Source organism: Bacillus sp. RK1064, from assembly GCF_051488405.1.
In the GTDB taxonomy this organism is placed as follows: domain Bacteria; phylum Bacillota; class Bacilli; order Bacillales; family Bacillaceae; genus Bacillus.
This window is the reverse complement of the sequence record NZ_JBPSCZ010000001.1, coordinates 1433678-1490580: the sequence shown is the minus strand read 5'-3', so window position 1 is coordinate 1490580 and position 56903 is coordinate 1433678. Positions and strand designations below refer to the sequence as shown.

Here is a 56903-nt window from a genome sequence, read left to right as displayed (position 1 = left end):
TGTTGAAACGGTAAATGAAAGAATAAAATGAAGCAGAATTTTGATTACCATATGAAAGGGAGTAGAAAGGAATGCGATCTATATGATGCTGAACTGACTCACCATACATACCATATGATACAAGCTTGTTTCATATGAACGAACCCTATGTGAATACATGCTTATATATGCATGTACACATCATTTGTTGTTCATACCAGTATCAATAAAAATTCACATTTATTCTTTCATGATCCCTCTCACTATTCCCCATTTCTATAGACCCCTATCCCGTTAGTAAACCCCTACTCATAATTGATCAACTCATTTTATTCATAGGGTCTTAAGGTGCAATTTTTAGAAAATATTTGATCAGAAGCGGAGTGATTGATCAGACAGTATACAAATGATTTTTTTATCGTTGTTGAAAATTAATTTTAGAAAAGGGTGGATGTATTGAAAAGAATATTGTCATTGGCTCTCATCGCGGTGTTAGTCATACAGTCTAGTATATTAGGAATCTTGCCTCTGGCAGGGGCACAAGCCAAAGAAAGCCGAGAAAACATTTATGGGGATATTGAGTTTGCAGATAGCGAAGGAAACAAGTTATCAAACATGGAAGATCAGCTAGTAAGAAAGGCAACTGTCCATTGGTCTATAAAAGGAATTGATCTAAAAAAGCAATATCCGTATGTTCTCTCTCTTCCTTCAGCCATTCAGATAGAGAAGGAACAGAATGCACCAATTATTGTCAATGAAGTATCTGTTGGAGAGTATACCGTTTCGAAACAAAATGAAGTGACGGTGATATTTAAAGAAGATGTTGAGATTGATCCAAATTTAGAAGGAGCAATAGACATCGATGTCACCAGTATAGCTGAGCAAAAAGAGAAAACAAAGCAAAACGAGCATGAAGAAAGCCTATCAAAAGATGACTCAACCTCATCTGAGGAAGACAAAGCAGCTAAGAATCAAGAAGCCGCTCAAACGAAACAAAGCGATGAGGATGAATTACTAAAAAACAAAGTGAACGTATCTAAGCGTGTAGGGCTGCAAAGTATTTCAAAACAAATGCTGATACAAGAAAATCTCCTCACTGATGCGAAATTGATATTTGAAGATCAGGAAGGAAATTCAGTTGATAGGCCTGATATCAACTCGCTGATTTCCATTAACTATAAGTGGGCCATCCCGAATGGGCATAGCTATAATGGCGGGGATGAATTCCATTTCAAGGTTCCAGAGGAATTAGTGATTTACGAAAAAATCGATCGTCTCGAGATGAAATTTAATCAAGCAACCATTGGTTATTTTTCTGTAGATGAAAGTGGAAATGCCTCCATCGAATTCACTGACTTTATCAAACAATATTCAAATATCCATGGAACACTTCAAGTGTGGACGCAATTAGATAAAAAAACTGTCATTACTGAAGAAAAAGAAGTGGTCATTACTCCAATTGAAGGCAAAGATACGATATCGATCCCGATTCAATACATTCCAAATGGTCCAAACGTCTCTAAAAAGGGAGAACCAAATCGATTTTACAATGCTGAAACCATTCAATGGATAGTCGATTTTAATATGGACTTAGACGATGTGAAACAAGCGAGACTTTTAGATCCGATTCAAGAAGGTCAAGCGTTAAAGAAAGATTCAATCAAGCTTTATCGTGTTGATACAAAGCTAAATGGTGAAACATCGATTGGTCAGCAGCTTGACGAAAACCACTACACCATCGGCCAAACAGCAGATGGTCAAGATTTCACGATTGAATTTAAAGATGACGTGCATCTAGCTTACCGTTTAATGTATGAAACGGACATTACGAATCAAGATCAGTCTGCGTTTCGTAATAAAGCGTCCCTTGTCTCTGCTGATAAAGTGATTAGTTCAGCAGAAGGAACAGTGAATGTGACTAGAGGCAGTCCTTTAAATAAAAAAGCCGCCCACTACGACCCAGTCACACAAACAATTACGTGGGAAATTCGTTATAACTATAACGAAAAAAAGATGGCTAAAAAGGATGCTTTGTTAGAAGACTTCTTTAATGGCACACAGGCGCTGATATCCGATTCATTTCAAGTCAAGGAAGTCACAATTGATCAGAATGGCAAAGAATCAGGAACAAAAGCGTTTGGAAATTATGTGGTTCAACCTCAAAAAAAGGATGAACAAAACGGGTTTACCTTGCAATTCAATCAAGATATTCAATCGGCTTATCTCATCACATATCAAACAAAAGCAACCGAGCGGATTTTTGAAGCTGAAGAGATTATCAATACTGTAACAGCTGGCAAAGAGAGCAAACAAGGGAAGCAAAGAATTGACCAGCAAATCCTAACGAAAAATCATGGAACACCGAATTACAAGAACAAGACCATTCCATGGCGTATCACCTTCAACAAAGATCAACAAACCATGAACAACCTGATATTAAAAGATACGTTTACAAACGAAGGATTGACGCTGCAAAAAGATAGTTTAAAAGTGACGACAGGAAATACATTGCTTGAAGAAGGCACAGATTATCAAATAGTTGAACATGCAAATGGATTTGATATTCAATTTACGAAAGAAATAAAGACAGAACATACAGTCACATATACAACGTCTTTTGATTATGAAAAAAGAGCAGATAAAGATCAAAAGAATCTGCGTAATCATGTAAAGCTTGAATGGGTAAATGAAGATGGCAAGGATTTGACGAAGGAAAATCAGTCTGTCTTCACGCCTGACACATACACGCAGTCAAATGGGTTCAAGAACGGAACATATGATGCAAAGAAAAAAGAGATCACCTGGAATATCGGTGTGAACTATAACTTGAAACATTTAGAAGAGGCGAAAATCGAGGATTTCATTCAAGGAAATCAGCGTTTGCTTAAAGATTCAATCACCATCTACTCGCTTGATTTACATGGCGGGGAAAATGGAGCAGAAGAAAAAGAGGTATTAGCGAAAGAACATTATGACATCAAATTCCTTGAAAATGAAAAGGGAGAATCAGGCTTCGAAGTCATTTTCAAAAATGCCATTGATTCCCCATACAAAATCACGTATCAAACAAGTGTTGAAGGAATGGATTTAGTACAGAAAACCTACGAAAATAAAGCGGCCCTTTATGATGGAAAGACGAAAGAATCAGATGTGAACGCTGTAGTGTCCATTCCAAATGGAGGGAAATACACGAGCAAATCAGGAAATCAGCAAGGGAAAGTTATTGATTGGAAACTGAATATCAACTTTGGTCAATCAACAGTCCAAGATGCGACGATTATAGACCATCCGAGCAGTAACCAAGCCATAATAGAAAACTCATTTCATCTCTATTCGACGACAATAGATGAAAAGGGGCAAGTGACCAAAAAGGAAGAGCTGGAAAAAGGGAAGGATTATGAGCTAGACCTTGAATTCGATCCAGACTCTTTTCAAATCAAATTTAAAGAAGAAATCACCAGACCATATATTTTAGAATATCAATCTCTCATTTTAGATAAGGTGGGAAGTACACTTCATAACGAAGTAACGTTTAGAGGTGAAAATGTAAAAGAAATAAAAAAGGAATCCGAAGCCTCAATTGTGGTAAAACGCACCGCTGGCATGGGAGATGGCACGGGAGCGATTGGCGCTTTAACCATTAAAAAGGTAGATGCGAGTAGTGGAAAAGTGCTAAAAGGAGCAAGCTTTTCTCTGACAGATGCTGCGAGCGGTATCGTCATTGGAACAAAGGCAACAGATGAAGAAGGAGCTCTTCGATTTGATCGTCTCTTGTATGGTGACTATATAGTGACAGAGGTGAAAGCACCTGATGGTTATATGAAGACCAAAGAACCGATCCATGTAACGATTGATCAGCCTTACGAATCAGGAGATCAAGCGAAAACAGGAAATAGCATGACGGTGCAGAACCAAGAAATCCGCCAGCATGTCAAGTTAACAAAAAAAGACAAAGAGACGGGTGCAGCATTAGAAAATGCAGAATTTGAACTAAGAAATGAATCTGGAGATACCGTCCAAACCCATTTGAAAACGGATGAAAAAGGAGAAATTCTTTTCAAACATCTTGAGCCAGGTTCCTATTATTTCGTTGAGACAAACGCACCGAAAGGCTATCAATTAAATCAGCAAAAATGGCCGTTCACAATTAAAGAGAATCAAACAGAAACAACGACTGTAACCGCAGTAAATGACATGATAAAAGGCTCTGCAGAATTGAGCAAAATAGGCGAAGGCGGAGAGAGACTAGAAGGTGCACAATTCAAGCTCTTAGATCAAGATGGGCATGAGCTAAATGGTTCGCTTGTCACAGGAGAAAATGGCAAGGTCACGATAAATGAACTAAGACCGGGTACGTATCAGCTCATTGAAACAAAAGCACCTGATGGTTATGTATTAGATGAAACGCCAATCAAATTTGAAGTACCACTCGATCCAAAGGAACCAGTCATCATTTCGAAAAAGAACCTCTATGAAACAAGTGCATTAGAAGTGATGAAAGAAGGGGAAGATGGCAAGAAGCTTCAAGGTGTTCGATTTGAAATCATGGATCAAAATGATGAAGTTGTGCGTAAAGATTTGACAACAGATGAAGATGGGAAGCTTTTGGTCGACAACCTCAAACCGGGCAAATATCAGCTCGTGGAGACAGAGAGTATTGATGGTTACCAAAAGAAAAATAAACCTTATCCTTTTACCATCGAAGTCGCACAAAAAACTCAGGCAGAGATCAAAGTAATCAATGATCTTAAAACTGGAGCTGTCCAGCTCACGAAGCTCGGTGAAAAGAATGATGTGCTTAAAGGAGCAGAATTCAAGCTTTTAGATGCAAATGGAAAAGAGATTGAAACGGGTCTCGTCTCAGATCAGAACGGGCAGATCACAATCAGCGATCTTAAACCTGGAACCTATCAGTTTGTTGAAACGAAGGCTCCATTCGGTCATGAGCTTGACGAAACACCTGTCACTTTTGCTATTCCATTTAACCCACAGAAGCTGGTCAGTGTCACAAAAGAAAATAGCCGCACAACAGGCGGAGTGCTGTTACACAAAAAAGGCGAAGATGGGAAATCATTAGAAGGGGTTGTCTTTGATCTATCTGATGCCAAAGGAAAGATAGTGGCAGGAGGAGAAGGGATTACAACCAATCAGGATGGAAAGATCACCTTCACAGGTCTAAAACCTGGAACCTATCAATTTGTTGAAAGAAAGAGTCTTGAAGGCTATGAATTGAGTGCGAAACCACTTGTCTTTCAAGTTGAATTAGGTCAAAAAGAGTTGATTCAAGTGGAGGCAATCAATCAGCTCAAGAAAGGTTCTGTAGAACTAACAAAAATAGGGGAAGAAAAAGAAAGATTGAAAGGCGCAGAATTTACACTTTTCAATGACGATGGTAAAGAATTGATGTCAGGTTTAACAACCAACGAGAAAGGCATCATCACTGTAAACGATTTGAAACCAGGCGCTTACCAATTGGTTGAAACGAAGGCTCCTTTTGGACATAAACTAGATGCAGAACCAGTAGACTTTAAGATTGATTTCAACCCAAATCAACTGGTGAAAGTAACGAAAGAAAATATTCGGACGACAAGTGCTGTGAAGCTTCAGAAAAAAGGGGAGGATGGACAGTTGCTCGCTGGGGTGACCTTTGACCTGATTGATGAGCATGATCAGCGTATTCAGAAAGACTTAAAGACAGACAAAAACGGTCAACTGACAGTCGATCAACTGAAACCAGGAACCTATCAATTTGTCGAAACAGCAAGCATTGCCGGCTATGAATTGGATCAGACACCTGTCTCATTTATGATTCGTTTAGGTCAAGACAAACCAGCAAAAGTAGAAATGATCAACAAACTGACGCCGGGAGCAGTGGAACTGACCAAAGTGGATGATGAGGGACATACGCTCGAAAATGCAGAGTTTGTTCTTCTAAGTAAAGAAGGGAAAACGTTGAAGACATCACTTGTAACGGATCAAAAAGGAAAGCTCCACATCCACCATCTAAAACCGGGAGAATATCAATTCGTTGAAACGAAAGCACCTCACGGCTATCAATTGGATGATCAGCCGATCCTGTTTACAATTGAGAAAAATCAGCAGAAGCCACTTCAATTAACAGCGAAGAATCACTTGATGTTAGGAAGTCTGCGTATCATAAAAGTAGATCAGCAGACAGATAGAACCTTAAAAGGTGCAGCCTTTGACATTCGTACAAAAGCCGGGAAAACCATAAAATCTGTGACAACAGGAAAAGACGGAGAAGCCATTGTCAAAGGGCTTAAACCTGGTGAGTATATACTCACAGAGACGAGAGCTCCAAATGGTTATGTAGCTTTAAAGAAGCCGCTCATCTTTACAATTCAAATGGGCGAAGTGGAGATCAAGACAATGATTGTGAAAAATGCACCAGTAGAGAATGAAGAGGACCACACGAATCCTCCAGCCTCACCTAAAGGTGATCAACATCCGCCTCATGACTCAAACGGTGAGCTGCCAAAGACTGGAGAAGAATGGCTGCGTTATTTGATGTATGCAGGGATTTTACTAGTAGCTTCTGGAACTGTTCTTCTTGTTGTCAGAAGAAGAACCATTCAGTAAAAGGAAGGAACGAGTGTATTGATGAAAAAAAGAACCTTATTAGGCAGCTTTTTGGTGTTCACAGGGCTGATGCTCATCTCCATTCCTTTTATATATGAGTGGCGAACTTCTCAAGAGACAGCGGCAATGGAACAGGCATTAAAGATGATTGAAGAAAATGACAGTGATGCCCTTTCTTCTATTCCACATTTAACTGTGTCAGAGGAAGACCTACGAGATGTGATGGAGCTAGAGATCCCGTCAATTGATTTAAACGAAAAAGTGCTTCCAGTTACATCAAAAGAAAATTTAGGTATTGCACTGACTCAAATCAAATCTCATCAAATGCCAGGTGAAGGGAATTTCACGATTGCAGGCCATAGAGGGTATAGAGGCGATCGGCTTTTCAGGCAGCTGCCAGAGGTGCCGAAAGGAGAAAAAGTCGTCTTACATTATCAAGCGGAAACATACGAATATAAAATTGTCAGCTCAGCTACGATTGAACCGACGGATATTGATGTACTAAAGGATCGCGGAAAAAATGAACTGACATTGATCACTTGTACTCTTGATGGTCAGAAACGATTTGTCTTAAAAGGAATACGAATCAATGCTTCAAAGGGTGAGCAACCGTCGGATGTATAACACCAACATAATAGATGATGGGTACAATCGAAGAGCAGCGTTGACGACCGACATGTTACACCAATTGTTATCAGAGCATTATCCAACTTTAAAAAACGAACGTTGGGATGTTGATGTAGATACAATTCGGACTTCGCCTATTCTTCATCCTATATTAAAAAGAAAGCTACCAATTGGTATCGAAAAATTCACCTGTGTCTTGTTCACGCAGCAAACAGCCGTTTTTGGAGAGCCTTTGATTGTGTACTTTTTATTAGATGAAAAAGTCGAATCGATTTACGCAATGGATTTCTTGCTCGAGCAGCAAGATACCCATTAAACGAGAAACAAAAAAGGAAGGGGCTTTGACTCCCTTCCTTTTTTGTTATTCAATTACGCAAACAACTTCAGCCCAACGACGCCAATCACAATCAGCAGCAAGCTGAGGATACGAATCATGTTTTTCGGCTCTTTAAATAGAATCATATTAAACAAGACAGAGCCCGCCGTTCCAAGTCCAATCCAGACCGTATAGGCAACGGATACTTGAACGGAAGAGAACGAGGCGTATAAAAACAAAAAGGATAAGGCAAATCCGCCAACAAATAAAATGCCTGTCGTGATTTGCTTTTTCTTACTGAACATATTGAGACCAATGGTTCCGCCAATTTCAAAGGCAGAGGCTAACAGCACAAAAAACCAGCCCATTTATACCGCTTCTCCTTTCTGCTCATGTGCATCCCCATCAGACACTTTCAGTCCAATAATGCCGAGAATTAAAATGCCCATAAATAAGAGCTTTTCTAATGAAAACGAACCGCCAAACAGCGCATAATCCATCAAAGACGTACCAATCGTTCCAACTCCGGCAAACACGGCGTACACGGTGCCTGTCGGCAGCTTCTCGCAGGCTTTCATTAAAAAATAAAAATCAACCGGGATCAGGCAGATAATGATCGCCCACTCCCACACAGCATCAGCTTTATTTAAACCAAACACCCAAAGTAATTCGAATAAACAAGTGAGTGCGACATACATCCAGCTTTTTTTCATCGTATTTCCTCCTAAAACTAAAAACTGACGATTCGTCATTTTGAAACCAAAAAAGAGCGTACAGCAAGTGCTGTACTAAGTTAAGGTGTCTCTATGCCAAGTGCGTAAAGGAGAAATTGCTTCACCTCTCGCTTTTGAATCAGAACCTCTTCTGTATCTGTTTCTGTAAATAAGTACATTTGCTCAGCAGACGATTCCAGTAAACCGATAATGAATTTAGCTGCATATTGACAGTTCAAATTCGAACGGACTCTTTTGTCCTGCTTAGCTTTTTCTAAAAAAGCAGCGACCCATTTGTAAATCGGCTCATAAATATCTTCCCATTCCTTTAAATGCTCCGTGGCAGCTAAACCTGAGTAGGTCAGAGCAAGGACGTCACGGTATTGTCTTGTAAAAGAGAAGATGAATTCAACAAGGGCATCTGCTTGATCGAGGACATCCGCATGCTGTGTTAATTCTTTTTCAATAGCGGGGACCATCTGTGAGATCAGATATTCTGCGATAGCAGGCATGACAGACAGCTTTGAAGGAAAATATAAATAATACGTCCCTTGCGCCACTCCTGCTGCTTTCACAATATCCGAAATGGTCGTCTTTTCAATTCCTTTTTCTTTAAACGCGTCAATGGCAGCAAGCATAATCTTTTCTCGTTTCGACACATCTTCACCGACCTTAAATGACTGAATGTCAGTCAGTTTAGCGGAAAAATGACGATTTGTCAATATGGTATTCTCGTCATTGAATATGAGAATAAGTGATGAATAGATGCGGGCAGGCCTGAATAAGCTGTAAATATGGTCAAGCATCATGTGAGAAAGGGGCAGCTCTCCGTATGACATCCAGTGCTATAGTTTCCATTGCTTATTTTCTCCTGCTCGTCCCGCTCTATCTACATATGAGATACAGACAGGCGAAAAAGCAAAAACGATTTATCTATTTACGTACAGAATTAGTTCTTGCCTGTCTATTTATTTATACGAATGTTTTATTATATTTGACGGTCTTTCCAAATCGTTTTTCCGCACCAAGGGATCAGGTGAGTGTCAACCTCATGCCTTTGCAGTCCATTTATCAAAATCTTCACGCCTACCATCACGGCTATCCCAATCTTGTTTTTTTAAATCTGGCAGGGAACATTTTGTTATTTGTGCCACTTGGTTTTTTTCTATATCAAGCATTTCGTACCATGCGCTGGCAAAAGGCGATTCTTGCTGGCTTTTTCTTGTCAACAATGATTGAAGTGCTTCAATGGATGTTCTCGCAATCTGGTATTATTACAAGAAGCAGCGATATTGATGATATCCTCTTAAATACACTTGGCACAGCGCTAGGTTGTATTTTGTATCGGATGTATCGACGAAGGAAGGAGAAAATCAAGTGAAGCGAGTTTGTATCATTCCATGTGGGGCTAAGAAAATTTGGGACGTCCATCCAGAGGCAGGGAGCCAGCCGGCGAATCTTGTTTATTTAAGTCCGCTGCATCAGCGTACGAAAAGCTATGCCCAAACGTTCTTTTCAGACTGGCTGATTTTATCAGCGAAGCATGGATTCTTAAAGGCAGATGAGATCATCCATGAAAATTATGATGTGGCTTTTGGTACACCGCATGCTGATCAAATGACACGAGAAGCACTAAGGCAACAATTTCATGAAAAACATCTCACTGCATATGATGAACTAGTGATTCTAGGTGGAAAGAAATATCGAAAGGTGATCGATCCTTTGTTATTTCCTCATCAAACAGCGATTTATCCGCTGGCTCCATATAAAGGAATTGGCTACATGCTTCAGGCGTTAAAGCAAGCCGTTGAGACAAAAGTAGAACTTCCGCCGCATATTTAAACCATTCACATCTACTGGTAGGCAGGGTTTTGATCATCAAAAAGAGAATGAATGAAGTAGCGATGCTGATTGTTTCATATCTTTTCAGCAGCCACTAGGATGTCCGCATCGCTTAGAAGAGGTGGCTATTTGAAAAAGGGGGCGTATGAACATGACAACCATCTATTTAGCTGGTGATTCAACCGTTTCATCTTACCCAGACCGTCCTGTTCAAGGAGGATGGGGAGAGTTTTTACATCGCTATACAGCGCAAGGCGTGAGCGTCGAAAACCGTGCAATCGGTGGAAGAAGCTCAAAAACATTCATTGAAGAAGGACGGCTTGATGACATATTGGCTGACATTCAGCCAGGGGATTGGCTGTTCACACAAATGGGGCACAATGATGCTTCAACGGAGAAGCCCGAGCGGCATACAGATCCTTTCACGACGTATAAAAGCTATTTGTCTCAATATATTCATGGAGCAAGAGCGAAAGGAGCAACACCGCTTTTATTAACGCCAGTCGGCCGCTTTCATGAAAAAGACGGTGAATATATCAATGATTTCCCTGATTACTGTGCCGCTATGAAAGAACTAGCCGATGAAGAAGAGGTCCTTCTCGTTGATTTGAATACGGCAAGCCTTCAGTTTTATCAAATTTCCGGCATAGAGAAAACGACTTCTTACTTTATGCTGTCAACAGGCATAGAGGATCGCACGCACTTTACAAAAGAAGGAGCAGATGCGATCGCACGACTTGTTTCGCTTGAATTAAAAGACCTTGGATTAACGATTGTGTGATGGAAACAGGACGAGTAAGCGCTCGTCCTGTTCTTTTTTTGCAGAAAGCTATTGATTCCCTTCACCAGAGTAGACTACAATAGATACATATGATAATGAGAATCAATATCACTGACAAATAGATCAATCGATGAAAAACTGGAGGGACTCAAATGACAGATCAGCTTGAATTGTTTGACGTCACCATTATTGGCGGCGGTCCAGCAGGAATGTACACCGCCTTTTATAGTGGGATGCGGGACTTAAAGACCAAGGTACTTGAATATAACGAAAGCCTTGGCGGAAAAATCCTACTGTATCCTGAAAAAGTCATTTGGGATGTAGGGGGTTTGCCGCCAACAAGAGGCGAACAGCTGATTCAGCAGCTGGAAACGCAGGCGAAAACATTTGAACCAGAGATCGCACTGAATCAAAAAATCACAACATTTGAGCGCGATGAACATCATAATATTTTACTGACGGCTGAAAATGGCGATCGTCATTTGACAAAGACCCTCATATTAGCGATGGGCCACGGCATTCCTGTCCAGCGGAAACTTGAAATCGAGCATGCAGACCGCTATGAAGTGACAAACCTTTATTACACAGTGCAGGAGCTTAAGACATTTGCAGGAAAGCGGGTTGTTATCTCTGGAGGCGGCGACTCAGCGGTTGACTGGGCAAATGCGCTTGTTCCGATTGCTGAAAGTGTGACCGTCGTGCATCGCCGTGACATGTTTGGCGGACATGAGAAAAACGTCGCCAACATGAAGGCATCTTGCACACGAATTTTAACCCCGCATGAACTGACAGAACTTCATGGTCAAGGCGATAAAATTGATGCTGTCACCATCCAAAACATAGAGACAGGTGAAATCGAGCGAATGGAAACAGACGCTGTCATCGTCAATCACGGCATGAAAGGCGATTTAAGTGTATTATCAGAATGGGGACTCAAGCAAGGTGAATGGGGACTGATCGAGGTCAATGAAAAAATGGAAACCAATTTACCAGGCGTCTATGCGGTAGGTGATTTATGTACACATAAAAGCAAGGTCCGCTTAATAGCTGGGACATTTGTTGACGGAGTCAATGCGCTCAATAGCGCAAAGCTTTATATTGAACCAGAAGCCGAAAAAGTGGCGTACGTGTCCTCACACAATGAACGCTTTAAAGAGAAAAACAAAGAATTGCAAACGGCTGGAGCTCGTTAAATCATTCAAATCACATCATAAAAAGTGCTGCCCGCATGTGGCAGCACTTTTTATGTGGGGCTATGAACTGCGGGGCGCAAATAACATCACACTGACCCCGGCTAAACAGATCAAAGCACCCATCCAGTCGTAGAAATCAGGTGTTTTACGATCGACCCACCAGCCCCAAAACACAGCAAGAACCACAAACACACCGCCATAGGCCGCATAAACTCGTCCAAAGGTCGGGAACTGCTGGAAGGTAGGGATGATCCCATAAGCGACGAGGATGAGGCTCCCAGCAATCCCGTAGCTGACGGGTTTGGCTTCACGCAGCCAAAGCCACACAAGGTAGCCGCCGCCAATTTCTGCTATTCCTGCTAATAAAAAAAGAACGATCGTCAAGATCATTGAAGGACACTCCAATTCGTTTCGTTACCTTCTATTATGACATGTTGAAAAAATGAGTTCTACTTCATTTACATTGTGAGGGAGATGAGAGTTTGCTAAAATCTACTGAACAGAGAATGGAAACACATGGATTCTTGACTTTTTTGATATAACTGATCCAAATGACCGTTTTTTTCGTAAAGTAAGTACATTCTCATGAGGAGCACACTTCCTTTTTCAGCTACCGTGGCAGTCACCCTTGAACCAAAAAAGGATAACCAGCTTCCGCAAGGACCTGTCGTACTAAGCGCTGCATTTTAAGTTTGATTCATGAAGGGTGCCTTTTGGAGGCATCCTTTTTCTATTGAAAAAGGAAACTTTTTGGCAAATAAGACGTAGTACATATGGAGGTGAAACAGATGAAACCATACATAGAAAAAGAACTATTTCTCTTATCAGTCAGACACGCATGTATTGCATGTTATTTTTTAGTGTTTCCGTTTGCTGCACAAGTCCTTTATACCCCATCACCTTTATTGATCGCCCTCATCGCTCTTTTTATGACTCATAACTTAGTAGAATGTATCATTTGGTTTTACAAATCGAGAAAGATCAGGAAGTGCCAGTCAGGCGATCTCCCCAAACGAGGGCACGTCTTTGTCCAGCTCATGCAGAGGCTGGAACATCTGATGATGATCGGTTTTGTTGTTTTCTTTATCAATGAATGGCTACAGGGAGCGGCTGATCTCCAAACTCTTTCACTAGCTGTTTTTCTATTGATGATTTTTTTCCTGCAGCACATTCAGTTTTATTACTTCCAGCTATTCTTTAAATCCAAAAGCTGGTTCTCCTATGTTCCTTCATTGCAAAAGGCACGTCCTTCTTATATAGCGAGGGAGCGAAAGGCTTTGAAGAGATCCTAAATGTGCAAACTATCCAAAAACATCAGAAAATTATGATAAAATGTGGAAAAGAAGCATGGAGAAAGGGAGTGCGAGCGAGTGAAAGCCGTTGGACTATTGGAGTACTTACCGATTGAGCATGAGCAAAGCCTGATGGATCAGGAAGTAGAAAAGCCTAAAGCAATGGGCAGGGATATACTGGTGAAGGTAGAGGCAGTCTCAGTGAATCCAGTTGATACAAAGGTGAGATCACCGAAGGATCAGAAGGAAGAAGAACTGAAAATTCTTGGCTACGATGCAAGCGGCACGGTTGTTGAAGTCGGTGAAGCGTGTACATTATTTCAGCCAGGTGACCACGTATACTATGCGGGAGATATCACGCGTCAAGGCTCAAATAGTGAGTATCAGCTTGTGGATGAACGGATTGTGGCGAAAAAGCCTGCCAATCTCTCCTTTGCAGAAGCAGCCGCGATGCCTCTGACGACCATTACGGCATATGAAGCGTTATTTGACCGGATGCATATGAAGCGAAATGCAGAAGGGGCAACACTGCTGATCATCGGTGGTGCAGGCGGTGTAGGTTCTATCGCCATTCAACTAGCCAAATTAGCGAATGCCACTGTGATCGCCACCGCATCAAGACCTGAAACAAAAGAGTGGTGTCTGTCATTAGGTGCCGATCATATCATTGATCATCATGAGCCGCTTCTCGCGCAGCTTCAGGAAAAAGGAATAGGCGAAGTGGATTTTATTTTATGCTTAAATGACACAGATGGACATTTCAAAGGCATGGCAGAAGCCATAAAACCCCAAGGCACGATCTGTACCATTGTCGAGAATCAGCACAATCTAGACATTCAATTACTCAAAAATAAAAGTGCTGCATTTGTATGGGAGTTCATGTTCACACGCCCTATGTACAAAACAGCGGACATGATCAAACAGCATGAGCTTTTAACAGAGGCAGCTGAGTCATTTGAACAGGGAACATTAACGCATACCTTAACAAAGGTTCTCAGTCCGATCAATGCTGCTCATTTGAAACAGGCACATCAAACGCTTGAGCAAGGAAAAATGATTGGCAAATTTGTGCTGGAAGGATTTTAAGAGAGGGGAGAGCGTATGACGTCATTACAATATCCGATTGGCTTATATGAATCGGTTGAAGAAAAAACGAAAGAACAGCTTGAGGCATGGATTGATCAGTTGGCTGCGATTCCACAAGAGTATGAAGCGGTGACCTATCAGTTGACAGATGGTCAGCTGGATACACCCTATCGGCCTGGAGGATGGACCGTCCGTCAGCTCATTCATCACGTAGCAGACAGCCACCTGAATGCTTATTTACGATTCAAACTTGCGCTCACAGAAGAGACACCGGATATACGTCCATACGATCAGGAGGGATTTGCCGAGCTTCCAGACAGCAAGGCGCCCATCAGCCTGTCACTTCCCTTGATCAGCAGTCTGCATCGCAGGTGGGTTACTTTACTTCGGGGAATGTCAGAGGAAGACTTCAATGCGTTTTATTATCACCCAGCCGATCAACAAACGGTGTCCTTATATGATGCAACAGGAATGTACGTCTGGCATTCAAAGCATCACCTTGCCCATATCACGGAGTTAATCAAAAAAAATCAGTGGAATTAAAGGAGTCATCACATGTCTGGTAGAAGAATTGTCGGCGCCATGTTTATTTGTATGGCGGCATTGTTTTATCTAGCGAAATACGTACTTTTCGAGATTCACTATTCTGGAACGAGTTTTGCTGAGGATGTAAATAAATTCCAACTTCTTGAAGAGGTGCTGCCTGGCGGTACGTGGATCAGCATCCTTTTTCTCATCATCGGTTTAGCCTATCTTTTATGGGATGACAGGGGAGTTATTCAAAAAACGTTTATCCTCTCAGATAAACAAGTAGAAGAAATAAAAAAGACGGACCTCAAGTGACCGTCTTTTTTCCTTTTCATGTTTAGCCGCGTTCAGGACGCAGTGCTTTTTCTAAAATAGCCAGCCCTTCGTTGACTTTTTCTTTTTCCTCGTCATTGAGTCGTTGGAGGGAATTTTTGATTTTTTCGTGTCCTTTTTGATAAATGCTTCTAAAAATATTTTTCGCTTCCTCCGTTAGTTCTACGACAATGATTCTCCGGTCACGCTCAGAGTGTTTTCGCTCGACAAAGTGAGACTGTTCTAACCGGTCAAGCAGACCTGTCATATTGGATAGAGAAGCGCCCATTTTTTCAGCGATTTCGGATACCTTGAGAGAGCCATGGTTATTGAGCAGCATGAGCACCTTCATTTGAGGCATACTCATATCGAGCTTCATCCATTCTGAAACATCTCCAAGACCTGCAGCTGTGAGTACTTTCATATAAAGCACCCATGTCTTTTTTTCCTCTGGAGATAGAATCTCTTCTTTTAATACAGTGGTGTCATGAATATTATATTCCACGCTTGTTCACTTCCTTTAAGCGGCTCTTTTCTCTATACTACTGATTTTTACTTCTAATTGAAAGGTTCGTCAAGCTTTTGAATGTTAAACTGCATGAATCAAGTGGTATTTGTTGTATAATAATGTTCAGTCTAAATAAATGAAGCAACCTAGAAAGTTGGGGAAAACATGTGGAACAAAAAAACGGGTATGACGATCTTAAAAATGCTTTTTCCGATCGTGATCATCCTTGTCTTAATTTTTGTCGCCAAGCAGGAGCTGAGCGGCCTTTCCATTAAAAAGACGTTTTATATTATTGACAGCTTGAATCGAATGGACTTGTTTATTCTTGTCTTTCTTGGACTTGTCGCAGTGTTATCGATGTCCTTATATGATTTTATTTTACGAAGAAGCCTTAATATGCCCATCAGCGGCTGGAAAACGATTCGCATTTCCTGGATTGCGAACTCCTTTAACAGTGTCCTTGGGTTCGGCGGTCTATCAGGAGCAGGGCTTAGAACGCTTCTATACAAGGAGTACATAACCGATACGAAAAAACTGCTGAAAGGCATTGCCCTTTTGACTTCCTCGGTCCTTTTGGGCTTATCTATTTTCAGTGATCTGATCTTGGTGAGGGTGCTTCCTGTTGAAAGTATTATCAGCCAAGAGCCGTGGCTATGGGCCTTTGTTATCATCTTTGCCTGTATTGTACCGATATATATCATCATGGCATCAATTCGAAAAAGCTCGATTGAGAGCGGTGAAAATGGACTGAAGCATCCGATTTACGCTTATATCGGTGCATCGTTTTTAGAATGGCTGGCAGCTGGTCTTGTCATGTACATGGCTGTCGTCTCTATGGGGATGAACGTCGATGTCCGGATTGTATTAGGCGTATTTGCGATTGCGTCAATCGGCGGTTTAATCAGTATGGTTCCGGGCGGATTTGGTTCGTTTGATCTCATCTTTTTACTCAGCATGCAGTACATTGGGTTTGATAAAGAGATGGTGCTGACGGCGCTCGTTTTGTACCGCTTCGTGTACTCGATTTTCCCGTTTATCCTTGGGCTTTGTCTAGCTGCTTACGATTTAACGGGAACGACGCTTAGACGTCTTGAAGGCAATCCGAGAATGGCACCTGCCATAGAAACAACGAACGTCTTAATTGTGTTGCACCGTGCTTTATTAATCCGTTTATTGTACGGATCTTTATCGATTTTAACCTTTGGAAGCGGCTTGCTCATCATGGCGTCTGTTGTGCTTCCTGTCGATCGATTAGGCGTGATTACCAGCATTCCACGCTTTCTGTTATCAGGATTTAATGGTCTTTCTTTAATGTTCGGAATTATTCTGATGATATTGTCCATTGAAGTGTATAAACGAACAAAAAGATCGTATGTGCTGACGATGATCGCCCTAGCAGGCGGCTTTGTGTTTACTTTGTTAAAAGGATTTAACCTGAGTCTCATCTTTATTCTGCCAGTCATCATGGCTGTATTTTTCTCTCTTCGAAATCAATTTGTGAAGCAGCAGGCACCTTATTCCTTGTATCAGTTTGTGGCGGCCGCCGCTGGATATTTACTCGTGCTGTTTAACTATAATGTCATCGGCAACTTTATTTGGACAAAAATTGGGCATTTCTTGAGTAAGGATTACCTGGTGCATAATGAACGGCATATCACGATGACGAGCATGATTGCTCTCATCGGTGTACCACTTTTCTTTTTCATTAGTAAATTGATTTTTAATAAAAAAGCATTTCCTATTGGAGAAATAGCAGATGAGGAAAAATTAAAAACGTTTTTAGAGGAAAAGGGCGGAAATGCCCTCAGTCATCTTGGCTTTTTAGGCGATAAAAAATTATTTTTCTCAAGTGATGGAGAGGCGATGCTTCAATTTGGACGAATTGGCCGCTGCGTCATTGTGCTCGGAGATCCCTCTGGACGTAAAGCGTCCTATCCACTTGTGCTTGAAGAGTTTTTACAGCAGACCGAAAAAGCAGGCTATCGCGTCGCTTTTTATCAAGTAGAACGGGAAGGAATGGCACTTTATCATGACTTAGGCTTTCATTTCTTTAAGCTTGGAGAAGAAGCCATGGTCGATTTAGAAACGTTCTCTCTCTCCGGTAAGAAAAAATCAAATTTACGGGCTGTGGCCAATAAGTTTGAACGAGAAGGCTATACGTTTGAAATGCTGGAACCGCCTTTTTCAGATGAGTTCATTTCAACCTTAAAACAGATTTCTGACAGCTGGCTCGGAAAGAAAAAAGAAAAAGGATTTTCGCTCGGCTATTTTCAAGAAGATTATCTTCAAAAAGCACCGGTTGCGATTCTGAAGGATGAACAAGGGGAGATCATTTCTTTTGTGTCACTAATGCCGATGTATCAAGAAGGGGAGATTTCTATCGACTTAATGCGTCATATGCATGATGCACCGAACGGGATGATGGATGCGCTGTTTATCCACCTTTTTCAATGGGCGAAAGAAAAAGGCTACAAATCCTTTAACATGGGAATGGCGCCTTTATCAAATGTAGGGACGTTTCATCAGTCCTTCCTCACGGAGCGTTTGGCGAGTGTCATTTTCAACAACGTCAGATTTATGTACAGCTTCAGCGGATTAAGGTCGTTTAAACAGAAATATAAACCCGAGTGGCGCGGAAAATATTTAGCGTATAAAAAGAATACATCATTACCTGTCACAATGGTGCTTGTCACCAAGCTGATTGGGATGGACCCAAATCGCAACCGGCGTCCATAGATCAAAAACCTTTACCTTTCACTAGGTGAAGGTTTTTTTAGACAAAAGAATAGCAAAAGTGGTAAAGTTGAAGGGTAAGGGGGATGTAAATATGACATTAAATGAATGGTTTACAAAGGGATTAACTGAACGTACATATGTACACAACATGGAGAAAAACCGAGAAAATCTGCTCACGGTGTACAATCAGTACGCAATTCATCAAAAAGAAAAAGAGCTGCTTCAAAAGCTGCAAAAGAAAAAGCTCAGAGCGCTTGTTATCACAGCGGATTGGTGCGGGGATGCGATGGTCAATGTACCAATTTTCATGCGTATCGCGAGTGAAGCACTCATTGATGCGCGCTATTTCATTCGGGACGAGCATCTAGACCTGATGGATCAGTATTTAACGAACGGGACCGCAAGATCGATTCCGATTATCGTGATCATTGATCAGGACGGGAATGAAGTAGGAAAATGGGGGCCACGCTCAACAGAAGCACAGCGCTTTGTTGATGAGAAAAAACCAGACAAGGATGCACCTGATTTTGAAGAAGCTTTTCAAGTATTTGCGAAAGAAGCCGCACATCACTATACGACAGATCGTTACTTATGGAAAGATATTGAGAAAGAAATAGTAGAAGTTTTGGAAAAAATATAAACCAAAAGACTACTTCGCCGCAACGGGAAGTAGTCTTTTTTTATCTTGTTTTTGCGTCTCACCTACAAAACACCGCATAAAGATGTAGAAAAACCGCAGAATTCTACAAAAAACCGCAGAAAACCGCAAAGCATCACGATTTTCCCAACCATTTTTAGTTGAAAAACCTCATATGTGCCATGAAAACCTCAATTTTGCCCTTATCTAAAGGCTCATATAACGCACGTTGGTTTGCTTTTTCCCAATACAAGAGGCCCAGCAACTATAGTAATCTAGTTGTAATCTCCTTTGAACGAACTAAAAAACAAATGACGGAAAAGGGCTGGCGATCAATCTATGAAAAAAATCATTTATCTCGATCAAGAAAAAAAGAAGCTCGCTGAATCGAAAAAAAGAGAACAGCGTTCCATCAAATCACTGAGGCTGCTTGTGTTTTATGACGGGCAAAGTCCTTCATGTGCAAAAGCGATTGACTTGTTGAAAGCTCTCGATTGGAAGAACCGTATTCATTTTGAATCCTTTAGGCATTCGCAGCTGCTCAAGCTGAACAAAATAAGTGAAGAGAAGGCAGAAAAACGAATCGTGTCTATTTCCTTAGCCAAAAACCAAAAAAATTCGGGGATCTATACGTGGCTGCGAATTGCCTGCAATATCCCTGCATTATGGGGAACGATCCCATTCATCGTGCTCAGCATTTGGTTAGGCTTTGGACAACATGCGTATGATTATTTTGCGAGAAAACGGTACATTCATTCTGTCAAACAAGTCACTCGTCCTGGTACAGATCAACAGAAGACCATTTAATGAATAGGAAAAGCATGACCTTCGATCGGCAGAAGGTCATGCTTTTTTGTAATAGGGAACATATGATGCTAAGTGATCAAGCAGCGTTCTCGTATAGGACATATATGCACGTTCGTCAAGCTCAGAAGCCGCATAGGAAAGCAAGGTTCTAAGAGCAAACAAGTACTCACTGTGCAGCTCATTTTGTTTAAAGTAAGGAAGGGCTGCTTCGATCAAATAGGTTTTCAAATCAAGAGGGTTTTCCTCAATCATCAATTTATAGATCTTGATCATATATAAACAATTTGGCTGAATACGAGGCTGTTTTAAGAGCTCGTGTATGTAGGGAAGTGCCTTTTTGCGGTCATATTCAGCATATAATGTCGCAATTTCATACAATGTTTCACAGTAACGGTCTTCTATCTGTTCTTGATTAAAGTAATTGAGTGAATCTAGTAAATAAGGCACAGCTGAAGAGAAATCGCCTTCACGTTTTAAGAGCACCCCATAATAAAAATAAGCCGTCATTTTAATATAGGCATCAGGGTGAAGGGACGTGTGCATAATCACTTCTTTTAAATATTTCTTCGCCGTTTGAAAGGCTTTTAGTTCCAGTGAGATCACGCCATGAATGAGTGTACAGTGAATAATCCGCTTGAAATTGTTCTTTTGTCTATATAAATCCATCGCTTGATGTGTCGCTTCAAGCGCATCACCAAGATGTCCCATATTTCCGAGTGCTTTTGCATAGTGATAATATAGGTCACTTTGTTCAACAGACGCGTAAGAAAAGCAGCTCTCAAGTTTTTTTAAGCCTTCTTCAAGCTGACCATTTTTTATTAGATGAATGCCATCTAAATATTCGAAAATTTCTTTTTCTGTTTCAATAAAGGTTTTTTCAAACTTTTTAAGCACGCGGTGTGTTTTTAAGGCAAGCGGCTGTTTGTCCGTTAATAAATAAAATTGAAATAAGGACAGATGATACTGAATGCCTAAATCCAGCGAAAAGAACTGTTCTTCGTGCTGAATGATCATTTCTGCATTTTGTTCAGCTTGATCGAGTGCATAGAAATACATATTCATTTGAAACTCATCCAAGAGTGACAGCAGGTGACGCGCCTTTTGTGACAGCGTTTCTTGACTGATGCCCAGCCGTTCAAGCAGTAAATTGATGGTATCTTGATTGGCCTCCTTTGAGCCATTTTCGATTTTACTTAAATGAGAGACAGAACAAATTCCTTCTGCCAATTCAGATTGGGTCATATTTTGTTTATAACGGTAGAGCTTGATGATTTGCCCGATATTGATTTTCATTCCATCCAGAAGCCTCCCTTCCAATCATGGGTTGAAAGCCTTTTGACAAAATAACCGAATCAGACAAAATGGGAATACCTGAAACCATTTCATCATCCTGGTTTTTTTATCAAAATTTGTTTAAAACGTAATATGATTGTAACATTACTTGAAAAAGTCAAACAACTTTTTAGCAGACAGGAAGGGAAACACCATTTGCAAATTGCCCTAAATGATGTTTATAATGTGAATGAGAATCAATTTCAATTAAGATTGATTGAAAGGATGACAGATATGCCAGAAATCAAACAACAAACAGAAGCGTTAACGATTCGAGACGCTGTCAGATATAGACGATCCATTCGAAAATTCAAAGAGACGCCGGTGACCATTGAGCAGCTTCAGCCGTTATTAGAGGATGCAGTCTATGCACCGAACCATAAAATCACGGAGCCATGGCGCTTTCTATATGCGGTGACGGATGAGGCCAAAGCAACTTTTGTTGATCGCTTCATTGCGTTCTTTCAGCGCAACAACCCAGATGCAAAGGAAGAAAAGATCAATCAATATAGAGATTACTTTTCTAAGGTCCCAGCGCTTTTACTTGTCGTGCTAAAAGAAGACGAGAACCCTGTGGTGAGAAATGATGATTTTGCCGCCGTGAGTGCGCTTATTCAAAACTTCCAGCTGCTTGCGTGGGATCAAGGGATCGGTATGGTCTGGAAGAGCGGCCGCATTTTATATGACAAAGGCTTTCAACAGGACATGGGCTTAAAGGAAAACGAGCGATTTGCTGCGATCCTTCATATTGGTTATCCAGAAGAGGTGCCTGAGGAAAAATCACGTCAGAAAGCATCAAGTCTTCTCACTGAAATTCAATAAAAGAAAAGCAGACCGCTAAAGTGTCTGCTTTTTTACTTATTGTTTTTTGGCGCGCTGGTCGGCTGCTTTCATACGTGCCATTGCTTTTACGTCATTCGGATCTGCAAGTTCTTTGGAAAATTCAACATATTCGCCATCCGTCTCTTGTGCTGCAAGCTCGTGGTTGGATTTTTGGTGTTGGTCTTTTTTCAAAGCCTTTCCCTCCTTTACAAGATCACTTTAGTTATGTGCTTGTTGGAGTGGAATATCCATCTTATTTGTTTCTTTTTTCTGCTGCTGCTCTTTCTGCTTTTTTGAATTCCTGCTGATACAGGACTTCCTGGGTTTTCTTCAGCTTTGAAGTTGGCTGGTGTTCTTTTTTCTTCATCAAAATCGCCCCCTCATCTCATTTCTAATAGGATGGGTGTTTTTGACAAAATTTATTCCTCTGAATGCAAAATCGCTTCTTTTAGTTCAGGATGCAAAAAGTCATAAGAAGAAAGCAGCGCCTTTTTCGGCAGCGCACGCTGGCCTTCTAAAACAAGTAATGACATTTCACCAAGTGCCGTTTGAATGACAAAGGATGGGACCTTCAGCCAGTGAGGGCGGTGAAGGGCAGACGCAATCGTTTGTCCGAGCTGCTTCATTTGCACAGGATTCGGTGATGTGACATTGAGTGGACCTGAGAAGTCGTCATGGTGTATCGCATAAGCAATGAGGTGTGCCGCATCTTCGACATGAACCCATGAAACCCATTGCGAACCAGAGCCGATCGTCCCGCCGGCAAACAGCTTATATGGCAGAGTCATCAGTGGCAGTGTACCTTTTTCTCCTAACACGACACCAAACCGTGTGTAGACGGTACGAATGCCGAGTGCTTCAATCTTTTGCCCCTCAGCTTCCCAAAGCTTTGAGGTATGACTTAAGAAATCAGTATCCGCAGGAGGTGATTCCTCCTTAAAATCTCCTGTTTGAGACGTGCCATAAATTCCGACAGCACTAGCTTGAATGAGCACAGATGGTTTCGATTCCTGCGCTTCTATAATGCGCCTCACTTCTTGTGTGGATTGAATACGGCTAGAGAGGATGCCTTCTTTTGCCTTGTCTGTCCAGCGGGTGAAAATGGATTTTCCAGCAAGGTTAATCCAGACATCAATAGCAGGCAGTTCATGCTCAGGCGCAGCACCTTCTGTCAGCCACTGCACATAGTGTAAATGATTTTGTTCGGATTCCTTTGGATTTCTTGTTAAAATATATAGATGATGTCCTTCAGCAGCGAGCACTTTTGTGACGTGCTGGCCGATAAAACCGGTTCCTCCGGTGATGGCGATATTCAATTGACATCTCTCCTCTCATATACATACCTATACCTTTCACGATTTTGAATCAGAAGAAACATCCTGATTGTTTTAAAAAAGGAGTGATCACAGGATGCCCTATATTACAAAAATCTCCGCTCAGAAAAACAATACGGAGCGGGTGAACATCTTTCTTGATGAAAAGTACGCCTTTAGCGTTGATCTAGATGTGCTCGTCCAGCACGATTTGAAAAAAGGGAAAGAGCTGGACGAAGCAGATATCATTGAAATTCAATTCGGTGATGCTGTGAAAAAAGGATTTCAGCAGGCCGTCGATTATTTATCCTACCGAATGAGATCGGTGAAAGAAGTGACCGATTATTTGACGAAAAAAGAAATTCCAGCGCCTGCTATTAGTGAAATTATACACAAATTAAAGCATTACAAGTATGTAAATGATCTTGAATTTGCGGAAGCCTATGTAAGCACCCACCGTAAAACGAACAGCAAAGGGCCGTCCGTCCTGAAAAAAGAGTTAAAGCTTAAAGGCATAGACGATGACACCATTGAACAAGCGCTATCGCAATATCCTGATGACTTACAGCTGGAGGAAGCCGTCAATCAGGTTCTCAAGCTTGTGAGAAAAGAAAAGAATCGTTCTGCAAAAGAGATCGAGCAGCGCATCAAGCTTCAGCTGCAGCGAAAGGGATTTTCGTTTGCGATCATTGATAAAGCCCTTCAAGAAGCCTATGATGGACAAGAAGAGGAAAAGGAAGAAGAAGCCCTCCTCTATATGCTGGAGAAGGCAAAACGCAAGGTAGGATATGACGGATCATTTGAAAAGAAGATGAAAGTGAAGCAATTTTTATTCAGAAAAGGCTTTGATCTCGATACAATTGATCACGTTTTAGACAAAGGGGAATGACAGATGGAAAAACGCTATAGTGAGATGACGGAATACGAATTGAAGCAGGAGATTGCCTCTCTTTCTGAAAAAGCACGAAAGGCTGAACAGCTTGGCATTGTAAATGAATATGCCGTCTTAGAACGGAAAATCGATATGGCGAAAGCCTACTTATTAGATCCAGCTCTCATTCAAACCAAAACGACATATCAAATCAAAGATACAGACGAGCAATTTTACGTAGAATATCTAAATGGTGTATTTGCATGGGGATACAGAGTATCGGCTCCAAATAAGGAAGATGCCCTGCCGATTTCAATGCTTACGCAAAAGGACTGATCCAGCGTGTAGGCAAACCCTCGCATTCGGTGTCAGGTCTGCGCGCCGGTGCTCGTCCTTCCTAGGGCTGCAAAGGGTTTTCTATCACGCTGAAAAGAAGACAAAGGACTGATCCTAGAGATCAGTCCTTTTCTTTACTTCGAACGCTGTTTACGGACGTTGTTCTGAAGTACGATGTCGTGCTGCGTTTGCTGCGTTTCTCCGTTGACCTGAGAGGCAGAATGCTTTGCATTCGCCCATGGTTGAGGGTAAGCGGTTGTCCTTAATTGAACAAAGTCTTCCATATACGATTTCCCATTTGAACTCATATCTCAAGCACTCCCTTTGGAAAAATTAGCGTTTCCCTGATGCCCTCATACGTTCCTGTGGACGTGTATTCGTCTCACCATTCGGCCTTTTAGACGCATAAGCATCTGTGGCGCCTGGTTCGCCTTCAAATTTGTGATTCACTTGATTTGGAAAGCCTTTTGCTTTATTACGCATATCGATTCCCTCCAAACAATACAAATCATTTGCGTCTTTTGAAGACGTAAGGGTAGTATATGAAAAAAGAGGTTTTTTTAAAAAGGCACTTTCTGCTAGATGAAGGAGGAACCGACATGGAACAATACTTTGAGCGACTAACAGAACAACTCATGGAAAAAAACAATATGCTGACATATGAAGAAGCACGTACATGGGTAGAGCTGCTTTGGAGTGATTTTGAAACGACCTATGCAAAGGCTGGCCGCAAGTATAAAGGGCAGGAAACAACAGAACGGATTGTCCAAGAATGGATTGAGAGCTACGGTGCGCAGCTGCATTTATTTCAAAATAAACAATCAAAGGCAAACGAGCACCTGCAAGGGCAGAACAAAGGGCTGCTTCATTAAAAGAAGTGCCCGCTCATCTTTTTCAATAAATAGGAAAATATATAAATAAGCAAACAATTTTATGATACAATACCCAGTCTGTGATCGAAATTACAGGCTTTTTACAATGGTTAAACTTAAAATTACATTAAATTCATCTTACTGAAAATCACTGGAAATAAAACTTTGATATAATGGAACGATTAAAGAGACATGTAATTTATGGATAATAAAAAAGGGTTTCGTTTTCTGACAAAAAAGGAATAATGAACATAACAGACTATGTGAAAAAAGTGAAGAGAAGGTGCGATATGGAACGAGAATTGCTCTCTGTTATAATTCCTTCTTACAATGAAGGTGAAAACATCAGACGAATCTTTGAGGCACTCGAGGAAGAGTTTCGCGATTTTCATTATAACTTTGAAATCATCTTTGTGAATGATGGAAGCAAGGACAACACACTTCAATACATGAGAGAGCTCTCTCGCAAAAGTGCAAAGGTCAAATACATTTCCTTCTCGCGTAACTTTGGGAAGGAAGCCGCTATTCTGGCAGGACTTGAATATGCGAAGGGAGTAGCTGCGATCATCATGGACGCCGACCTGCAGCACCCGACGTATTTGATTCAGGATTTTGTCAGAGGATATGAAGAAGGCTATCATCAAGTCATTGCCAAACGGAACCGTAAAGGAGACAGCAAGCTTCGCTCTTACTTAGCATCCATGTACTATAAAGTGATGAACAAGGTAGTAGAAGTGGACTTGCGTGATGGCGTCGGGGATTTCCGTTTAATTTCACGCCAAGCAATCGATGCATTGCTTCAGCTGAAAGAGGGAAATCGTTTTTCAAAAGGGCTTTTTTGCTGGATTGGGTTTGAAGAAAAGGTCATCTATTATGAAAATGTAGAAAGACAGCATGGTGATACAAAATGGTCACTGAAGAAGTTATTTAACTATGGCATAGATGGCGTCATTTCTTTTAACAACCGCCCGCTGCGTATTTGTTTTTATACTGGCATACTGATCTTATTCCTCTCTTTGATTTACATCGTGGCCACCTTTATTCAAATTGTCAGAACGGGCGTGATGGTACCGGGTTATTTCACTTTAATATCGGCTGTGCTTTTCCTCGGAGGTGTCCAGCTTTTGAGTCTAGGTGTGATTGGAGAATATATTGGCCGTATCTATTATGAAACGAAAAAGAGGCCGCATTATTTGATCCAAGAATCAAATGTCATGCAGCAAGAGACAAGCTCAAAGGAACAAGACCGAGTGTTAACACAGTTATTTAAATAACGTGGAGTCAAATAACCGGCAAGCACGAATCGCTTGCTGGGTTGTTTTGTTTCAAAGAACAGTGGATCTTTTGTGGAAAGGATTTAGATGATGAAACGTAGATGGATAATCATTGGAATGTGCCTCATTCTTGCTTTATTAGGACACTCCTTTTTCTTATATGAATATACGCAAGGCCGGTACATGACAGGAGATGGGGACGGCATCTCGCAAATGCTCCCATTTAAAAAGCTGCTTTACGACGAATATGTCAAAGGGAATTTCTTTTATTCCTATCAATTCGGTCTAGGCGGCGGTACATACACGCAATTAGGGTATTATTTCACAACGTCGGCGGTCTTTATGGTGACAGTCGCTGTCGTCTGGCTGATGAATACGCTTCATTTCATACAGTCAACGGACATTCATTTCTGGGCACATGCTGTGATTTGGCTGAGCGTGATCAAGCTGACGCTCATTCTAATCATCGCTTACCGTGTGCTTCTTTCAATGGTTCAAAATAGACTAAGTGCATTGACAGGTGCCGCAATTTACGGACTGTCTATTGTGTATTTTCGGCATCAAACATTTTGGGAGTTTTTTACCGACAGCATGATGTGGCTTCCGCTGCTTGTGCTTGGGGTTGAACGGATATTCAAAACGGGTAAGCCGGCTTGGTTTATTTTGGCGTGCAGCCTGATGCTCATCAACAACTTTTACTTTGCTTATATTCATTTTATCTTTTTAGCGATCTATCTTGTTTTCAGATATATGATCAAGCTGCGAAGTGAGGAGCGCGGGTGGAAGGTGTTCTGGACGCTTGCGATCTCTACGCTGTTATCCTTTGGGATCAGTGCCGCTTTTTTTATCCCGTCTGTTTATGGCTTTCTCAATAATGTAAGACCACCATATGATCAATCTATACCTTGGTTTGATCTGCATGATCATCTGCTGTTTATGAGCAGGGTATATTTATTACCCGTGATTTTTCTGATTTGTCTGTTCCTCGTTCCGCTTTACCGGAACAGATGGTTTTTCATGTTCACATCCATCAGTATCCTGCTCATTATTTTTCACTTTAGCCCAAAGATGGCGAGCGTGTTTAATGGTTTTTCGGCACCGCAGTACAGATTTGAATACATTCTTGCCTTTACAGTTGGAGCGGTTGTTGCCATCATGATCAAGCATTTCTCACAAATCGAGTGGAAGTGGAAAAAGCGTGCGGTCTTAGGCGCTTGGATCGTGTTCCTTCTCGCAGTCGCTCTTTCAGAACGAGCAAAGGGAAACATGGATGTCGTTGTGTTTACAGGCATAGGACTGCTTGTGATCAGCTTGTTCTTCCTATGGATGCATGCGGAAAAACGTCAGCACCTTCGTCTCTTTTCAGCTGTGCTTCTTGCCATTAGCCTACTGACAGCAGGCGTGTATCAGCAGGAATACTTATCTGAAAGAAGCAATATAAAGAGCGTATCAGATACGTATATGAAAAGTGAAGCGTATGCTGGGCCTGAGCAAATGAAGCTGATCCAGCAGATTCAAAGCCGCTCAAAAGATCCGCTCGCCCGTATTGATTGGATGAACGGCGTGCGAAACAATACCCCGTTATTTGAAGGCTTTCAAGGCATGAGTGTGTATTCAAGTATATTGAATCAGCATTTGCTCAATTTCTACTGGAATGACCTGCAAATCGATATGGGAAGGGAAAGTGTCAGCCGGTATGCAACAATGGGAGACAGGGCGAATTTATACAGCCTGACCTACGGAAAGTATTATATGAGAGACAAGATGATGCCTTACTCACCGCCAGCTTATTTTAAACCAATATTAGAAAGCGAGCATTATGAGGTATATGAAAATACACGGCCGCTGCCATTTGCAAGAACAACGAGCACCGTTTATTCAGAAAGATCCTTAAAGAATGCCTCAGCACTTGATAAAGAGCATGCGATGCTGCAAGGCGTCATTTTAGACAAAAAAGGAAACGCTGAAATCGAGCGCGCAGCAGATCGAGTCAAAGATACCAATGTTCATACTGAACAAGCTGTATACGAAAATGGCGTGCTTGATGTATATGGAGAAAAGGGCGGCCTGAATATCACACTGCCAGATGATATGGCCCGTTCAGGGGATGTGTATGTGAGCTTTTATGTGAAGCGGACCGACCGTAACGCAGGGTTTCAGTTATCCGTTGACGACTACGTCACCTCACGAAAAAGCAATACATCCATCTACAAAACAGGCGTAAATGAAGTGACGATTCGAGTCCCTGCGGAAAAGATCCTCTCCATTCGAGTACCAAAAGGGACATATGAGCTCAATCAAATGAAGCTGTATCAAGAACCTTACCGCGTCCTAGAAAAAGCATATGAAAAAGAAAAACAGGATGATGGCAGCCAAAAAGTAAAGCTTAAAAATAACCGCTTTACGATTTCATATGATAACAAGCTCGGCGATAATTATATGATTCTGCCTGTTCCATATGAAAAAGGCTGGGAGCTCACGGTGAACGGACACAAAACCGATATTGAAAAAGCCAACTACACTTTTATTGGTTTTCCAATAGAAAAAGGAAAAAACGAGATTGTGCTAACCTACTATCCGCCTTATATCAGAATTCTCGCATTGATTTCATTGATCAGTTTGATTGGTGCGATCCTCTATGCACGGAGAAAACACAAGAAACACCACTTTTCATCATAAGTGGTGTTTTTTTATCTTTCTCAAAATTGATACAATCAACATAAAAGCATGAGAATGGGGGAAAATCATTTGACGTTAAACAAAGAATCCATTACTGATCATTATGAACACACACTTGAATGGGTACAGTCACTAGTGGAAATAACAGACGAAGAATGGCGCAGAGGCATCGCTGATGGAAAGTGGAGCATTGCTGAGATCATCGCACATTTCGTTCCGTGGGATGAATTTATTTTACACGATCGCCTAAATGAATTTTGGAACAATCGTCCATTATCTAAGGCACCTGATGTGCATGAAATGAATCGGCAGTCAGCCAAAAGGGCGAGGCACGAAGAGAGAAGCGAGACGATTGGACGATTTATTACTGTCAGAACAGAATTGCTTCAAGAAATAAAGAAAATCGAAACATCTCGCTGGAATACATGTTTTTTTATCGGTCAATCCGAGCTGACGTTATCAAGTTATTTTCAAGGACTGATTGATCACGACATCCATCATATGAAGCAGATCAAAGAAGCGCTCTCTCCAGAAAGACGATAGAGAGTCACGAAGCTTCTTTCTCAAACGGAAACGTCGCATAATCAAACAAAAAATGAAACAACCAAAGACTAAGGGCAAAAAGAATTTCCTCAGAAGTAGACAGCCAAATGCCGTCAACCAATTCGTCTGATAAATAAACAGCACCCCAAATAAACAAAAGGTGAAATAAAATGGCATAGAAAACGATGGATCGTTTTTTAGACCGGCACTTTCGAACAAACTGCATGAGCACGTGCTCCAGATGTTCAAAAGATATCCCGAGTACAACATAGATGCCCATAAACAGTAGCAGCGATAAAATTGATTGATAAAAAGCACCCGTCAAATGAAAGAACAGCACACAAAACAACAAAAATATGTAACAGACAGCCGACGCTGCCATGAGCCATTTCAGCCCTTGCCATAAAGCGTGAACAGATTGCTGCATAGGTGATCAAACACTCCTTTACATGAAGATACCTGCAAAAAGGACAGCCTTTTTGCAGGAAGTCATACGTTAATCCTCTTTTTTAGGGGCAGCGATGACAGGATGTTTTTCTGTATCAAGCAGTTTTAAGAAATCTTCACCTTGATCTAAATGATCAAGAACAAGCTGTTTCGGTGTGACCGCAAGCCACTGATTGAGTGAAATGTCTGCATAATGGTCGCTCTTAAAGATTTCTAAGAAATAAAGCGGTTCGTCGCCTGTATTCTCTACATAATGCCCCATTGCAAATGGCACATATCCAACGTCTCCCGCCTGATAGTTGAAGGTTCTCGCATGTCCATCAGAAGCAAATACGGTCATTCGTGCCTTTCCAGAAATGAAATATTGCCATTCATCCGTATTTGGATGCCAGTGCAGCTCACGAATGGCGCCTGGATCGACTTTCACAAGAGCAGAGGCAATTGTTTTAGATGCTTTAAAATTGGTAGAATCCGCAATCCACACTTGTCCACCGCTTGACGTAATCGGCTCTTGTTTTAACAGCTCATATTTAAAGGAATTCGGGACTTCTCCTTGCTCTGTTTTCACCTTGTCACACTCAAGGGAACCAGGAATTCCTTTTTGGAAAATATACTTCTCTTTCTCTGGCAGTTTCTCAAATTGCTCCTTTGTCATTCCAAAGTTTTGGAGCACAACTTCCTCTGGCGTATGGGCAAGCCAATCAGTCACTTGGAACGTACTATTTTCAGAGAAGGAACCATCATCAAACACAAGCAAGAATTCAGCTCCCGGCTCAAGTGCTTGAATAGAGTGCGGCAAGCCAGAAGGGAAGTACCACAAATCACCCTCAGTCACATCCTCTGTAAAATTGCGCCCCTCTGCATCAACCGATGTAATCCGAGCTTCCCCATAAATCATGTACGCCCATTCCGCTTCCTTATGCCAGTGCAGTTCACGAATCGCACCAGGCTTTAGCCGCATATTAACAGAGGCAAGACTTTTAGAGATCGGCAGTTCACGTACCGTTACCTCGCGGGCGTAGCCGCCTTTTTCTAAACGATTGTGTGTATCAGAAAAAGAATATTTCATGTTGGAGACCGTTCCATGATCGGTTTCAGGCGGCGTGAGCATATCTGGATTTTGTCTGTCCCGCTCGAGATTACGTGGTATTTTGACCGTTGCTCCTTTTTCTCCTCGAATCGGCTGCGGTGCACCATTTTGCTTTTCACTCATGATAAAATCCCCTTTCAACATCGTATTGTGTGAGGTGACAAAAGGCCTTTCATTTCGCCCTCGTTTTCATAAGGTGAAACGAATCAAGAAGATGTCAATCTGATTCATCATTTTTTTGAACAGCGACCAATCGTTGGATGAGCTTGCTTAATTCATCAAACTTTCGTTCAAAGCGTGTCAGCAAGTAAATCGTCAAAATGGCAGGGAAGCCAGACTGACCGAGCTGCTTCAGCCACTCCTCCGAAAAAAAGTTCTCCATTTGTCTCACCTCCCAGCGGATGCTCGTCTTCTTTATAGGTGGTCTGAAAGAAGAAAAAGGAAAGCAGAGGAGGAGAAAATGAACCATTAGACCCGTTTCATAAAGTTTACTTTTTTTAACTTTTGTCCACTTAATGCAAGTAGAGGGAACAAAGGGGAGGATGCACATGGATTATCGGCTGTTATTGAAAGCAAAATGGAAGGAAATCATTGATCACCCGCTCATTCAGCAGTTTTTAAGCAACCCGAAAAACGAGCAGCTGCTCAAACAAGTCATGGAAGAGCCAAACGAGGAAAATGCCAAAAAGCTAGATTCCGAGTTCAAACAGTTCTATCAGAAAATCCGCATCATCAAGTATATCTCCACAATGATACGCATCTTTTCAGTCGACTTTGACAAACGAGTGAAAAAGAAGCAGCAGCGTTTTCCGCTCATACTCGATCATCCTGATACTCAAGAAGTGAAAGACCCTGTCCAAACAGATACGTATGAAGCCGTGCTCTTCAACCAGCAAGACTTAGGAGAGCATCTGCAAGATCAAACATTGTACAAGGCCTACCAGCAGCTGACAGACAAACAAAAAATGGTCTTAACCCAAATCTATGTCGAAGGCCAAACGATGAAGGAAATAGCCGACCGGCTAGGCGAAACGAGACAAAATATCTCAAACATACACAAAAAAGCGCTCAACAAACTAAAAGAAGAAACAGGGGGAGATGTCCGTGAACGAAGAAAAAATGACCAATGGGGAAATGGAAGAACTCATTGAAACCTTCACACCCATGATCAAAAAGAAACTACAAAACACGGCATATCAAGAAAGAGAAGACCTCGAACAAGAACTCTATATCAAACTCATCGAAAAAGTAGACTGGCTGATTTACCAAGAAGGACCTGGATTTTGGGAATTTATTGTGGAATATATGACGAAGTTGTAAGAGATGTAAACACAAAAAAAGACTCGCTCACACAGAGCCGAGTCTTAATTTTTTTTGCAGTTTTTCTTCACTGAAAATCCAGCCGGTATAGGAATTTTTGATTTGGTGGTCCATGTCGATATGGCAGATCGCGACAAAAGGATAGTGACCTTTGCTGCGGTAGCGCAAATCAATGAACCGCACCTCATAATGATCCTTGTATTTATCCACTTCCCACCGGTAGACAGGGGAGAAGGAGAGAAAGGCTGAAATGTTTTCATCTTGCTTGGCAATTTTCATAATTTCAGTATCCGGGACCGGCACACGGTTAAAGGTGTCTAAAATGACGACCTCTCCATTCATGCTGCGTCCAACATGGAAAGAAGATTTACATTTCACAGCAATACGCCATTGTCTAAACTTCATTGTAGGCGAAATAATAATGTCTTCAATTTCATCGAATTGTGCACGCAGCTGATGTTTAATCTGAAGCTGCATGATAACCCTGACGATATAGTAACAGAAAATCACGGCATACAGCGAGATGAACGTATAGCCGGGATGACCGCCAATGGCCCAAACGACAATGGCGACAAGGTGTGTAAAAAAGATGAAAGGATCAAACGTGTTAATGATCCCAAGCGCTACCCATTTCTTTGAAAATGGACGAATGGCCTGTGTGCCGTATGCATTGAAAATATCGACAAACACATGGAGCACAACGGCTAATAGAGTCCATAACCACAGATGAAGTAAATCCGCCCCCGGCACAAATGGGAAAATCACAGCCGGTATCAGTATTGACCAGAACAGTACAGCTGGAATGGAATGTGTAAATCCTCTGTGATTTCTTATATAAACCGCATTATTTTTTAGTTTTAGCACAGTATCAATGTCTGGTGCTTGGGAGCCGGCAATGGTCGCGAGCATCACGGCATGTGCCATGTGTGGATCTGCGCTGACGGCTGGATCTAAAAGTGCAAGTCCCCCAAGAGAAATGCCCATTACTACATGAGTACCAGTATCCAATTGATTACCTCCTAGTTGTCATGCTTAGGAACAATCATACAAAGTATACGTCTTCTTTCAAGACTATGTGCAAAATCACTTTTGCTTTGTCCTGATTTAATGTAACATGTTAACGTATCTACAAACAGTATACAACAAATAAGGTTCTTTTCAGAACGTTAGCCCTCGGTTCAATGAGAAGGAGTATAGATATGAAAGACATTCAAGAAAAGCTGGACCGCAAAGATATTGCGGGCTTTCAGCATGATTTAATTGATTGGTATGAAAAAGAACAACGGACACTGCCATGGCGTGAAAATCAGGATCCATACCGCGTCTGGGTATCAGAAGTGATGCTTCAGCAAACGAGAGTGGATACGGTCATTCCGTACTTCAACCGGTTTATGGAGCAATTCCCGACGGTGAAGGATCTCGCTTTAGCTGATGAAGAAAAGGTCATGAAAGCATGGGAAGGTCTTGGCTACTACTCAAGAGTTCGTAATTTACAGGCAGCTGTGAAAGAAGTATATGAATCCTACAGGGGCGTTGTCCCTGATTCGAAAGAGCAGTTTTCAAAGCTTAAAGGTGTAGGTCCGTATACGAGCGGTGCAGTGCTGAGTATCGCCTATAACAAGCCGTACCCTGCGGTAGACGGCAACGTCATGAGGGTCATTTCCCGTATTTTGTCTGTATGGGATGATATAGCAAAACCAAAAACGAGAAATATTTTCGAGTTTGCGGTCGATCAGCTCATTTCCCGGGAAAAGCCTTCAGAATTCAATCAAGGGCTGATGGAGCTTGGTGCGCTCATTTGCACCCCAACATCCCCTGCCTGCCTCATTTGCCCTGTGAACATGCATTGCTCGGCACTAGAGGAAGGCGTTCAGCATGAGCTCCCAGTGAAAAGCAAAAAGAAAAAGCCGACTGCAAAATCAATGGCAGCAGCGGTGTTATTTGATGATGCAGGCAACCTATATATTCATAAACGGCCAAGTACAGGCCTTCTTGCGAATTTATGGGAATTCCCTAACATGGAAACCATGAAGGGAAGAAAAACGGAAAAAGAGCAGTTAATTGATTTCTTAAAAGAGGAGGCAGGTGTACAAGCGGAGCTTGGTGATTTAGAAGGCACCATTCAGCATGTATTTACCCACCTCATCTGGAATATTTCTGTTTTCTTTGGACGAGTTACCTCTGTATCTGATGACACGATGCTGAAAAAAGTCACAACAGAGGAATTTGAGGCGTATGCTTTGCCAGTCTCACACCAAAAAATTTGGAAGCTGGCACTTGAAGAGCCTAGTCGTATTTAACCGTTGTACCATGAGTATAATCAGCTTCATTTCTATGCAGACCCCCGCGGTCTTCGATTTCAGAAATGATTTCTCGATACTTAGATTGCCCTTCTTCGTTCAAATAAGGTAAGATTTGTTGGAAAGCATGATGAAAGTAAGCAAGCTCAGTATCTTTCCATTGATCCTTGGACATCATGCCAAGCTGGCTTAAATCGCGTCCGACATACATGAATGTAACCTCCTAATAGGAACTTTCCTATTAGTGTGAAGCGAATGAACGAAAACTATTCAAATCAGGAGATGAACCATAATGAGTCAACGTAAATGTGCATTAATTACAGGCAGCAGCAGAGGAGTAGGGAAAGAAGTAGCCCTTCGCCTGGCTGAAAAAGGATATGACATTGTCATTAACTATGCGAGAAGCAAAAAAGCCGCACTTGAAACAGCGGAAGAAATTGAAGCGATGGGCGTCAAAACATTGGTCGTGAAAGCCAATGTAGGCCAGCCTGAGAAAATCAAAGATATGTTTCAGCAAATCGATGAAACATTTGGCCGTTTAGACGTATTTGTCAACAATGCGGCGTCTGGCGTTCAGCGCCCAATCATGGACCTTGAAGAAAACCATTGGGACTGGACAATGAATATCAATGCGAAGGCTTTGTTATTCTGCGGACAAGAAGCGGCGAAATTAATGGAGAAAAATGGCGGCGGACATATCGTCAGCATTAGCTCACTAGGCTCCATCCGCTACCTTGAAAATTACACAGTAGTCGGCGTGTCAAAAGCCGCACTAGAAGCTTTGACACGTTACCTTTCTGTTGAGCTGTCACAAAAAAATATCGTCGTCAACGCCGTATCTGGCGGCGCGATCGATACAGATGCGCTCAAGCACTTCCCGAACCGTGAAGAGCTGTTAGAAGATGCAAAGAAAAACACACCTGCCGGCCGAATGGTGGAAATTAAAGACATGGTCGACAGCGTGGAGTTCCTTGTATCAGGCAAGGCAGACATGATTAGAGGACAGACCATTATTGTGGATGGCGGACGTTCTTTGCTAGTTTAAAAAAATCATGAATAGGATGTACACCTTCTGCACAAATTAATGTGCGTGGAGGTGATAATGATGGATCAACAACAAAACAAAACAAACGCACAACAAGTGAAGAAACAAAACCAAGCTTCTGCACAAGGCGGTCAATTTGGTACTGAATTTGCTAGCGAGACTGACGTACAGCAAGTAAAAAAATACAACCAAAAAGCTGAGCAAAACAAACAACAAAACAGCTAATCACTGAAACAGAGGAAAGCACTTCATATACGAATGAAGTGCTTTTCTTTTTGCCTCTCACCACCATCCGACAAAACCTGTAAAACCTCTACATAAACAGTCAAAGGATTTCCTCGTTCTTTCAAGAAATGGTATACAGACAAAAAGTGGATTCGAATAAAAGGGAGGAGTTAGATGTCTGATTTCGATCAGCTTGTCAAAGAACAAATGCAGCTCATGGATCAGCTGCTCGATGTCCAGGGAGAACTCGATCTATGCTTAGAAACAGAAAAACAATTGCTGCAGGATGAAAAAAAAGAAGAGTGGACCAGGCTTCATGATCAAATCAAACAGAAACGGGAGGAACTGCAAAAAGTCCAAACCTTATTTACAAAACAGACAGAAGAGGTCATCAATTCATACAAGCAGATGGAAAAGAGTTCAACCGTGATGTAAGACAGTGTGCCGTTCAATTGGGTTGAATGGCTTTTTCATTTCATTTTTTAACTATGTAACGGTATAATATAATAGAGACATGTTTAGTTGGGAAATTAGGTCTTTGGACTGTTAGGTTTGTTTGTTATAGAAAGTAGGGGAGAAAATATGGGCTATCCCAAGGAAGGAGAAACCATCCAAATTCAAAGCTATAAACACAATGGCTTGATCCACAGGATTTGGAATGAAACCACCATTCTGAAAGCAACGGAATTGTGTATCATTGGTGCAAACGACCGTACAATGGTGACTGAATCCGACGGCCGTACTTGGATGACGAGAGAACCGGCTATTTGCTATTTCCATGCAAAACAATGGTTTAATGTAATTGGGATGCTTAGAGATGATGGGGTATATTATTACTGCAACATCAGCTCTCCTTTTGCGACAGATGATGAGGCAATTAAGTATATTGATTACGATTTAGATGTCAAAGTCTTTCCAGACATGACGTACAATATTTTGGATGAGGATGAATATGCAGATCATAAGAGGCAGATGAATTATCCAAAGGAAATCGATAGTATCTTAAGAGAGCATCTGAATACATTATTGCATTGGATTCACCAGCGGAAAGGTCCGTTTGCTCCTGAATTTGTGGATATGTGGTATGAACGTTTTTTACATTATACAAAATAAGCAAGAGCAGCAAAAACCTGTTTGGCTTTTTAGGCTAACAGGTTTTTGACTGCGTACGGATAAGAGGCACTGATAGATTGGGAAGGAGATTTACATGGGGGTCATTAAACGCTACATGGCTTTTGTTACACCGTATAAAAAACAGATTGCATTGACAATGGTCATCGGGATGATCAAGTTCTCGATTCCCTTAACATTGCCTCTGCTTTTAAAGTATGTCATTGATGATGTCATTCAAGGCTCGGGGTCGGCTGAAGAAAAGACATCATCTCTATTGATCATTATGGGAATCATGCTCGTCTTATTTTTAGTGATGAGACCGCCTGTTGAATACTATAGACAATACTACGCACAGTGGACAGGCAGTAAGGTATTATTTGATATTCGGGAAAAGCTGTTCTCGCATATTCAAAAGCTCAGTCTTCGTTATTATGCCAACACGAGAACTGGGGAAATTATTTCAAGGGTCATCAACGATGTGGAGCAGACAAAGGAGTTTGTCATCACAGGTCTTATGAACATTTGGCTTGATTTGATGACCGTGCTGATCGTGATCGCCATTATGTGTACACTGGACATCAAGCTCACCATCGTGTCTGTCATCATTTTTCCGCTATATGCGTTTGCTGTGAAGTATTTTTACGGCAGGCTTCGCAAGCTGACAAAAGAGCGGTCGCAGGCGCTGGCTGAGGTGCAAGGGCATCTGCATGAGCGGGTACAAGGTATGCCAGTCATTCGGAGCTTTGCCATTGAAGAATATGAACAAGAGAATTTTCATGATGAAAACAAAAATTTCTTAAACAAAGCGATCAACCATACGAATTGGAACGCTAAAACATTTGCCGTCGTCAATACCATTACTGATATTGCACCGCTATTGATCATTGCATTTGCTGGCTACACCGTAATTAATGGAGCACTTTCGATCGGGACCATGATTGCCTTTGTCGGCTATATTGACCGGATGTACAACCCGATTCGCCGTCTCATTAACTCATCCACGACTTTAACCCAGTCAGTGGCGTCAATGGATCGTATCTTTGAATTTATTGATGAGCCGTATGAGGTCACAGATCGGCCGAATGCAAAAGAAGCCGATCATTTAAAAGGAGAGGTCGAATTTAAAAATGTGTCGTTTCGTTATGAACACACGCAGGAAGAGATTCTGCACAATATCTCCTTGAAAGTAGAAAAAGGACAAACGGTTGCGCTTGTAGGAATGAGCGGTGGAGGGAAGTCGACACTCGTCAGCTTAATTCCAAGGTTTTATGATGTCACAAACGGGTCACTTGAAATTGACGGCATCGATATAAAAGAGTACAAAGCAAGAAGCCTTCGAAATCAAGTCGGAATGGTGCTGCAGGATACATTCTTATTCAGTGACACGATTAAAGAAAATATTGCTGTTGGAGATCCAGAAGCATCTTTTGAAAAAATTGTTTCGGCTGCAAAAGCGGCAAATGCCCATGATTTTATTATGTCTCTTCCTGAAGGATATGACACGAAGGTAGGAGAACGGGGCGTGAAGCTGTCAGGCGGTCAAAAACAACGAATTTCTATTGCAAGGGTCTTTCTAAAAAATCCACCGCTTTTGATTTTAGATGAAGCGACGTCTGCACTTGATTTAGAAAGTGAACATTACATTCAAGAAGCGATGCAAAAGCTAGCGAAGGACCGCACAACCTTTATTGTCGCGCACCGCTTATCAACAATTACACATGCTGACCTCATTGTCGTCATGGAACAAGGCGAAATTGTGGAAAAAGGAACACACGAAGAATTAATGAACCGAGACAGCCACTATCGCCATCTATTTACCATTCAAACATTAAATTAGTAGAAGCCTATCCGATTCTAGCGGATAGGCTTTTTTATGCTTGTCAAAAACATGACATATTTCCCAGCTTGTCTCAATACAATTTTAAAAAGTATGACGGGGTGGTGAATATGTGAAAGAACAAGACGTGCTGCTAGATGTCAAACAGCTGTCCATTGCGTTTCAGCAAAAAAAGCAAAAAGTACCCATCGTCCATCACATATCGTTCTCGATTCAAAAAGGAGAAACCTTAGGAATTGTTGGCGAATCTGGCTGCGGGAAAAGTATCACATCTATGTCATTAATGGGATTGAACCAGCAAACAGACACAACGGGTAAAGTCCAATTCGAAGGGCAAAACCTGCTGTCGCTTTCAGAAAAACAGTGGCGAGAGATAAGAGGAAATGACATTTCGATGATTTTCCAAGAGCCAATGACCTCTCTGAACCCATTAATGACCATCGGCAAACAAATGACGGAAGCCCTTTTCACACATCAAGCAATCGGTCAAAAAGAAGCAAAAGCAAAGGCGGTTGATCTGCTTCAGACAGTTGGATTGAAGCAAGCCGAATCGTTGCTTAAAAAATACCCGCATGAATTATCAGGCGGCATGCGCCAGCGTGTCATGATTGCGATGGCGATGCTTTGTCACCCAAAGCTCATGATCGCAGATGAACCGACAACTGCACTTGATGTGACCATCCAAGCGCAAATCCTTCGCCTGCTCAAAAAGCTAAACGAAGAGATGGACACCGCTATTTTATTTATAACCCATGATCTAGGTGTCGTGCGGCAAATATGCCAGCGAGTCATGATTATGTATGCCGGTCGAATTGTAGAAGAAGGAACCGTTGACCGTATTTTTCAAAAACCTCTGCATCCCTACACAAAAGGTCTTTTCGCCTCAGTTCCATCATTTAAAGAGAAAAAAGAAAAGCTCATCTCTATTACAGGTCATGTACCTAAGCCGGGAACCATTCGATCCGGCTGTCAATTTGCACCACGCTGTCCTTATCAAATGGCGCAATGTCTTGAAGAAGATCCAGTTTTACAATCCATTGAACAGGACCACCGCGTGGCATGCTTTCTAATGGAAGGAGGAGAAGACACTGAGTCGCCCACTCTTGCAAGTGAATCAGCTGACAAAACGGTATGACACAGCCGCTTTTTTTTCTAAACACAAACATTCGACTCTGGCTTTAAATCAAGTGTCCTTTCACGTGAAGGAGGGGGAAACGCTTGGCATTGTCGGTGAATCGGGCTGCGGGAAATCAACACTTGGCAAAAGCTTAATGAGATTGACTGAACCGACGTCAGGCTCTATTCAACTGAAAGGGCAAGAAGTCACTCTTTTGAAAGAAAGAGAGATGCGTTCTTTAAGAAAAGACATTCAAATGATTTTCCAAGATCCATACGCTTCATTAAATCCACGAATGAAAATCAAAGATATTTTAGAGGAACCGCTCATTGTTCATAAACATGGGACGAAAGCAGATAGACGAAAGCGGGTCAAAGAGATGCTGCACATTGTCGGATTTGATCCTTCCTACGGGGAACGTTATGCGCACCAATTCAGCGGCGGACAAAGGCAGCGTATTGGTATCGCTAGAGCACTCATTACCCATCCAAGTCTTGTCATTGCCGATGAACCCGTTTCGGCTTTAGATGTATCCGTTCAAGCACAAATTTTGAATTTGATGCTTGAATTGCAAAAGACGCTTTCTCTGACGTATCTGTTTATTTCTCACGATCTTGGTGTTGTCAGGTATATGAGCGACCGAATCGCAGTGATGTATGCTGGCCGAATTGTCGAGATGGGGCCTGCCGAAGACGTGTTTCACAGCCCGCTTCATCCTTATACGTCGCTGCTTCTGAAATCCATTCCACATATGGACCACGTGCTGGAGACGCAAGATGTGTCAGCAGAAGAGTCCACAATGACGATAGAAGGCGGCTGTCCTTTCTACAAAAGGTGTCCAAAAAGGTGGGAGAAATGCCTAAAAGCAGTCCCTGCTTTGTATGAGGAGGAACCGGGGCACGCAGCGGCGTGTTACTTATATCAAAAGGAGGAACACAATGAAGAAGACATGGTTGTTCAGTAGTTTCATTTTTGTGCTGGCACTTGCACTGTTTTTGGGGGGATGCTCGTCCGCACCGTCATCAGAAGAAAAAGCAACAAAAGACACCCTCGTATTTGGCAGAGGAGGAGACTCCACTTCACTAGATCCGATCACAACGACAGAAGGCGAAACCTTCAAGGTCACAGAGAATATGTTTGAAAAGCTACTGAATTATGGTGAGAAAGACACGACCATCCATCCTGGTCTCGCAACAGACTGGGATGTTGCAAAGGACGGAAAATCATACACATTCTACTTAAGAGAAGGTGTGAAATTTCACGATGGCACAGACTTTAACGCAGAAGCAGTGAAATTCAACTTTGACCGCTGGATGAATGGTGATGCAGAAAAATTTCCTTACTATGGCATGTTTGGCGGCTATAAAAAAGATAAAGGACATGTGATTAAAGACATCATCGTCAAAGGAGAGCATGAAGTTGAATTTCAGCTAAAGCGCCCGCAGGCGACATTCCTTAAAAACATTGCTATGTCACCGTTTGGCATCGCAAGTCCTGCGGCTGTTGAAAAAAGCGGTGATTCTTTTCGTGAGAATCCAGTGGGAACAGGACCATTCAAGTTTAAAGAGTGGAAGCAAAACGACCGTATCGTGTTAGAAAAGAACGAAGATTACTGGCAGAAGGATAAACCAAAACTGAATCAAATCATCTTCCGCTCTATTCCAGAAAACTCGGCTCGTTTAAATGCCCTGAAAACAGGTGAGATCGATTTGATGGATGGCGTGAATCCGTCAGATTTAGATGGCATTAAAACTGATAAAGCACTCCAGCTTATTGAAAGACCATCAATGAACGTAGGCTATATCGGACTGACCGTCACAAGAAAGCCGCTTGATAACAAGCTCGTTCGTCAGGCACTCAATTACGCGGTCGATAAAGAATCCATCATTGAGTCATTTTATGGCGGACTTGCCGAGCCAGCAAAAAACCCTCTTCCCCCAGCTTTAGAAGGCTACAATGACGACATTGATCCATATCCGTATGATCCAGAAAAAGCGAAGGAACTTTTGAAAGAAGCGGGTTTTCCTGACGGCTTTCGCATCAAGCTTTGGGCGATGCCTGTACCGCGTCCATATATGCCAGATGGGATGAAGATAGCAGAAGTCATTCAATCAAACTTTGAAAAGGTCGGCGTCAAAGCAGAAATTGTGACATATGACTGGGCGACCTATTTAGATAAGGCAAGTAAAGGGGAAGCAGATGTGTTCTTATTAGGCTGGACAGGGGACAATGGCGATCCTGATAATTTCATCTACACACTTTTGGACAAAGACAGCATTGGCGGCAACAACTATACATTCTTCGAAAACGATAAAATGCACGACATCCTCATTGAAGCGCAAACAGACACAGATCAAAAGAAACGAAATGAGTTGTATAAAAAAGCGCAAGAAATCATTCATGATGAAGCACCTTGGATTCCATTGGTGCATTCGATCCCAATGCTTGCAGCATCTAATGATTTAAAAGGCTATCAGCCGCATCCAACTGGTTCAGAAGCTTTAAATGACGTGTATTTCGAATAAGCAAATAAGGGAGATCTTGTATCTCCCTTACAGCGTGTAGACAAACCCTCGCATTCGGTGTCAGTCCTGCGTTCCGGTGCTCACGAATGTCAAATTCGCTTCGCGCCAGTACTCGTCCTTCCTAGACTGCAAAGGTTTTCTATCACGCTGAAAAGAAGACAAAGAAAAAGGCGGTGAAAGCTGTTTGTTTGCTTATTGTATGAAGCGGGCAGGAATGCTCATCCCAGTACTGATTGGAATGACATTGGTCGTGTTTTCAATTATTCGGTTTATTCCAGGGAATCCAGCACAGGTCATCTTAGGACAGCGGGCAACGAAAGAGGCAGTAGAACAATTAACCATCCAGCTCGGTTTAAACCAGCCTTGGTATGTTCAATACGGACATTACATGCTGGGTCTTTTAAAAGGGGACTTAGGGACTTCGATACGAACAGGAGCGGCTATTGCCCAGGAAATGAAGCCTTACTTATTTGCGACGTTAGAATTGACCTTTTTTGCCATGGTGCTGGCGATTGTTGTGGGAGTGAATGCCGGAATCATTAGTGCTTGGTTTAAGCATTCCATCTTTGATTATGTCGCAATGTTTATTGCACTCATTGGAGTGTCTATGCCGATTTTCTGGTTAGGCTTAATGGGGCAGTGGCTGTTCTCGATCGAATTAGGTATTTTGCCGACGACGGGCCGAGAAAACGTAAGGAATCCAGTGGAGTCGATCACGTATATTCATACGCTGGACACGCTTTTGCAAGGCCGGTTTGATCAATTCACTGACAGCATCAAGCATTTGGTATTACCAAGTACAGCTCTTGCGACAATTCCTGCTGCGATTATTGCAAGGATTACAAGGGCAAGTATGCTGGAAGTACTTCATTCAGACTTTATTCGAACCGCAAAAGCAAAAGGGGTACGTTCATTTTTCATCATTTATCAGCATGGCCTGAAAAATGCGCTTATTCCGATCTTGACGATTATTGGTCTTCAAACAGGCCTCTTACTTGGCGGAGCCATTTTAACAGAGACCATTTTTGCTTGGCCGGGAATTGGCCGATATATATATGACGCCATCAGTTATCGTGATTATCCAGTCATTCAAACTGGCATTCTCGTCGTTGCGCTGATATTTGTCCTGATCAATTTCATCGTGGACATCTTGTATGCAGTCATTGATCCTAGGATTAAATATTAGGGAAGGAGAGTGACAACATGGAAGCACAAAAAGAGCTTGAACCACCTCAACCAAAAGAAGAACGCTCTCAATCATTGATTCTTGAATCGATGAAGCAGTTCTTTCAGCACAAGCTGGCGGTCATTGGCAGTGTGATTGTCTTTTTATTTCTTATCCTAGCGATATTCGCACCACTCATTGCTCCTTATAGCATCAATGAACAATCTCTTGGTGAGCGATTTAGCGCCCCTTCAGCTGCGCACTGGTTTGGTACGGATGATTTCGGCAGAGATATATTTTCAAGAGTTGTGCATGGAGCGCGGATTTCCTTATGGGTTGGTTTCTTCTCGGTTCTCGGATCTGTCATTTTAGGCACACTGCTTGGATTGATAGCAGGCTATGGCGGAAGAGTGCTAGATGCTGTGATCTCGAGATTGTTTGATATTTTACTCGCTTTTCCTAGTATTCTACTAGCGATTGCGATCGTCTCCATCTTAGGCCCCTCCTTACAAAATGCCCTTATTGCCATTGCGATTATTAATGTCCCAACCTTTGGACGGCTCGTTCGTTCAAAAGTGCTGAGTATTAAACAAGAAGAATACGTGCTGGCAGCAAAGGCGGTTGGGATGTCACACCGCCGCATCGTGCTGCGTCACATTCTGCCAAATAGTATGGTGCCAGTCATCGTACAGGCGACGCTTGCGATCGGAACGGCGATTATCGAGGCAGCGGCTTTAGGCTTTTTAGGATTGGGTGCACAGGCACCAAGCCCAGAGTGGGGGAAAATGCTCGCCGATGCGAGACCTTATCTCGTTCAAGCCCCCTGGACATTAATTTTCCCAGGGGCAGCGATCATGCTGACAGTTTTGGGCTTTAACCTGATGGGAGATGGATTAAGAGACACACTGGATCCTAAAATGAAGAAAATAAAATAAGACCGATTCTAGGAATCGGTCTCAGCGCGCAGACAAACCCTCGCATTCGGTGTCAGTCCTGCGTGCCGGTGCTCACGAATGTTCAATTCGCTCCACTCCGGTACTCGTCCTTCCTAGACTGCAAAGGTTTTCTATCACGCTGAAAAGAAGACAAAGGGCTAAAATCAAGATCATTTTAGCCCTTTGTCAACAATCTAAGACCGATTCTAGGAATCGGTCTTTTCTCATTTTATGCTTCTTTTTCATCTGTCTCAATTTCACTGTCTTTTGGGTGATACGTCTGGAAGCTTGTAATCAATGTATCTAAATGCTCTAGTTCATCACGGTATTCGATGATGCTGGACATGACATTCAGCATATTGTAATCGAGCAAGTCGTTTTCTTGGTTTTGCTGATGCTGGATAAATGATTTCGTTAACGTTTCAAGGCGAAGAGAGCATTCATTTTGAAATTCATCGTCCTGCGGCTTCATTTTTCCGACAAACTTCATCAAGGTCCGCTCATGCCAATACAGTAAATAATCAATCTCATCCGTTAAGCTTTCCCGGAAATGCTCTGGCATCAAATGAATCTCATTTTCTAATTTATGAAGCTTTTTCAGCAAGTACAGAGCACGATTCGATGTCATAATTGCCTGTCTGAACAAAACGAGCTTTCTTGATTTTACATAGGTTGTTTTCTTTAAATAGCTTCGTTCCTCTTTGTATAACAAGTAAATGTGATCTAATTTGATCATGCGTTCTTTTATTTGATCGATGTCATCCTTTAAAGTGGAATGATCAGTAGACTGTCTGGAGCTCAGACGGATCCATTTTAAAATCTCCTCCGTATTTTCCATAATGTGATGAACAAGCTTTGTTTCATACTTTGGCGGCAGGAAGATTAAATTCACTAAAAATGAAGAAAGAACTCCTAACACCACAGTAGCTGTTCGAATTAAGGCAAAGGAAAGGAAATGATCCCCAGCACTTTCTAAAATCGCAATGACGGTTACAAGTGCAATTGGAATCGTGTGTTCAATCTTCAGCTTTAAATTAATGGCGATGACCATGACGGCGGTTAAACCGATAATGACTGGCCCAGTGCCAAAAAGCAGACCGAACGTAATGGCAAGTGCTGCTCCAATAATATTGGCTTGCACTTGATCAACAATCGTTAAAAAAGATCGATAAATAGATGGCTGGATAGCAAATACAGCTGCAATTCCCGCGAAGACGGGCGTTGGCAACCCAAGCCATGTTGCCAGGTAAAGCGCGAGTACAATGGCAATACCAGTTTTTAAAATACGGGCTCCAAGTTTCATTGGTTTTGTCCCTGCATTCCTTTCTTTTTGATAATAGATGATCACTCGTCATTTATTATAAATATTTTGATGAACAACTAAGTAATATACAGCGGTCTTCCGAAATATTCAAGTGATTTTTGAAAGTTCATGAAAACATCAAAAGAAGGTATTGAGAAGAAATGTAACAGATTTGCACGCTTTTGACAAACAAGAGCTGATAAATAAAAAAACAGGCGCATTTTTTTACGCCTGTTTTTGACCCTATTATGATTGTTTTAACTGTTCAAACGCATGATCTACTGCTTGCAGCGTCTCAGAAATATCTTTTTCAGTATGTGCGATCGTTAAGAACCAAGCTTCATATTTAGAAGGAGCGAGGTTAATCCCTTGAGAAAGCATTAATTTGAAGAAGCGGGCGAACATTTCGCCATCCGTATTTTCCGCCTGTTCATAGTTTACAATGGTTTCTTTTGTGAAATAAATCGTGAGAGCCCCTTTTAAGCGGTTCACCGTAATATCTACTTGATGTTTTTTTGCATGGGCTAAAATGCCTTCTTCTAGCATAGCGCCAAGCTGATCAAGGCGCTCGTAAACACCATCTTGTTTTAACACTTCCAAGCATGCAATACCAGAAAGAATGGATGCAGGATTTCCTGCCATCGTGCCAGCTTGATAGGCTGGTCCAAGAGGAGCGACTTGCTCCATAATTTCTTTTTTACCGCCGTAAGCACCGATCGGAAGTCCGCCGCCAATGATTTTTCCTAATGCAGTGAGGTCAGGTTTTACTTGAAGCAAGTCCTGTGCTCCTCCGTACATAAAGCGGAAAGCTGTAATCACTTCATCATAGATCACAAGTGCGCCCTTTTCATGAGTGAGGTCATTGACCTGCTGCAAGAAGCCGTCCTTAGGCTCCACGATGCCGAAGTTCCCGACAATTGGCTCGACAAGGACAGCTGCGACTTCATCGCCCCATCGATCCAATGCTTCTTTGTAGCTGTCAATATCATTAAATGGAACGGTAATGACTTCATTGGCGATGCTCTTTGGTACGCCTGCTGAATCAGGGGTTCCTAAAGTGGAAGGACCAGAGCCAGCTGCCACAAGCACAAGATCAGAGTGCCCGTGATAGCATCCGGCAAACTTAATGATCTTTGTTCTGCCTGTATATGCGCGCGCGACACGAATCGTTGTCATCACCGCTTCAGTACCTGAATTGACAAAACGAACTTTGTCCAAAGCAGGCATGGCTTCCTTCAGCATTTTAGCAAAAGTGACTTCATGCTTCGTTGGCGTTCCGTAAAGGACACCTGTTTCAGCCGCTTTTGTAATAGCTTTTGTAATATGCGGGTGGGCATGTCCTGTAATAATTGGACCGTATGCTGCTAGGTAATCGATATAGCGGTTTCCATCAACATCCCAAAAATAAGCGCCTTCTCCTCTTTCCATAGCCACGGGTGAACCGCCGCCTACTGCCTTATATGAACGAGAGGGACTGTTGACACCTCCAACGATATGCTCCAGCGCCTCTTGATGTAATTTTTCTGATTCTGTGAATTTCATAAATAGCCTCCTATCTCAACGTATCACGTCGTCTATCATTATTTTAACATGCCGATGCAAGCGTACTTAGTTGAATATCCTCTCAAAATTGGATAGGCTAATTAAAAAATAGGTTGGAGGGATTGTGTCATGACAATCGAAATAGGCCAGCAAGTACCTGAAATCGAATTAACCGGTGACAACGGGGAGAAAGTAAAGCTTTCTGACTTTAAAGGAAAACATATTGTCCTTTATTTCTATCCAAAAGATATGACACCAGGCTGTACAACAGAAGCATGTGATTTCCGCGATCGCCATCAAAGCTTTGCAGAATTAGATGCTGTCATTATCGGCGTAAGCCCAGACAGTCAGGACAAGCACCAAAAGTTTAAAGAAAAACATGATTTACCGTTCCTGCTTCTTGTAGACGATGAACAGAAATTGTCTGAAGCCTTTGGGGTATGGAAGCTGAAAAAGAACTTTGGCAAAGAATACATGGGCATTGAACGTTCAACGTTTCTTATTAATAAAGAAGGAACGCTTGTGAAAGAATGGCGAAAAGTCAAGGTGAAAGACCACGTAGAAGAAGCGCTTGAGGAACTGAAAGCTCACGCTTAATATCATCACAGGATGAGATCGGCAGACATGCCGGTCTTTTTTGTGAAGAAGAATAGGTAAAAAAGAGGATTGTAATTGACAAAGATTCGGCTCTGGGGGTACACTATTTATAAAGATTATAATATAAGAATATTTTTGAAGAGAGGTGCATGATGAAATGGCTGCTCACGAACTAAAAGACGCTTTAGATGCTTTAAAAGAAACCGGTGTTCGAATTACTCCGCAGCGCCATGCCATCTTGGAGTTTCTCGTAAATTCTATGACTCACCCAACCGCGGACGATATATATAAAGCACTTGAAGGAAAATTTCCAAACATGAGTGTCGCAACGGTTTACAACAATTTACGAGTCTTCCGGGAATCTGGATTAGTAAAGGAATTAACGTACGGTGATTCCTCAAGCCGATTTGATTTTGCGACATCTGACCATTACCATGCGATTTGTGAAAACTGCGGAAAAATAGTGGACTTTCATTATCCTGGCCTTGATGAAGTTGAACAGCTTGCATCCCATGTGACGGGCTTTAAAGTCAGTCATCATCGCTTGGAGATCTATGGAACTTGTCAAGAATGTGCGAAAAAAGAAAATCATTAATGAAAAAGCTGACCGGTTAAATGGTCAGCTTTTTTTATGACTTTTTTCGATTGTAGGATTCATCAAACTCTTTGCCTTCTAATGCTGGATCGAGTGTAAGCGGCTCTCTGCAATGCATGCACATATCCACCCGCCCAAGCACTTTTGTTTCCTTCTCACAGCCTGGACAAACAACACGCACTGCCTTTGTAGAAAGCATACCGATCCAAAAGTAAACCACTGTACTCAATCCGATCGATAAGACGCCGAGCAGCATAAAGAAAGTCGACAGCCAAATCGATTCCTTGAAGAACACACCGATATACATGATCAGAAAGCCAACAAAAACCAAACTAAGTGCAAATGTTCTGATTTTATTAATTTTACTGGAGTATTTCGCCATCCCTAGTCCCCCTTGTCTCCAATATAGCACATTTTACCTTTCCGTTTGAATTAGTTATAGAGTTTTGTGAATAAATTGCTTATAATGATTCAATGATCTTTTTTCTTGTATTGAAGGAATTTTGATTCTATGAGGAGAAATACATAGCATTAGAGAAGAACTTTACACCCGAGTATTGGAGGAATCACTATGGAAAATCTTCTCCGTCCTATTTATCAAGAGAGAGCAAGCCATCCAGACACATTAGCTGTGATTATAGTAGAAAGAAGACACAAAGTATCTTCTGAGACGGATAACTTTGATGCAGCACTTCTAGTCATTGTAAAAGAAGCGGAAGAGCCGTTATTTATCAAGCACTATGAATCCGATCACCAAACAGCTTCTTTAAATGTTGTCACAGATGATCAGCTGAAGGAATGGATTACCCTCGGCACTAACCGCCGAATCATTGATTGGATTTTGAATGGGAAAGTCCTATTTGATCGAAATGAATATATTTTCAACTTGATTGATGAACTGAGTACATTCCCCTTTTCAAACCGCAAACTTAAAATCGGTTTAGAATACGGCAAGCTCATTCGCAGATATATAGAAGGAAAAGCATTTTTTGAGTCAAATCAATTCCTTGATGCATATAATTCAATTGTGCATGCTCTGCATCATTTGGCACGTATTGAAGTGATCGATAAAGGCTTCCACCCAGAAGTGACAGTTTGGAATCAGGTGCGTCATATGGAACCGGAAGTATATAAACTTTATTCAGAACTCATTGAAAGCCACGAAAGTCTGCATAAGCGTTTGGAACTTTTATTTTTAGCAAATGATTTTTTGATCCATTCAAAAGCAGAAATTGGTGCCGCTCATTTGCGTCATGTCATGGAACAGCAAGATATATGGCTTTTTGGCGAGCTTCTCGCGCATCCTGATCTCAAGTATTTCACGCCTGACCTTAGCGTCATGATTGATTTCTTTGTGGAAAAAGGAATTGTTCAGGTGGAGCCGATTGAGACAAAGGGACAAAAAATCTATCATCGAGGATATTTTGTGAAAAAAGATATTGACGCATGAATATTATGATGGTATATTATTATACGTCGCTAACGAGCAACCAAGTTGCTTTGAAAGAAAAGCTGACAAAAAGAAATTCTAAAAAACACTTGACGCACACAGCGCCGAAATGTTATATTGAGAAAGTCGCCTCTGAGCGACAATGAAGATGATCTTTGAAAACTAAACAAGACAAAACGTACCTGTTAATTCGAGTTTTTATAAAAAAATCCTATGATACATCATAGGTAGTCAGTCAAACTGGCGAGGCAGGAAATGATCACATGCTAAGTTCGCTACATCGTGTAGCAACGCATGTGTGATATGCATCCTGCATACCTCGGAGAGTTTGATCCTGGCTCAGGACGAACGCTGGCGGCGTGCCTAATACATGCAAGTCGAGCGGACAGAAGGGAGCTTGCTCCCGGATGTTAGCGGCGGACGGGTGAGTAACACGTGGGTAACCTGCCTGTAAGACTGGGATAACTCCGGGAAACCGGAGCTAATACCGGATAGTTCCTTGAACCGCATGGTTCAAGGATGAAAGACGGTTTCGGCTGTCACTTACAGATGGACCCGCGGCGCATTAGCTAGTTGGTGGGGTAATGGCTCACCAAGGCGACGATGCGTAGCCGACCTGAGAGGGTGATCGGCCACACTGGGACTGAGACACGGCCCAGACTCCTACGGGAGGCAGCAGTAGGGAATCTTCCGCAATGGACGAAAGTCTGACGGAGCAACGCCGCGTGAGTGATGAAGGTTTTCGGATCGTAAAGCTCTGTTGTTAGGGAAGAACAAGTGCGAGAGTAACTGCTCGCACCTTGACGGTACCTAACCAGAAAGCCACGGCTAACTACGTGCCAGCAGCCGCGGTAATACGTAGGTGGCAAGCGTTGTCCGGAATTATTGGGCGTAAAGGGCTCGCAGGCGGTTTCTTAAGTCTGATGTGAAAGCCCCCGGCTCAACCGGGGAGGGTCATTGGAAACTGGGAAACTTGAGTGCAGAAGAGGAGAGTGGAATTCCACGTGTAGCGGTGAAATGCGTAGAGATGTGGAGGAACACCAGTGGCGAAGGCGACTCTCTGGTCTGTAACTGACGCTGAGGAGCGAAAGCGTGGGGAGCGAACAGGATTAGATACCCTGGTAGTCCACGCCGTAAACGATGAGTGCTAAGTGTTAGGGGGTTTCCGCCCCTTAGTGCTGCAGCTAACGCATTAAGCACTCCGCCTGGGGAGTACGGTCGCAAGACTGAAACTCAAAGGAATTGACGGGGGCCCGCACAAGCGGTGGAGCATGTGGTTTAATTCGAAGCAACGCGAAGAACCTTACCAGGTCTTGACATCCTCTGACAACCCTAGAGATAGGGCTTTCCCTTCGGGGACAGAGTGACAGGTGGTGCATGGTTGTCGTCAGCTCGTGTCGTGAGATGTTGGGTTAAGTCCCGCAACGAGCGCAACCCTTGATCTTAGTTGCCAGCATTTAGTTGGGCACTCTAAGGTGACTGCCGGTGACAAACCGGAGGAAGGTGGGGATGACGTCAAATCATCATGCCCCTTATGACCTGGGCTACACACGTGCTACAATGGACAGAACAAAGGGCTGCGAGACCGCAAGGTTTAGCCAATCCCATAAATCTGTTCTCAGTTCGGATCGCAGTCTGCAACTCGACTGCGTGAAGCTGGAATCGCTAGTAATCGCGGATCAGCATGCCGCGGTGAATACGTTCCCGGGCCTTGTACACACCGCCCGTCACACCACGAGAGTTTGCAACACCCGAAGTCGGTGAGGTAACCTTTATGGAGCCAGCCGCCGAAGGTGGGGCAGATGATTGGGGTGAAGTCGTAACAAGGTAGCCGTATCGGAAGGTGCGGCTGGATCACCTCCTTTCTAAGGATATATGGAGCAGCGTGCGTTTTCGTCTTGTTTAGTTTTGAAGGATCATTCCTTCAAAACATGTCTCTAGCGAGACAGGATTGTTCTTTGAAAACTAGATAACAATAAGTAATACATTCACATTGAATGCAATGCAAAGTTCATCACACATAGTGATTCTTTCTAAAGTAAGAAATGGTTAAGTTAGAAAGGGCGCACGGTGGATGCCTTGGCACTAGGAGCCGATGAAGGACGGGACGAACACCGATATGCTTCGGGGAGCTGTAAGCAAGCTTTGATCCGGAGATTTCCGAATGGGGAAACCCACTGCTCGTAATGGAGTAGTATCCATACTTGAATACATAGAGTATGAGAAGGCATACCCGGGGAACTGAAACATCTAAGTACCCGGAGGAAGAGAAAGCAAATGCGATTCCCTGAGTAGCGGCGAGCGAAACGGGAACAGCCCAAACCAAGAGGCTTGCCTCTTGGGGTTGTAGGACACTCTATACGGAGTTACAAAGGAATGATATAAGCGAAGAGGTCTGGAAAGGCCCGCCAAAGAAGGTAACAGCCCTGTAACTGAAATGTTGTTCTCTCCAGAGTGGATCCTGAGTACGGCGGAACACGTGAAATTCCGTCGGAATCCGGGAGGACCATCTCCCAAGGCTAAATACTCCCTAGTGACCGATAGTGAACCAGTACCGTGAGGGAAAGGTGAAAAGCACCCCGGAAGGGGAGTGAAATAGATCCTGAAACCGTGTGCCTACAAGTAGTCAGAGCCCGTTAATGGGTGATGGCGTGCCTTTTGTAGAATGAACCGGCGAGTTACGATCCCGTGCAAGGTTAAGCAGAAGATGCGGAGCCGCAGCGAAAGCGAGTCTGAATAGGGCGCATGAGTACGTGGTCGTAGACCCGAAACCAGGTGATCTACCCATGTCCAGGGTGAAGTTCAGGTAACACTGAATGGAGGCCCGAACCCACGCACGTTGAAAAGTGCGGGGATGAGGTGTGGGTAGGGGTGAAATGCCAATCGAACCTGGAGATAGCTGGTTCTCTCCGAAATAGCTTTAGGGCTAGCCTCAAGGTAAGAGTCTCGGAGGTAGAGCACTGATTGGACTAGGGGCCCCTACCGGGTTACCGAATTCAGTCAAACTCCGAATGCCGATGACTTATCCTTGGGAGTCAGACTGCGAGTGATAAGATCCGTAGTCGAAAGGGAAACAGCCCAGACCGCCAGCTAAGGTCCCAAAGTATACGTTAAGTGGAAAAGGATGTGGAGTTGCTTAGACAACCAGGATGTTGGCTTAGAAGCAGCCACCATTTAAAGAGTGCGTAATAGCTCACTGGTCGAGTGACTCTGCGCCGAAAATGTACCGGGGCTAAACGTATCACCGAAGCTGCGGACTGTTCTTACGAACAGTGGTAGGAGAGCGTTCTAAGTGCTGTGAAGTCAGACCGGAAGGACTGGTGGAGCGCTTAGAAGTGAGAATGCCGGTATGAGTAGCGAAAGACGGGTGAGAATCCCGTCCACCGAATGCCTAAGGTTTCCTGAGGAAGGCTCGTCCGCTCAGGGTTAGTCGGGACCTAAGCCGAGGCCGAAAGGCGTAGGCGATGGACAACAGGTTGATATTCCTGTACCACCTCCTCACCATTTGAGCAATGGGGGGACGCAGGAGGATAGGGTAAGCGCGGTATTGGATATCCGCGTCCAAGCAGTTAGGCTGGGAAATAGGCAAATCCGTTTCCCGTAAAGGCTGAGCTGTGATGGCGAGCGAAATTTAGTAGCGAAGTTCCTGATTCCACACTGCCAAGAAAAGCCTCTAGCGAGGTGAGAGGTGCCCGTACCGCAAACCGACACAGGTAGGCGAGGAGAGAATCCTAAGGTGATCGAGAGAACTCTCGTTAAGGAACTCGGCAAAATGACCCCGTAACTTCGGGAGAAGGGGTGCTTCTTAGGGTGTTAAAGCCCTGAGAAGCCGCAGTGAATAGGCCCAGGCGACTGTTTAGCAAAAACACAGGTCTCTGCGAAGCCGTAAGGCGAAGTATAGGGGCTGACGCCTGCCCGGTGCTGGAAGGTTAAGAGGAGCGCTTAGCGTAAGCGAAGGTGCGAATTGAAGCCCCAGTAAACGGCGGCCGTAACTATAACGGTCCTAAGGTAGCGAAATTCCTTGTCGGGTAAGTTCCGACCCGCACGAAAGGCGCAACGATCTGGGCACTGTCTCAACGAGAGACTCGGTGAAATTATAGTACCTGTGAAGATGCAGGTTACCCGCGACAGGACGGAAAGACCCCGTGGAGCTTTACTGCAGCCTGATATTGAATGTTGGTACAGCTTGTACAGGATAGGTAGGAGCCTTGGAAACCGGAGCGCTAGCTTCGGTGGAGGCATCGGTGGGATACTACCCTGGCTGTATTGACCTTCTAACCCGCTGCCCTTATCGGGCAGGGAGACAGTGTCAGGTGGGCAGTTTGACTGGGGCGGTCGCCTCCTAAAATGTAACGGAGGCGCCCAAAGGTTCCCTCAGAATGGTTGGAAATCATTCGCAGAGTGTAAAGGCACAAGGGAGCTTGACTGCGAGACCTACAAGTCGAGCAGGGACGAAAGTCGGGCTTAGTGATCCGGTGGTTCCGCATGGAAGGGCCATCGCTCAACGGATAAAAGCTACCCCGGGGATAACAGGCTTATCTCCCCCAAGAGTCCACATCGACGGGGAGGTTTGGCACCTCGATGTCGGCTCATCGCATCCTGGGGCTGTAGTCGGTCCCAAGGGTTGGGCTGTTCGCCCATTAAAGCGGTACGCGAGCTGGGTTCAGAACGTCGTGAGACAGTTCGGTCCCTATCCGTCGCGGGCGCAGGAAATTTGAGAGGAGCTGTCCTTAGTACGAGAGGACCGGGATGGACGCACCGCTGGTGTACCAGTTGTTCTGCCAAGGGCATCGCTGGGTAGCTATGTGCGGACGGGATAAGTGCTGAAAGCATCTAAGCATGAAGCCCCCCTCAAGATGAGATTTCCCATTCCGCAAGGAAGTAAGATCCCTGAAAGATGATCAGGTTGATAGGTCTGAGGTGGAAGCGTGGTGACACGTGGAGCTGACAGATACTAATAGATCGAGGACTTAACCTATATTCTAATGTGAAGCATGAACATTGTTATCTAGTTTTGAGAGAACATTTTTAAAATATCTCTTGATTTATTTTCAATACATAGTATAATATCTTTTGTCACTAAATTGTCTGGTGATGATGGCGAAGAGGTCACACCCGTTCCCATACCGAACACGGAAGTTAAGCTCTTCAGCGCCGATGGTAGTTGGGGGTCTCCCCCTGTGAGAGTAGGACATCGCCAGGCTTTCTTCATTCCGCAGTAGCTCAGTGGTAGAGCTATCGGCTGTTAACCGATCGGTCGTAGGTTCGAATCCTACCTGCGGAGCCAATTTGGAGAGCTGTCCGAGTGGCCGAAGGAGCACGATTGGAAATCGTGTAGGCGGTAACCCCGTCTCAAGGGTTCGAATCCCTTGCTCTCCGCCACAATTTACATAATAAAGGGCCCGTTGGTCAAGCGGTTAAGACACCGCCCTTTCACGGCGGTAACACGGGTTCGAATCCCGTACGGGTCACCATTTTATAGAATATACACCAGTATTTTTATTCGGAGGATTAGCTCAGCTGGGAGAGCATCTGCCTTACAAGCAGAGGGTCGGCGGTTCGAGCCCGTCATCCTCCACCATATCTTTTATATCGTCGCGGGGTGGAGCAGTTCGGTAGCTCGTCGGGCTCATAACCCGAAGGTCGCAGGTTCAAATCCTGCCCCCGCAACCAAAATGGTCCGGTAGTTCAGTTGGTTAGAATGCCTGCCTGTCACGCAGGAGGTCGCGGGTTCGAGTCCCGTCCGGACCGCCATTTTTAAAAAGAATACTTGGCTCGGTAGCTCAGTTGGTAGAGCAACGGACTGAAAATCCGTGTGTCGGCGGTTCGATTCCGTCCCGAGCCACCACTATTTGCCGGTGTAGCTCAATTGGTAGAGCAACTGACTTGTAATCAGTAGGTTGGGGGTTCAAGTCCTCTTGCCGGCACTGTTTTTCAAATGTGGAGGGGTAGCGAAGTGGCTAAACGCGGCGGACTGTAAATCCGCTCCCTCCGGGTTCGGCGGTTCGAATCCGCCCCCCTCCACCATTTTTGTTTTCATAGGGGCATAGTTTAAAGGTAGAACAGAGGTCTCCAAAACCTCCGGTGTGGGTTCGATTCCTACTGCCCCTGCCAATTTTCTTAATATGATTCATAACATATCTATGGCGGTTGTGGCGAAGTGGTTAACGCACCAGATTGTGGCTCTGGCACTCGTGGGTTCGATTCCCATCAATCGCCCCATTTTATTATTGGGCTATAGCCAAGCGGTAAGGCAACGGACTTTGACTCCGTCATGCGTTGGTTCGAATCCAGCTAG

The 56903-nt window shown here is 42.9% G+C and carries 55 protein-coding genes, 12 tRNA genes, 3 rRNA genes and 1 pseudogene (1 of these 71 cut by a window edge); 52 read left to right on the top strand and 19 right to left on the bottom strand.

Annotated features, from left to right (window positions below; translation table 11 throughout):
• Window positions 1–435: 435 nt before the first annotated feature.
• The 3 genes from ACSSTM_RS07990 to ACSSTM_RS07980 are packed head-to-tail and all read left to right on the top strand — an operon-like array spanning window position 436 to window position 7522.
• Window positions 436–6579 carry a SpaA isopeptide-forming pilin-related protein gene (locus ACSSTM_RS07990; RefSeq protein ID WP_437404119.1) on the top strand — a complete coding sequence of 2048 codons (6144 nt, stop codon included), beginning with the start codon at window positions 436–438 and terminating at the stop codon, window positions 6577–6579.
• A gap of 21 nt (window positions 6580–6600) precedes the next feature.
• Window positions 6601–7203: a class D sortase gene (locus tag ACSSTM_RS07985; protein ID WP_034665237.1), complete on the top strand. Its 603-nt coding sequence runs from the start codon at window positions 6601–6603 to the stop codon at window positions 7201–7203.
• Window positions 7196–7522 (top strand): hypothetical protein, encoded by a 327-nt coding sequence (locus ACSSTM_RS07980; protein ID WP_437404118.1) that lies wholly within the window; start codon window positions 7196–7198, stop codon window positions 7520–7522. The genes ACSSTM_RS07985 and ACSSTM_RS07980 overlap by 8 nt, the downstream gene beginning before the upstream one ends.
• A 53-nt stretch (window positions 7523–7575) precedes the next feature.
• Here the strand turns inward: ACSSTM_RS07980 and ACSSTM_RS07975 are convergent, their stop codons facing one another.
• The 3 genes from ACSSTM_RS07975 to ACSSTM_RS07965 all read right to left on the bottom strand — a co-directional run bounded on the left by ACSSTM_RS07975 (window position 7576) and on the right by ACSSTM_RS07965 (window position 8894).
• Window positions 7576–7890: a DMT family transporter gene (locus ACSSTM_RS07975; RefSeq protein ID WP_034665057.1), complete on the bottom strand. Its 315-nt coding sequence runs from the start codon at window positions 7888–7890 to the stop codon at window positions 7576–7578.
• Entirely contained in the window at window positions 7891–8235 is a 345-nt protein-coding gene (locus tag ACSSTM_RS07970; RefSeq protein WP_017358819.1) for a DMT family transporter, read from the bottom strand.
• A gap of 80 nt (window positions 8236–8315) precedes the next feature.
• Entirely contained in the window at window positions 8316–8894 is a 579-nt protein-coding gene (locus ACSSTM_RS07965) for a TetR family transcriptional regulator (protein ID WP_095286112.1), read from the bottom strand.
• Window positions 8895–9067: 173 nt separating this feature from the next.
• Between ACSSTM_RS07965 and ACSSTM_RS07960 the strand changes: the two genes are divergently transcribed.
• The 4 genes from ACSSTM_RS07960 (at window position 9068) to ACSSTM_RS07945 (ending at window position 12051) form a co-directional block, all read left to right on the top strand.
• On the top strand, window positions 9068–9616 hold the full coding sequence (locus tag ACSSTM_RS07960; RefSeq protein WP_034665053.1) for a VanZ family protein: 549 nt from the start codon (window positions 9068–9070) through the stop codon (window positions 9614–9616).
• Window positions 9613–10077 (top strand): DUF6884 domain-containing protein, encoded by a 465-nt coding sequence (locus ACSSTM_RS07955; protein ID WP_034665051.1) that lies wholly within the window; start codon window positions 9613–9615, stop codon window positions 10075–10077. Before ACSSTM_RS07960 ends, ACSSTM_RS07955 begins: the two co-directional genes overlap by 4 nt.
• A 151-nt stretch (window positions 10078–10228) precedes the next feature.
• On the top strand, window positions 10229–10858 hold the full coding sequence (locus tag ACSSTM_RS07950) for a rhamnogalacturonan acetylesterase (RefSeq protein WP_034665049.1): 630 nt from the start codon (window positions 10229–10231) through the stop codon (window positions 10856–10858).
• A gap of 152 nt (window positions 10859–11010) precedes the next feature.
• Entirely contained in the window at window positions 11011–12051 is a 1041-nt protein-coding gene (locus tag ACSSTM_RS07945) for an NAD(P)/FAD-dependent oxidoreductase (RefSeq protein WP_034665046.1), read from the top strand.
• 60 nt (window positions 12052–12111) lie between these two features.
• Here the strand turns inward: ACSSTM_RS07945 and ACSSTM_RS07940 are convergent, their stop codons facing one another.
• Window positions 12112–12441, bottom strand: a complete 330-nt coding sequence (locus ACSSTM_RS07940; RefSeq protein WP_034665045.1) for a YnfA family protein — start codon at window positions 12439–12441, stop codon at window positions 12112–12114.
• A gap of 398 nt (window positions 12442–12839) precedes the next feature.
• On the opposite strand from ACSSTM_RS07940, the gene ACSSTM_RS07935 reads away from it, so the two are divergent.
• The 4 genes from ACSSTM_RS07935 (at window position 12840) to ACSSTM_RS07920 (ending at window position 15272) form a co-directional block, all read left to right on the top strand.
• Window positions 12840–13343, top strand: a complete 504-nt coding sequence (locus ACSSTM_RS07935; protein ID WP_034665043.1) for a hypothetical protein — start codon at window positions 12840–12842, stop codon at window positions 13341–13343.
• A gap of 78 nt (window positions 13344–13421) precedes the next feature.
• Window positions 13422–14429, top strand: a complete 1008-nt coding sequence (locus tag ACSSTM_RS07930; RefSeq protein ID WP_034665041.1) for a zinc-binding alcohol dehydrogenase family protein — start codon at window positions 13422–13424, stop codon at window positions 14427–14429.
• A 15-nt stretch (window positions 14430–14444) separates the two neighbouring features.
• On the top strand, window positions 14445–14972 hold the full coding sequence (locus ACSSTM_RS07925; RefSeq protein WP_437394816.1) for a YfiT family bacillithiol transferase: 528 nt from the start codon (window positions 14445–14447) through the stop codon (window positions 14970–14972).
• 12 nt (window positions 14973–14984) lie between these two features.
• Window positions 14985–15272, top strand: coding sequence for a hypothetical protein (locus tag ACSSTM_RS07920; protein ID WP_437404117.1), 288 nt, complete (start codon window positions 14985–14987; stop codon window positions 15270–15272).
• Between the two features lie 22 nt (window positions 15273–15294).
• On the opposite strand, the gene ACSSTM_RS07915 is transcribed toward ACSSTM_RS07920, so the two are convergent.
• Window positions 15295–15774, bottom strand: coding sequence for a MarR family transcriptional regulator (locus ACSSTM_RS07915; RefSeq protein WP_003217817.1), 480 nt, complete (start codon window positions 15772–15774; stop codon window positions 15295–15297).
• Window positions 15775–15942: 168 nt separating this feature from the next.
• On the opposite strand from ACSSTM_RS07915, the gene mprF reads away from it, so the two are divergent.
• The 3 genes from mprF (at window position 15943) to ACSSTM_RS07900 (ending at window position 19957) form a co-directional block, all read left to right on the top strand.
• The gene (mprF, locus tag ACSSTM_RS07910) at window positions 15943–18513 is read left to right on the top strand and encodes a bifunctional lysylphosphatidylglycerol flippase/synthetase MprF (protein ID WP_034665032.1); all 2571 of its coding nucleotides are present in this window, start codon (window positions 15943–15945) and stop codon (window positions 18511–18513) included.
• A 91-nt stretch (window positions 18514–18604) separates the two neighbouring features.
• Window positions 18605–19153: a thioredoxin family protein gene (locus ACSSTM_RS07905; protein ID WP_034665029.1), complete on the top strand. Its 549-nt coding sequence runs from the start codon at window positions 18605–18607 to the stop codon at window positions 19151–19153.
• A 336-nt stretch (window positions 19154–19489) separates the two neighbouring features.
• A complete protein-coding gene (locus ACSSTM_RS07900) occupies window positions 19490–19957 on the top strand; it encodes a thiol-disulfide oxidoreductase DCC family protein (protein ID WP_034665027.1) in 468 nt (155 codons plus the stop codon).
• Window positions 19958–19993: 36 nt separating this feature from the next.
• Here the strand turns inward: ACSSTM_RS07900 and ACSSTM_RS07895 are convergent, their stop codons facing one another.
• The gene (locus ACSSTM_RS07895) at window positions 19994–21250 is read right to left on the bottom strand and encodes a transcriptional regulator (RefSeq protein WP_034665024.1); all 1257 of its coding nucleotides are present in this window, start codon (window positions 21248–21250) and stop codon (window positions 19994–19996) included.
• 273 nt (window positions 21251–21523) lie between these two features.
• Here ACSSTM_RS07895 and ACSSTM_RS07890 point away from each other — a divergent pair, with 273 nt between their 5' ends.
• Entirely contained in the window at window positions 21524–22111 is a 588-nt protein-coding gene (locus ACSSTM_RS07890) for a nitroreductase family protein (RefSeq protein WP_223256567.1), read from the top strand.
• A 36-nt stretch (window positions 22112–22147) separates the two neighbouring features.
• Here the strand turns inward: ACSSTM_RS07890 and ACSSTM_RS07885 are convergent, their stop codons facing one another.
• From ACSSTM_RS07885 to ACSSTM_RS07875, 3 genes are all read right to left on the bottom strand, one after another.
• On the bottom strand, window positions 22148–22303 hold the full coding sequence (locus ACSSTM_RS07885) for a YfhD family protein (protein WP_034665021.1): 156 nt from the start codon (window positions 22301–22303) through the stop codon (window positions 22148–22150).
• 61 nt (window positions 22304–22364) lie between these two features.
• The gene (locus ACSSTM_RS07880) at window positions 22365–22478 is read right to left on the bottom strand and encodes a YfhE family protein (protein ID WP_080869592.1); all 114 of its coding nucleotides are present in this window, start codon (window positions 22476–22478) and stop codon (window positions 22365–22367) included.
• Between the two features lie 52 nt (window positions 22479–22530).
• The gene (locus ACSSTM_RS07875) at window positions 22531–23427 is read right to left on the bottom strand and encodes a TIGR01777 family oxidoreductase (protein WP_034665017.1); all 897 of its coding nucleotides are present in this window, start codon (window positions 23425–23427) and stop codon (window positions 22531–22533) included.
• Between the two features lie 94 nt (window positions 23428–23521).
• On the opposite strand from ACSSTM_RS07875, the gene recX reads away from it, so the two are divergent.
• The gene (gene recX / locus ACSSTM_RS07870; RefSeq protein WP_060595806.1) at window positions 23522–24313 is read left to right on the top strand and encodes a recombination regulator RecX; all 792 of its coding nucleotides are present in this window, start codon (window positions 23522–23524) and stop codon (window positions 24311–24313) included.
• A gap of 3 nt (window positions 24314–24316) precedes the next feature.
• A complete protein-coding gene (locus ACSSTM_RS07865; protein WP_034665012.1) occupies window positions 24317–24631 on the top strand; it encodes a YfhH family protein in 315 nt (104 codons plus the stop codon).
• A 134-nt stretch (window positions 24632–24765) separates the two neighbouring features.
• Here the strand turns inward: ACSSTM_RS07865 and ACSSTM_RS07860 are convergent, their stop codons facing one another.
• Entirely contained in the window at window positions 24766–24939 is a 174-nt protein-coding gene (locus ACSSTM_RS07860; RefSeq protein ID WP_003217811.1) for a YpzG family protein, read from the bottom strand.
• Between the two features lie 25 nt (window positions 24940–24964).
• The gene (locus ACSSTM_RS07855; protein ID WP_003217849.1) at window positions 24965–25114 is read right to left on the bottom strand and encodes a small, acid-soluble spore protein K; all 150 of its coding nucleotides are present in this window, start codon (window positions 25112–25114) and stop codon (window positions 24965–24967) included.
• Between the two features lie 116 nt (window positions 25115–25230).
• On the opposite strand from ACSSTM_RS07855, the gene ACSSTM_RS07850 reads away from it, so the two are divergent.
• The 4 genes from ACSSTM_RS07850 (at window position 25231) to ACSSTM_RS07835 (ending at window position 29999) form a co-directional block, all read left to right on the top strand.
• Window positions 25231–25503 (top strand): YfhJ family protein, encoded by a 273-nt coding sequence (locus ACSSTM_RS07850; protein WP_034665009.1) that lies wholly within the window; start codon window positions 25231–25233, stop codon window positions 25501–25503.
• A gap of 290 nt (window positions 25504–25793) precedes the next feature.
• Window positions 25794–26777: a glycosyltransferase family 2 protein gene (locus ACSSTM_RS07845; protein ID WP_034665005.1), complete on the top strand. Its 984-nt coding sequence runs from the start codon at window positions 25794–25796 to the stop codon at window positions 26775–26777.
• An 87-nt stretch (window positions 26778–26864) separates the two neighbouring features.
• A complete protein-coding gene (locus ACSSTM_RS07840; RefSeq protein ID WP_437404116.1) occupies window positions 26865–29456 on the top strand; it encodes a YfhO family protein in 2592 nt (863 codons plus the stop codon).
• 69 nt (window positions 29457–29525) lie between these two features.
• On the top strand, window positions 29526–29999 hold the full coding sequence (locus tag ACSSTM_RS07835) for a DinB family protein (protein ID WP_254637586.1): 474 nt from the start codon (window positions 29526–29528) through the stop codon (window positions 29997–29999).
• A 4-nt stretch (window positions 30000–30003) separates the two neighbouring features.
• On the opposite strand, the gene ACSSTM_RS07830 is transcribed toward ACSSTM_RS07835, so the two are convergent.
• The 3 genes from ACSSTM_RS07830 to ACSSTM_RS07820 form a co-directional block, all read right to left on the bottom strand.
• Window positions 30004–30426, bottom strand: coding sequence for a regulatory YrvL family protein (locus tag ACSSTM_RS07830; RefSeq protein WP_034664995.1), 423 nt, complete (start codon window positions 30424–30426; stop codon window positions 30004–30006).
• 69 nt (window positions 30427–30495) lie between these two features.
• Window positions 30496–31659: an oxalate decarboxylase family bicupin gene (locus ACSSTM_RS07825; protein ID WP_437404115.1), complete on the bottom strand. Its 1164-nt coding sequence runs from the start codon at window positions 31657–31659 to the stop codon at window positions 30496–30498.
• A gap of 94 nt (window positions 31660–31753) precedes the next feature.
• Window positions 31754–31918 carry a YvrJ family protein gene (locus ACSSTM_RS07820; protein ID WP_268496504.1) on the bottom strand — a complete coding sequence of 55 codons (165 nt, stop codon included), beginning with the start codon at window positions 31916–31918 and terminating at the stop codon, window positions 31754–31756.
• 166 nt (window positions 31919–32084) lie between these two features.
• Between ACSSTM_RS07820 and ACSSTM_RS07815 the strand changes: the two genes are divergently transcribed.
• Complete coding sequence (locus ACSSTM_RS07815) at window positions 32085–32687, top strand: sigma-70 family RNA polymerase sigma factor (protein WP_066031140.1); 603 nt, start codon at window positions 32085–32087, stop codon at window positions 32685–32687.
• On the top strand, window positions 32635–32856 hold the full coding sequence (gene rsoA / locus ACSSTM_RS07810; protein ID WP_034620885.1) for a sigma-O factor regulator RsoA: 222 nt from the start codon (window positions 32635–32637) through the stop codon (window positions 32854–32856). Before ACSSTM_RS07815 ends, rsoA begins: the two co-directional genes overlap by 53 nt.
• Before the next feature lie 27 nt (window positions 32857–32883).
• On the opposite strand, the gene ACSSTM_RS07805 is transcribed toward rsoA, so the two are convergent.
• On the bottom strand, window positions 32884–33864 hold the full coding sequence (locus tag ACSSTM_RS07805) for a metal-dependent hydrolase (RefSeq protein ID WP_034664985.1): 981 nt from the start codon (window positions 33862–33864) through the stop codon (window positions 32884–32886).
• Window positions 33865–34055: 191 nt separating this feature from the next.
• Between ACSSTM_RS07805 and mutY the strand changes: the two genes are divergently transcribed.
• Window positions 34056–35156: an A/G-specific adenine glycosylase gene (gene mutY, locus ACSSTM_RS07800; RefSeq protein WP_034664981.1), complete on the top strand. Its 1101-nt coding sequence runs from the start codon at window positions 34056–34058 to the stop codon at window positions 35154–35156.
• On the opposite strand, the gene ACSSTM_RS07795 is transcribed toward mutY, so the two are convergent.
• Window positions 35143–35367, bottom strand: coding sequence for a hypothetical protein (locus ACSSTM_RS07795; RefSeq protein ID WP_003217808.1), 225 nt, complete (start codon window positions 35365–35367; stop codon window positions 35143–35145). The two genes, mutY and ACSSTM_RS07795, sit on opposite strands and share 14 nt — an antisense overlap.
• Before the next feature lie 81 nt (window positions 35368–35448).
• On the opposite strand from ACSSTM_RS07795, the gene fabL reads away from it, so the two are divergent.
• The 10 genes and pseudogenes from fabL (at window position 35449) to ACSSTM_RS07745 (ending at window position 45118) form a co-directional block, all read left to right on the top strand.
• Window positions 35449–36201, top strand: a complete 753-nt coding sequence (gene fabL, locus ACSSTM_RS07790; protein ID WP_024425211.1) for an enoyl-[acyl-carrier-protein] reductase FabL — start codon at window positions 35449–35451, stop codon at window positions 36199–36201.
• A 75-nt stretch (window positions 36202–36276) separates the two neighbouring features.
• A pseudogene (locus tag ACSSTM_RS07785) lies at window positions 36277–36426 on the top strand (gamma-type small acid-soluble spore protein); the annotation flags it as partial.
• A gap of 174 nt (window positions 36427–36600) precedes the next feature.
• Window positions 36601–36861: a YgaB family protein gene (locus ACSSTM_RS07780; RefSeq protein ID WP_034664977.1), complete on the top strand. Its 261-nt coding sequence runs from the start codon at window positions 36601–36603 to the stop codon at window positions 36859–36861.
• 147 nt (window positions 36862–37008) lie between these two features.
• The gene (gene ntdP / locus ACSSTM_RS07775) at window positions 37009–37539 is read left to right on the top strand and encodes a nucleoside tri-diphosphate phosphatase (RefSeq protein WP_024425209.1); all 531 of its coding nucleotides are present in this window, start codon (window positions 37009–37011) and stop codon (window positions 37537–37539) included.
• 94 nt (window positions 37540–37633) lie between these two features.
• The gene (locus tag ACSSTM_RS07770; RefSeq protein ID WP_437404114.1) at window positions 37634–39376 is read left to right on the top strand and encodes an ABC transporter ATP-binding protein; all 1743 of its coding nucleotides are present in this window, start codon (window positions 37634–37636) and stop codon (window positions 39374–39376) included.
• 112 nt (window positions 39377–39488) lie between these two features.
• Window positions 39489–40511 (top strand): ABC transporter ATP-binding protein, encoded by a 1023-nt coding sequence (locus ACSSTM_RS07765; protein WP_034664972.1) that lies wholly within the window; start codon window positions 39489–39491, stop codon window positions 40509–40511.
• A complete protein-coding gene (locus ACSSTM_RS07760) occupies window positions 40480–41457 on the top strand; it encodes an ABC transporter ATP-binding protein (RefSeq protein WP_095286109.1) in 978 nt (325 codons plus the stop codon). The genes ACSSTM_RS07765 and ACSSTM_RS07760 overlap by 32 nt, the downstream gene beginning before the upstream one ends.
• Window positions 41432–43018: an ABC transporter substrate-binding protein gene (locus ACSSTM_RS07755; RefSeq protein WP_034664966.1), complete on the top strand. Its 1587-nt coding sequence runs from the start codon at window positions 41432–41434 to the stop codon at window positions 43016–43018. Before ACSSTM_RS07760 ends, ACSSTM_RS07755 begins: the two co-directional genes overlap by 26 nt.
• A 184-nt stretch (window positions 43019–43202) precedes the next feature.
• Window positions 43203–44204: an ABC transporter permease gene (locus tag ACSSTM_RS07750; protein ID WP_034664965.1), complete on the top strand. Its 1002-nt coding sequence runs from the start codon at window positions 43203–43205 to the stop codon at window positions 44202–44204.
• Window positions 44205–44221: 17 nt separating this feature from the next.
• Complete coding sequence (locus tag ACSSTM_RS07745; RefSeq protein ID WP_034664963.1) at window positions 44222–45118, top strand: ABC transporter permease; 897 nt, start codon at window positions 44222–44224, stop codon at window positions 45116–45118.
• Window positions 45119–45347: 229 nt separating this feature from the next.
• Here the strand turns inward: ACSSTM_RS07745 and ACSSTM_RS07740 are convergent, their stop codons facing one another.
• Window positions 45348–46421, bottom strand: a complete 1074-nt coding sequence (locus tag ACSSTM_RS07740) for an FUSC family protein (protein ID WP_034664960.1) — start codon at window positions 46419–46421, stop codon at window positions 45348–45350.
• Window positions 46422–46667: 246 nt separating this feature from the next.
• On the bottom strand, window positions 46668–47963 hold the full coding sequence (locus ACSSTM_RS07735; RefSeq protein ID WP_034664957.1) for a glutamate-1-semialdehyde 2,1-aminomutase: 1296 nt from the start codon (window positions 47961–47963) through the stop codon (window positions 46668–46670).
• 129 nt (window positions 47964–48092) lie between these two features.
• On the opposite strand from ACSSTM_RS07735, the gene bcp reads away from it, so the two are divergent.
• Window positions 48093–48560: a thioredoxin-dependent thiol peroxidase gene (gene bcp, locus ACSSTM_RS07730; protein ID WP_034664955.1), complete on the top strand. Its 468-nt coding sequence runs from the start codon at window positions 48093–48095 to the stop codon at window positions 48558–48560.
• A gap of 157 nt (window positions 48561–48717) precedes the next feature.
• Window positions 48718–49155, top strand: coding sequence for a peroxide-responsive transcriptional repressor PerR (gene perR, locus ACSSTM_RS07725; protein WP_012009347.1), 438 nt, complete (start codon window positions 48718–48720; stop codon window positions 49153–49155).
• 34 nt (window positions 49156–49189) lie between these two features.
• Here perR and ACSSTM_RS07720 read toward each other — a convergent pair whose 3' ends face one another.
• The gene (locus ACSSTM_RS07720; RefSeq protein ID WP_003217804.1) at window positions 49190–49537 is read right to left on the bottom strand and encodes a YgzB family protein; all 348 of its coding nucleotides are present in this window, start codon (window positions 49535–49537) and stop codon (window positions 49190–49192) included.
• 189 nt (window positions 49538–49726) lie between these two features.
• On the opposite strand from ACSSTM_RS07720, the gene ACSSTM_RS07715 reads away from it, so the two are divergent.
• The 16 genes from ACSSTM_RS07715 to ACSSTM_RS07640 all read left to right on the top strand — a co-directional run.
• The gene (locus ACSSTM_RS07715; RefSeq protein WP_034664951.1) at window positions 49727–50605 is read left to right on the top strand and encodes a nucleotidyltransferase-like protein; all 879 of its coding nucleotides are present in this window, start codon (window positions 49727–49729) and stop codon (window positions 50603–50605) included.
• Window positions 50606–50921: 316 nt separating this feature from the next.
• Window positions 50922–52470 (top strand): 16S ribosomal RNA (locus tag ACSSTM_RS07710).
• 182 nt (window positions 52471–52652) lie between these two features.
• Window positions 52653–55583: ribosomal RNA gene (locus tag ACSSTM_RS07705) — 23S ribosomal RNA — on the top strand.
• 109 nt (window positions 55584–55692) lie between these two features.
• Window positions 55693–55808 (top strand): 5S ribosomal RNA (gene rrf, locus ACSSTM_RS07700).
• The 16S, 23S and 5S rRNA genes sit together here with 12 tRNA genes alongside, the layout of an rRNA operon.
• 9 nt (window positions 55809–55817) lie before the next feature.
• A tRNA-Asn gene (locus ACSSTM_RS07695) sits at window positions 55818–55892 on the top strand.
• A 4-nt stretch (window positions 55893–55896) separates the two neighbouring features.
• Window positions 55897–55987: transfer RNA gene (locus tag ACSSTM_RS07690), tRNA-Ser, on the top strand.
• Between the two features lie 17 nt (window positions 55988–56004).
• Window positions 56005–56079 (top strand) — tRNA-Glu (locus ACSSTM_RS07685).
• A 31-nt stretch (window positions 56080–56110) separates the two neighbouring features.
• A tRNA-Val gene (locus tag ACSSTM_RS07680) sits at window positions 56111–56186 on the top strand.
• Between the two features lie 15 nt (window positions 56187–56201).
• Window positions 56202–56278 (top strand) — tRNA-Met (locus tag ACSSTM_RS07675).
• Between the two features lie 4 nt (window positions 56279–56282).
• Window positions 56283–56359, top strand: a tRNA-Asp gene (locus ACSSTM_RS07670).
• A gap of 18 nt (window positions 56360–56377) precedes the next feature.
• Window positions 56378–56453, top strand: a tRNA-Phe gene (locus ACSSTM_RS07665).
• A 6-nt stretch (window positions 56454–56459) separates the two neighbouring features.
• Window positions 56460–56532, top strand: a tRNA-Thr gene (locus ACSSTM_RS07660).
• Between the two features lie 15 nt (window positions 56533–56547).
• A tRNA-Tyr gene (locus tag ACSSTM_RS07655) sits at window positions 56548–56632 on the top strand.
• A gap of 13 nt (window positions 56633–56645) precedes the next feature.
• Window positions 56646–56719, top strand: a tRNA-Trp gene (locus tag ACSSTM_RS07650).
• A 32-nt stretch (window positions 56720–56751) separates the two neighbouring features.
• A tRNA-His gene (locus tag ACSSTM_RS07645) sits at window positions 56752–56827 on the top strand.
• 9 nt (window positions 56828–56836) lie between these two features.
• Window positions 56837–56903, top strand: a tRNA-Gln gene (locus tag ACSSTM_RS07640) (it continues 5 nt past the right edge of the window).

Excerpts from the sequence above, each read along its gene's own strand:
- ACSSTM_RS07985 (WP_034665237.1), top strand. The coding sequence starts at position 6,601 with ATGAAAAAAAGAACCTTATTAGGCAGCTTTTTGGTGTTCACAGGGCTG.
- ACSSTM_RS07980 (WP_437404118.1), top strand. The coding sequence starts at position 7,196 with ATGTATAACACCAACATAATAGATGATGGGTACAATCGAAGAGCAGCG.
- ACSSTM_RS07975 (WP_034665057.1), bottom strand. The coding sequence starts at position 7,890 with ATGGGCTGGTTTTTTGTGCTGTTAGCCTCTGCCTTTGAAATTGGCGGA.
- ACSSTM_RS07970 (WP_017358819.1), bottom strand. The coding sequence starts at position 8,235 with ATGAAAAAAAGCTGGATGTATGTCGCACTCACTTGTTTATTCGAATTA.
- ACSSTM_RS07960 (WP_034665053.1), top strand. The coding sequence starts at position 9,068 with ATGACATCCAGTGCTATAGTTTCCATTGCTTATTTTCTCCTGCTCGTC.
- ACSSTM_RS07950 (WP_034665049.1), top strand. The coding sequence starts at position 10,229 with ATGACAACCATCTATTTAGCTGGTGATTCAACCGTTTCATCTTACCCA.
- ACSSTM_RS07945 (WP_034665046.1), top strand. The coding sequence starts at position 11,011 with ATGACAGATCAGCTTGAATTGTTTGACGTCACCATTATTGGCGGCGGT.
- ACSSTM_RS07940 (WP_034665045.1), bottom strand. The coding sequence starts at position 12,441 with ATGATCTTGACGATCGTTCTTTTTTTATTAGCAGGAATAGCAGAAATT.
- ACSSTM_RS07935 (WP_034665043.1), top strand. The coding sequence starts at position 12,840 with ATGAAACCATACATAGAAAAAGAACTATTTCTCTTATCAGTCAGACAC.
- ACSSTM_RS07925 (WP_437394816.1), top strand. The coding sequence starts at position 14,445 with ATGACGTCATTACAATATCCGATTGGCTTATATGAATCGGTTGAAGAA.
- ACSSTM_RS07920 (WP_437404117.1), top strand. The coding sequence starts at position 14,985 with ATGTCTGGTAGAAGAATTGTCGGCGCCATGTTTATTTGTATGGCGGCA.
- mprF (WP_034665032.1), top strand. The coding sequence starts at position 15,943 with ATGTGGAACAAAAAAACGGGTATGACGATCTTAAAAATGCTTTTTCCG.
- ACSSTM_RS07905 (WP_034665029.1), top strand. The coding sequence starts at position 18,605 with ATGACATTAAATGAATGGTTTACAAAGGGATTAACTGAACGTACATAT.
- ACSSTM_RS07900 (WP_034665027.1), top strand. The coding sequence starts at position 19,490 with ATGAAAAAAATCATTTATCTCGATCAAGAAAAAAAGAAGCTCGCTGAA.
- ACSSTM_RS07895 (WP_034665024.1), bottom strand. The coding sequence starts at position 21,250 with ATGAAAATCAATATCGGGCAAATCATCAAGCTCTACCGTTATAAACAA.
- ACSSTM_RS07890 (WP_223256567.1), top strand. The coding sequence starts at position 21,524 with ATGCCAGAAATCAAACAACAAACAGAAGCGTTAACGATTCGAGACGCT.
- ACSSTM_RS07880 (WP_080869592.1), bottom strand. The coding sequence starts at position 22,478 with ATGAAGAAAAAAGAACACCAGCCAACTTCAAAGCTGAAGAAAACCCAG.
- recX (WP_060595806.1), top strand. The coding sequence starts at position 23,522 with ATGCCCTATATTACAAAAATCTCCGCTCAGAAAAACAATACGGAGCGG.
- ACSSTM_RS07865 (WP_034665012.1), top strand. The coding sequence starts at position 24,317 with ATGGAAAAACGCTATAGTGAGATGACGGAATACGAATTGAAGCAGGAG.
- ACSSTM_RS07860 (WP_003217811.1), bottom strand. The coding sequence starts at position 24,939 with ATGAGTTCAAATGGGAAATCGTATATGGAAGACTTTGTTCAATTAAGG.
- ACSSTM_RS07855 (WP_003217849.1), bottom strand. The coding sequence starts at position 25,114 with ATGCGTAATAAAGCAAAAGGCTTTCCAAATCAAGTGAATCACAAATTT.
- ACSSTM_RS07850 (WP_034665009.1), top strand. The coding sequence starts at position 25,231 with ATGGAACAATACTTTGAGCGACTAACAGAACAACTCATGGAAAAAAAC.
- ACSSTM_RS07845 (WP_034665005.1), top strand. The coding sequence starts at position 25,794 with ATGGAACGAGAATTGCTCTCTGTTATAATTCCTTCTTACAATGAAGGT.
- ACSSTM_RS07840 (WP_437404116.1), top strand. The coding sequence starts at position 26,865 with ATGATGAAACGTAGATGGATAATCATTGGAATGTGCCTCATTCTTGCT.
- ACSSTM_RS07830 (WP_034664995.1), bottom strand. The coding sequence starts at position 30,426 with ATGCAGCAATCTGTTCACGCTTTATGGCAAGGGCTGAAATGGCTCATG.
- ACSSTM_RS07825 (WP_437404115.1), bottom strand. The coding sequence starts at position 31,659 with ATGAGTGAAAAGCAAAATGGTGCACCGCAGCCGATTCGAGGAGAAAAA.
- ACSSTM_RS07820 (WP_268496504.1), bottom strand. The coding sequence starts at position 31,918 with ATGGAGAACTTTTTTTCGGAGGAGTGGCTGAAGCAGCTCGGTCAGTCT.
- ACSSTM_RS07815 (WP_066031140.1), top strand. The coding sequence starts at position 32,085 with ATGGATTATCGGCTGTTATTGAAAGCAAAATGGAAGGAAATCATTGAT.
- rsoA (WP_034620885.1), top strand. The coding sequence starts at position 32,635 with ATGTCCGTGAACGAAGAAAAAATGACCAATGGGGAAATGGAAGAACTC.
- mutY (WP_034664981.1), top strand. The coding sequence starts at position 34,056 with ATGAAAGACATTCAAGAAAAGCTGGACCGCAAAGATATTGCGGGCTTT.
- ACSSTM_RS07795 (WP_003217808.1), bottom strand. The coding sequence starts at position 35,367 with ATGTATGTCGGACGCGATTTAAGCCAGCTTGGCATGATGTCCAAGGAT.
- fabL (WP_024425211.1), top strand. The coding sequence starts at position 35,449 with ATGAGTCAACGTAAATGTGCATTAATTACAGGCAGCAGCAGAGGAGTA.
- ACSSTM_RS07780 (WP_034664977.1), top strand. The coding sequence starts at position 36,601 with ATGTCTGATTTCGATCAGCTTGTCAAAGAACAAATGCAGCTCATGGAT.
- ntdP (WP_024425209.1), top strand. The coding sequence starts at position 37,009 with ATGGGCTATCCCAAGGAAGGAGAAACCATCCAAATTCAAAGCTATAAA.
- ACSSTM_RS07770 (WP_437404114.1), top strand. The coding sequence starts at position 37,634 with ATGGGGGTCATTAAACGCTACATGGCTTTTGTTACACCGTATAAAAAA.
- ACSSTM_RS07755 (WP_034664966.1), top strand. The coding sequence starts at position 41,432 with ATGAAGAAGACATGGTTGTTCAGTAGTTTCATTTTTGTGCTGGCACTT.
- ACSSTM_RS07745 (WP_034664963.1), top strand. The coding sequence starts at position 44,222 with ATGGAAGCACAAAAAGAGCTTGAACCACCTCAACCAAAAGAAGAACGC.
- ACSSTM_RS07740 (WP_034664960.1), bottom strand. The coding sequence starts at position 46,421 with ATGAAACTTGGAGCCCGTATTTTAAAAACTGGTATTGCCATTGTACTC.
- ACSSTM_RS07735 (WP_034664957.1), bottom strand. The coding sequence starts at position 47,963 with ATGAAATTCACAGAATCAGAAAAATTACATCAAGAGGCGCTGGAGCAT.
- bcp (WP_034664955.1), top strand. The coding sequence starts at position 48,093 with ATGACAATCGAAATAGGCCAGCAAGTACCTGAAATCGAATTAACCGGT.
- perR (WP_012009347.1), top strand. The coding sequence starts at position 48,718 with ATGGCTGCTCACGAACTAAAAGACGCTTTAGATGCTTTAAAAGAAACC.
- ACSSTM_RS07720 (WP_003217804.1), bottom strand. The coding sequence starts at position 49,537 with ATGGCGAAATACTCCAGTAAAATTAATAAAATCAGAACATTTGCACTT.
- ACSSTM_RS07715 (WP_034664951.1), top strand. The coding sequence starts at position 49,727 with ATGGAAAATCTTCTCCGTCCTATTTATCAAGAGAGAGCAAGCCATCCA.